Consider the following 57,671-nt stretch of genomic DNA (forward strand, 5'->3'; position numbering starts at 1 on the left):
TTAGTTAGTAATAAAATCCGGTCAAGATTTTTTAGTTTAGCTACGTCTTGCAAGGAGGCTTTTTTTGATGAACAAAGATGGCGAGTCTCTGTTATCAAACTATAATTTATTATAACAATAACTTTAAATCCTCAAGTTCATATATCCTTGGAAGAACATGCCCTTTAATAACGACCAATGGTGTCCCTTTCAGTTTGATTAGACGGCAATATTCCTGATGTTTCTCTAAAACAAAGTGAGCCTCGTCACTAACAATAACGTCCTCATTTGTCCGCTTATAATGAAACCAATGTTCCATCATTACGAAAGCTTTCTCCCATCCATCTTTTTGATATGTAGAGATTATTTTTAAAGCGGCATCCTTCCCTTTTTTATCTTTGTTGTCCAATGCTATAATCAGATTAATATTAAGATTATTGTCCATTGTTTTTACTTCTTCATGTAACTTAGCGCATATACCGCATGAAGGATTGGTTATTATCAATAAATTATTGGAAGATTCTATATTGTTGGACAATGGAGCAAAAGAAAAATAAGGTTGTACTTTTGAACTTTTATTTAATAATAGATTAAATAATTCTAAATCAGATAGTAATTCTATATTCTTATCATCTAATCTCTGTTTTCTTTTCTTTATAAACAGTAAATCCCTAAAGATTATCCAACAGAACAGACTAAATATAAAGCAAATAGCCAAACCTGTAAAATCTAAAACAGATATATTTATTGTTTTGTAGTTTATGCTGCTAACAACGAGTTCCAAAACAATTATAAGATTAACAATCATACATAAGAGACACCATTTTTTAGCAATGAAACCTTGCCAGATAATGGAAAATATAGTAAATAAAAATGCTATTCCCGAGCATATAATATATATTGAAAGAGGAGAATCAGTCAGAAATATCCCCCACAACAATGTAGAGAGAAAATAGATAAAAGATAATTCTCCGAATCCTATCCAATCGAAAAATTTTGAAACTTTGGAGTTTAATACACTGTTACAATCAACAGTTGTTCCTATCTGACAAAAGCGTTTTAATATATTTCGATTAAAATATGTTTTATAAATTATAATAGCAGACATTCCTACTCCTGAAACTTTTATTACATAGATGAGAGTTTCATAAATATTGAATGTTTGATTATTAAATATGCCAATGGATAAAATAAGAATAAAGCATATAGTGCATAAAAGGAATATATTTTCCTCTACCCAATTGATACATTGTTTAACAAAATACGTTATCCAATTTTCATTATATGTGTTCTCTCCTTTTTCACCTGCAATTACAATGCCTGTCCATATCCGGTTAAAAACATCACGGCTTATATCCAGATTACCGGATATTGGCGAATACACATTTATTTTTTCACCTATGTAATTAACAATTCCAATAGGATCTTTTTCAGTAGTAGTAAAAACAATAAATGGTGTTTCTATTTCTTCTAACTGTTCTGTTGTTAATTGGCAAACCAGATGTTCTACTCTAAGTCCGTCCAATGTATCACTAATGCCCCGTACACCATCCTTAAAGGGATGTTTGTTCAAACTGTCTTTTAATGTTTTAGCACTTACTCGAATTCCGATTTTATTCAAGTAATAGCATAGAGCCTTGTATGATTTATTACTACTGATTTCCATCACTACCTTTTGGATAACATTCAATTTCTATGTCATCAAACATGTGTCCATATGCTTGCATTATTTTCTCTTTGGCTTCTTCTGCACTTCGAGCATATGCATCACCTTCAGAAACAACACCATCAATAATTATTTTACATTGAAAAGGTGCAGGAGATAATGCTTGTACAGTAATATTCAGATCTACCTTGTTAAGTATATTTTCTTCTTTCATTTTATTCATTGGTTCTTCTTCTCTAAAAAATTATTACTATAATTTTTATACCTTTATTTAGTAGTTAGTTAGCCAGGATAGTTATATAATTCATTCGTCTTTACCTAATTGGGAAATTCTTTTAAGCAAGAAATACAGAGGTCTATCAAAATATTTCAAAACAACAGTAAAAGTACATAATGTTCGATCTGGGATATATAACTGTTCTCAAAATGATACACCTATTTTAATACCCTAACCTTTAAAAATCTCTTAATATTCTAGCAAATTCAATTATATCTTAACATTTTCTAGCTAGGATATTTACTATTCTATAATTAGTTCACAATATTTCCGATAGAACCAGATAGACAAAACAAATATATCGTTAAAATTAGTATTTATTTACTTAAATTTAATATGACAAAATATGTTATAAAACATGTACATATTCATCAACCAAACAGCATATTTATAATATAAAGTGTTAATCGTTAGTTGTTCTGTAGTTATTAGATTAACACTTTCCTTTTAGCAATTTAGAATTGGTCTAGATTATTAATACCCTTTCATTATAAAGATTTATTCTTACAATCTTTGTCCTTTATTCTTTTTCAGATTTCGATTATTATTCTGTTTTTTGTTAATCTTTTTTTCTAATTCCTGCGCCTTTGGGATTCTCGGATCACTCCAGTTTTCCTGATATTCTGTGTCAGATTTATTACTTTTCCAGAGGTACGGATACGCAAAAGTTCCGATACCATACCATTTGACTTTAGCTTTGGTTATATATCCTTTTTCTATTAGGATTTTATCCCTGATACGCATTTCATACTTACCGAATTTGACAAATTCATCGGGATTCTTGTTGCTAAAAAAGACTTTATTCTTCTCATCATTCAAAAAAACGTATAACGAGAATGGCCCGCTTCCATCTTTTGTCTTCATATTTTCCAGATAGATATAACCGCCTTCTTTTAAAGTCTGCCATTGCTCTGTTGTCAATTCGACTCCACCAATAGATCGATTTTTCGCTTTGTTTTCCGTTTGCTGTTGTATTTTTGAATGTTCTTTTTCTACCTGTTCCTGCTGTGCTTTAATATTCTTTTCAAACTCTTTTTTGAGATTTTCGAAGCTGAATTTCTTGTCAATTTGTGAACCTTTGAACGCAATACCATCGTGCCGGAACGACACACCTCCTATTTCCTTGGCTGTCCGTTTCCATTTATATTCAATCTCTATTCCGAACTTTTTCAGAGCAAAGCGCAGATCTGCCGGATTCTTACAAGTGGGTAAAACCGACTTTATCGCATCGTGGATATAGTATTTTACCTTGTCGGGGTTATCTAATTTTTCTCGTTTGACTTTGTCTTTTCCCTTACCGTAAGTCAGGTTGTATTTGTCCTTTAATTTCTTACAAACTTTGACATTTCGCTTGTAATCGTTATTGACGGAGATCAGTTTCAGGTCGTTATCGATACGGTTGTAGACAATATGCAGGTGGGGATTGTCGGTATTATCGTGCCTGACAATGATATATTGGGTGTTTTTAATCCCCATTTCCTGCATATATTCTTTGGCCAATTGGATCATGAAATTATTAGTCAGCCTGTGGCTGTCTTCGGGAGAAAAGGCAATCGGGATATGCCCGACAGGCTGCTTTATTTCTTTCCTGCCGGAACGTTGCATGGCAAAACTGCGGATGATATCCTGCTTCGTTTCCGCCCAAACACCATCTGCTTCGAGTAGGGTCGCTCCCTCATACATGACATAGGATACACAACCTTTGAACGATTTTCCCTTGATATTCTTAGCGATCATACAACAGTTTTTTGATTTGGTTCATCATAATAATAAGCTCCACGGCCGTATTGGGTAGTCCGGATTTATTCGCTTGCTTAGCTATCTGGTTGAGGTTATTCGCCATGCCCGACAGCTTGCGTATCAGGTCGAGTTCTTCCAAGGTGAAGCGGGATTTAACCTTTCCTTTCAATGTCATTTCCCGTGCGTATTGAGTAGGTTTCATTCCTAACTTGGCTGCTTTTTCTTTCACCGAATTAAAATCATCTTCGGTCAATTTCAGATTGATTGGAATAGTTAGTTTCTTCTCTCCTTTACTTGGACGACCTGTTTTTCTGCCATTCTTCTCTTTATTTTCCATAACCATTTTGTTTTAGGTTTGGAAAATCCGAGTGTATTCCGAGACTCGGGCGAGCCGTAACGGAGTCAACCAACGGGAGATGAAGTGCAGGATCGCTACACAGCTCCATCAGTCATGCGACCATCGGGAGCAGGCTGTATGGTGCTGAGCCCCCTGCAAGGGCAAGGTATTTTCGGGAGTAATTCAAAAGGATGCGCAGCGACTTTTGGGTTACCCGAAAGATTACCTTGCTCCTTTGACGACGAGAAAAAAAGAAAGAGGCGGCAGCTTCTTTGTTTTTTGATAGGGCGGCAACGTTTACACACCGGGGTGTGCATAATACCGGAAAATGGGAATCAAGCAATACCATCCGTGTATTGCCGTTTGCTCTTCAAGGGTAGGTAGAGCAGTTAGGTTGAATGGGTTTAATAAATATTCTCATTTTACTATATATTTAAGGGCATACAACATGGATACAGGCACAAATATATATTATAATTATTGTAGTTATATCATTGATAATTTGATAGGTATAACTTTGCTTTACCTTACATTTATTTGCCACACATATTGCCAATCCAACTAACTTTAGCTACTTCTGTTAGTAATATGGGTAATATCACTCATGATTTTTTAGTATCTTTGAAATATGTACCAGTCTAATGATGAACATATTCAGGAAGATGTAGCCAAGTTACAGTTTAGGGATGTTGGACAGTGTATTGACCGTTTTTCTCAGGTAAACTATCAAACGGCTTTATCAGTAAACACCAATGCAAAACCCACATCAGAAGATATTGCTCTTTTAAGAAGCAAGATACTGGATATTATCCGTAATAATCCTCCTTTGAAAAGTGTACAACGATATATGTACGATGGTAGAGAAGACTATCTCTGGTATAGTGATTTCTACGATGATATTACCAAGGAGGTTTATCATAAGTACAGGACATTTACAAAACCTCAAAATGAAATAACTCCTGCTAACTATGCTGAAGAGTTAGCTAAAATAGATTTACCTTATTTCAGGGAACTGGTAGACCTTATCAGCCTCGAACGCCTGTTGGCAAATTATCCCAATAAAGAAGCCAAGCCAAAAGAAAAAATTGAAGTAAGTAGACCTATCGATACACCCAAAGTAGACAAACAAGAAATCTCCATTGAAGAACAAGTTGTAACTGAAAATGCCAAATCGAAATCTACTACTAAAAACAAACAACAGTTCAAGAAACGTTCCTATGAGCCCAAACTGAATAACGAACAATACAAGCTACTGGCAGAATATATTGAAAAGATACGCCTGTTTCGCCGTCCCGTCAAAGCGGCACAACTCAGAAAACTCTTGTCGGGCAAACTTCCCGAAGCCTTACAGGTAACCAACCAAAAATCATTGGTCTACCTTTTTGACGAACTTTCCGCCAAAGGCTATATCAAAGGTACATGGATGTCAGTTGCCGCAGGCAACAAAGACTTTATCTCTTTCCGCAGCGAAGGCAATATACGTCGCTACGGTAGCGAAATACACTATATCCCCATCGGGCAAATGATGAATGACCGCAAACGCAGCAAGCGGGAGTTTGTTCAGGGACTCGATGATATAGACGAACTAATCGAGCTGATAGAGGAAAACCGGGAAGAATAGTTAAAAAAGCATAAGTAGCCAGTTTTGCATGTATCATCAATAAATATTGCCTCCTTTCCCAAATGCCCTATTGCGCACTGTCTATCAATACATTAATAATTAGGCATCTCCAAGCCCTTACTAGCTGACTTCCCAACTCTTTACACCTTCCTCAAAATATACATACTGATAATCAACACTATATAACTCGAACCTGTTAGCTAATGCTGTTATGTTAACAGGGCAGGTATCGGAGAGCAGGTAACTTTGCTCCTGATTCCGGAACGGGAGTATATAACCTTGTAGGCTTCTTATCCTCCGGAAGATGTATGAGTATGGGCAGAGCCAACCGCATCAGGGATGTTTGAACAGAGGTATTAGTAATTATCAGTAAAAATTATCGTATAAACATTTAAAACAAATTCTTATGAGTGAAAATTTAGAAAAGAGCAAACCGGAAAACGAAAAACCGGATGTATCCGAATTTTTAGAAGACAGCACATGAACTCCTGCATCCGCAAAGGTAAAATCTTCACGTAAGAAAGATGAGGAAGAATATACCAAGCGGTTCTTGGGCATTAATAAGGTAAAAGACTATACGCCGGTATATATCGATGTACGGATGAAAGAGAAGCTGCAAACCCTTGTTGCCTCGCTCCAACATATCGTACCGGAGATAACACCGACCATCCTGCTGTCCAATATCCTTGCCGACCACCTGTCGGTAAACCGTGAACTGATAACCCGTGCTGCCAATGAAGGCTTGAAACGTTCTTTAGCCAGCACATTTAACGAAAAAGATTTAAAAGACTAAGATTATGGAAATTGTTTGTATTGATGCATCAGCGTGGGAATTGCTGAAAAGGCAAATCGGCCGATTAACATTTGAAGTAAAGGCTTTGAGAGAGTTGTATTGCTCCAATCCCCGTGACGGCTGACTGGATTCGGCAGATGTCTGCCGGGCGTTGGGCATATCCAAACGAACGCTGCAAACTTGGCGCAACAACGGGAAGATACCTTATGCTATGCTGGGTGGTAAAGTCTATTTCAAAGAATCGGATATCAACGGGCTGCTTCAGGCAGGCATGAAACAAAAGCAGAATGGATAAGTTTATCAATTATGAGTCCGATGAGTTCAAAGAGCTCAGCCGGCAGATAGAACAAGCCCTCTGCGATGTACAGGATGTTCGTGAGAAACATCGTCCAACATTGGCAGACGATTGTTACCTGAGTGGAGAGCAGGTGATGGAGTATCTCCATATCTCGCCCCGTACGCTTCAAAGCCTGCGTGATAAGCGGATAATCTGTTATACGACTGTCGGAGGCAAGATACTCTATCCCGAAAAAGAGTTGGAGGATGTATTGCATCGGAACTATCGTTCTCCCGAACTGCCTTTTTAATTATCTAACGGTGGACAAATAAGATGAAAACCGATAGGAATAGGAAAAGTAAAATGTATATGCAGAATCTAAGGGGAGGGAGTTGAAGTTGCCCACATTCTAAATCAAAAAACAAGCATTCCTGATGTTAATCAGGGGATGCTTGTTTTGTTTTTGATGCTATGCGTCATCGTCGGGGTGAGTCGTTTCGTTGCAGGGGATTTTCTCCCTTTGTTTCGCAGGTCGGGTGAACGGACAAGTCTCAGAGCGAGAATACAACCCGGTAGGGTGGAGATTCGAAGATCAGACCCGTAGGGCTCCGGACTTGACTGCTTCATCCCCTGCGGAACGACCTTTCGCCTGCTACGGAAACGACTCGCTCCGACCTGTTTAATTTTACTCCATTTATTAAATCCTATTTTCGCATGATGTAATTTGCCGGATTAACCGGATTATTCTCCCTCTTTTTCCGGATAAACATCGCTTTTTGTTTTTTACCGATATGTTTGATATTTCTGTAATCTGACTCATCCCTGTCGGTATCGAGCTGGTATGTGTCTCCAATCTTATCTGTTAGTGCCGCCATGTCCTTACTGATCTTTTCGTTGGTTATTTTGGCATAGATTTGTGTGGTGGTAATGCAAGAATGCCCGAGCATCTGTGAAACGGTTTCTATGGGTACACCCTTTGACAAACAGACGGTTGTGGCAAACGAGTGTCTGGCCATGTGTGAGGTAATCCGTTTGCTGATACCACATAATTTAGCGATACGTTGCAGGCATCGGTTCATACTATCGCTAAAAGTGGGAACAGGAAATATATAATTATTTTTGGCAACTAAGCGATATTGTTCAATCAGCCGTTTAGCTACAGGAAGTAGCTTTACATAGAAAGTGGCATTGGTTTTCTTGCGCTTGGCTATCAACCACAATTCGCCATCGAAAGAAGTCTGTATATCATCGAAGGTCAGTTTCTTTACATCAGAATAAGCAAGCCCGGTAAATGCGCAAAAGACAAAAATATCCCGAATCTGCCGCTGCTTGTATCGGCGAAGTTCCACAGACATAAATCTTTTGAGTTCATCTTCGGTCAGATAACCTCTGTCTCGGGTTTTGGCTTTGAATCGGAATCCGGCAAAAGGATTGACCTGCACATAGCCTTTGCGTTGAGCTATCAGCATAATTTGCTTGAGTTTGGTAACGGCGGTAAGCAAGGTACTTCCTGCCAGCTTGCGTTCTTCTAATAAGTAAGCATAATAATCTTCGATAAACTGAGGTTCTATTTCCTTGATGGGGATATCAGACAAATTGTATCTATCCCTAAGAAACATCTCTACACGCTTGCGGTTAATCAATAGTTGTTCGTAAGAGCCTTCGGTACGGTCTTTACCGACACGCTTGGCATAACTTTCGTAAAACTCATCGGCTATAGAGAAAAAAGTGCGGTAATCATCTCCAAAACCCAGATAAGCGTTCTTGACCTTTTCGGCTGATACAAAATTATCCTTGTCGCAGATATGTTGGTACTGCTTGCCGATTTGGGTTTTGATGTTGTCCAACTTCTGATTGATCTTTTGGGCTTCGAGGCTTTTGCCTGAGGCTTTATTTGCCTTGGTGTCCCAAAGTGAGGGTTTGATGTTTAGCTTACAGCTAAACTGGGCGATACTACCATTGACGGTGATTCTCCCCATAACGGGTGCTTTGCCGTCGGGTTTCAGATTGTTCTTTTTCAGGTAGAACAGAACCTTGAATGTACTTCTTGCCATAACTCTGATTTTTAAGTTACAAATTTAGTTTGTTTAGAGTTATCCGGCACTATGCAAAATTACGCAAACTGCTGTATAAAAGCACATTAAATAACAAAGTCGAAATTTTGCTCAGGTAACGACTTGGTAACTGAACTCGCCGCCAACTTTGCTTTTTTATGCGTTTATTCCCAAAATATCAAAAAGAACCATTGTTATAATCCGCTGATTACGTTCTTGTTACCTTCTTTTGCTTTAGCTCTCTTAAATGTCTGCTGTTTCTTTGAGATAACTATTCATCTTTTGATTGCTCAATACAGGGAGTAAAACACCTCTCTTCTGGCAAAGTGGATGGTCTTTATACTTCTCAATAATCTCCAATGGAACATCAAGCAATGGCACGTTACACATGATTCCGGTTTTATGCCTTTCCTTTCGTATCCATAGGTTTCCGTCATTATCAGCAATGATATGTTCTTCTTTTAATTCGGATACATCTATGAAGGCGAGTCCAGTCCAACACTGCACTAAAAATACATCCCGCACCAGTTCTAATCGTGGAATATCAAATTCTTTTGTGCGTAGTGTTTCCAGTTCTTCTTTGGTTAGAAACTCTTTGTTTACTTCTTTTTCGTGGAAACGGATATTGCCAAATGGATTCTTTTGTATCCAATCGTAGTTCACCGCAATGTTCAGTACTTTCTTTACTACCTTCATGTAACGGATAACTGTATTTTCTTGCAATCCCTTTTCGGCTTTCAGAAAGTGGATGTAATCATGAATCATACCGTTAGTGACTTCTTTTAGCGGAATATCTTTTCGTTGATATTGGCTTTGGCTCATTTCCCGAAAATACTTCAAACAGGTATCAAAACGAGAGATGGTTACTTTGGCGTAATCTTTACCGATTAACTCCCTGCACTTGTCGTTATGCTCCTGAAATACCTGAAAGAACATTTTGTGTTCTTCATCCAGTCCGAGGAACTTCCGCTTTATTTCCATAGGGTTGATTAGCTTGCCTTCTTCCTCCATCTTGCGGTGGATTTCAAACAAACGGAGTTTTACAGATTCCAGATAACGGTTAATTTCCAACGAAGCGGCATCTTTGCCCATACATCGTTCTTTGTTCTGATTCCAAAGATTAGGCTTTACAGCTCTCTTTAGCTGTATTTCTGATAATTGCCCTGCGATTGAGATTCGCAACATGATAGGATTCTCTCCTGATTTCAACGCTCGTGTTTTCCGAATAAAGAAAAGCACATTAAAAGTCTGTCTCATACTCTAAAAATTAATGGTTTAAAGATACTTGAACCATGCTTAATAGAGAATCTTAAACGATAAGACAATCAGCGACTTAAGGCGCAATTCGTGGACACTTTTTTACGTGGATAAAATTGTCCACGATTTAGCCCGAGGGAACTGCCTAATTTTGCTAAAAATGAAGGATTTCTTGGAAAAAGTAAATCCCTGAAACGTTTTATTTTCAGGGATTTACCAAATTTGAAGTCTTTTAAAAGTGGTGCCACCAGGAATCGAACCGGGGACACAAGGATTTTCAGTCCTTTGCTCTACCAACTGAGCTATGGCACCAATACCGTAGTTTTGTATACTTGTTTATGTTTGCGTGTGCAAAGATAGGACAATTTTTATACTATCCAAAAATATAAGAAAAATATTTCATCTTACAGATCAGATAAAAGTGCTGAATAGCTATAAAGAATTACTTCATGATAAACGATCTTATCACATCTTCCATTACCTGTTCCATATTCTCTTCAGCCCTATCCATAGCTTCTTCTAAAGACATACCTCCGGAGGTAATACTAAAAATATCGTCAAAACCGAGATCATTAAAATCCCCTATATCCCCAAGTACACAACCGGCAACAGCTATCACTTTCTTTTTTTTCATCTTTGCGATCCGTGCCACACCATAGGGTGTTTTCCCATATCGGGTCTGAGAATCTATAGCTCCCTCGCCTGTAAATACAATGTCTGCTTGCTTTATAGCTTCATGTAAACCGGTATAACGGGCAACCAGATCGACACCCCCTTCGAGGCGAGCATTCGTAAAAGCCAGTAATCCGGCACCCAAACCACCCGCAGCTCCGGCTCCGGGAATATCCTTTACTTCTTTACCTAAGTGCCCTCTTATTACGTGTGAATAATGGTAAAGTGCCTCATCCAATATTTTCATCTCAGCGTCGGTAGCTCCCTTCTGAGGGCCAAAAACAAATGATGCACCTTCTTCTCCACACAACGGATTAGTAACATCACAGGCAACTTCTATAGCTGTATCAGCCAACCTTTCATCGACTGATGAAATATCTATCTTATATAAATCTGACAAAGCAGCTCCGCCAAATGGCAGCTCTACGCCTTCTTTATTCAAAAATTTGACCCCTAACGCCTGAGCAAAACCCGCTCCACCATCATTAGTGGCACTCCCTCCTATTCCGAGTATAATTTTCCGGATGCCCTTATCCAAACAGGCTTTAACAAGCTGTCCTGTACCATAAGTAGTAGCAATAAGCGGATTGCGTGTATTCTTATCCGTTAAGTGTATTCCACTGGCCGAAGCCATTTCTATAACGGCAGTATTACCATTCCCTAAAATCCCATATTGAGCCAATACAGATACGCCAAGAGGCCCAATAACCTCCAATTCATATAACCGTCCACCCGTAGCATCCACCAACGATTGCATAGTACCCTCTCCCCCATCAGCCATAGGTATTTTTATACATTCGGCTGTAGGTAATACTCTTCGTATGCCACGCTCCATAGCCTCACAAGCCTGTTTAGCTGTCATCGAACCCTTAAAAGAATCGGGAGCTAATACAAATACAGGATTTCTCATAAGATACTGTATATTAAAACAGGATATTCAATTTTAACTAAAATGTAACGAAAGTAATGGATTCTCACTGTTTTTGATTCTTCATTACTTTTCTTTAATTACCGCGACTTTTAATTCTTGAGTAGAGAGTCGTTCCGAAATGACAATAATCAAAACTATTTTGACTAAAGTCTTTCATCTTTTTACCCTGTTATCCTCCAGCTAAAGCAGGAGGCAATCCCGGATTTTAACTAAAATGTAACGAACAACGTTCGACAGAGCAAAGCGGAATCAATGTAACGGATTTTACCTATTTACACATTTGTTACTTCCCCATCTTATAACACGCTTGTTATCTTCTCTGTATAGATAAAGTATTACGAATTTGTTAAATCTCTTCCCCAAGCGAATTCCAGCCCTGCGCCTTCAATTCTATCTCGCCACCATCACGCGTTTCGAGCACAAGCCCGTATGCCTCTTTAGTGATATGTCCTATCACATGCACCCCTTTCATCTTCGATACTTTGTCGTGCAGATAAAGCGGTACGGTGAATAACAGTTCATAATCTTCGCCGCCATTCAGGGCGACAGTAGTCACATTCATATTGAACTGCTCGGCCATCATAGCCGTCTGATAGTCGATAGGGATGCGCTCTTCAAATATGCGGCATCCTACCCCGCTCTGCTTACAGATATGTTTCAGTTCGGAAGATAAACCATCCGAAACGTCGATCATTGATGTAGGAACAATTCCTTCCTCAGCAAGAAAGCGGACAATATCCTTACGGGCTTCCGGTTTCAATTGACGTTCGAGCAAATATTCCTTTCCTGTAAAGTCGGGCTGAAAATCAGTCTTACCGTCATATACAGCCTTTTCGCGTTCCAATAGTTGAAGCCCCATAAAAGCGGCTCCCAGATCACCCGAAACGCAAATCAGATCGGTATCTTTCGCCCCGCTGCGGTACACTATCTTACCTTCCTCGCCCTCACCTATGCAAGTAACGCTGATAGTAAGTCCTGTAAGCGAAGCGGAAGTATCGCCACCTACGACATCCACACCGTATTCTTCACAGGCCAGATATACGCCCTCATAAAACAGATCGAGATCCTCAACCGAAAATCGTTTAGATATACCAAGCGAAACAGTTATTTGTTTCGGCTGCCCGTTCATGGCACAGATGTCCGAAATATTAACCACTGCCGATTTATATCCCAGATGTTTCAGCGGAACATACATCAGGTCGAAGTGTATGCCTTCAAGTAACAGATCGGTAGTGATAAGTGTTTTCTTATCACCGTAAGACAATACCGCAGCATCGTCCCCTACTCCTTTTTCGCTACTCTTGTTTTTGAGTTCTATATTTTTAGTCAGGTGATCTATCAATCCGAATTCACCCAGTTGAGCTATTTCTGTCCGTTTCATTTATTTATTTTGTTATGATAAAGCAAATTTACTCTTTTTTTACCATATCTTCAGAAAAAATATTTCTCCCTTTCCGAAACACATATTGTAACATTTCTGTTTTTTGTACGTCAATCTATTTATAGATTGATAAAAAACATAACCATACCTTATTTATGAAAACAACAAGCACCATTATTTCAGCCCTGCTCCTGATCTGCATCACCTCGTGTACACCAAAAGCATCAAAAGACGAAATAAGAATTGTAAAAGCGACTTCCGATACTGTGGATATCAGGGACGGAAAATTTTTCAGGGAAAAAGCGTGGACTATAATGCCCGACATAAAACCTGACGTATATACATCGGTAGGTGGTGGCAAGAAAGTTACTTTTTATACCGATATAGACTCCATATCGTTCGATGTGGAAGAGAATCAGACATATGACTTTGTTATCCTGCGCAATGGTACCGATTCGGCATGGACGCAGATAAAAGTGGAAATGTCGTATCTCACTAAATTGAAGAATGCAAAGGAATACAACTATTCCGACCAGCGCCCGATACCCGAATGGACTTACATGTCTTCCGATAATCCTGACCTGAAAAAACTAAGGGCTGAATACAAATTGGATTCGGTAGCCGGAAACGGTGATGAAATCTCAAAAATAATGAACCTGATGTACTGGCTTCACGACCTCGTACCTCACGATGGAAGCAGTTCGAACCCTTCACCACGAAATGCTATGAACATCATAAAGGTGTGTAAAGAACAAAATCGGGGTGTCAACTGCCGTATGCTTGCCACAGCGCTCAACGAATGTTATCTGGCTATGGGCATCAAGTCACGCTTTGTTACCTGTATGCCAAAAGAGCTGGAATTTGACGACTGCCATGTTATCAATGCTGTATATTCAAACGATCTGGGTAAATGGATATGGATAGACCCGAGCTTTGCAGCATACGTGAAAGACGAAAACGGCGTGTTACTCGGCATACAGGAAGTACGCGAACGCCTGATAGACGGCAGGCCATTGGTACTGAACGAAGATGCTAACTGGAACCATAAAGAGAAACAGACAAAAGAATATTATCTGGAGACGTATATGGCTAAAAACCTTTACAGGCTCGAATGCTCTCCTGAGAGTAAATACAATATGGAAACAAGGACAGGCAATGAAGACGCTGTATATGTACAGCTTCTACCGCTGGATGCTCTGAACCAATCGCCTCAGAAAGACGTTAAGGAGCAAAAGAAAAGGATGTGGATCGATTATAAGACAAATAATCCTGATCTGTTCTGGGTAAAACCGAAATAGAAAAAATAATGAAGATGTGCCAAAAGTATTCATCTGCTTCATTGCCAGCTTTATCAGTCGCAGGTCACATATTAAAGTATGCTCCCGTCCTCTTGAGAATCAATGGCTTCTAATCTAACGTGAGTTCAATATAAAAATAGTATGTAATCAATTTTTTTCCAAAATATATGATGTAAACTTCGTGCCCTTTGTGGTTTTTCTTTGTATCCTTTGTGGTAAAAGAAATAAGATTTAACCACAAAGAGCACAAGGTTTTACACAAGGCTCACAAAGAAAATATATAACTAGCTGATATTTAGATACTATTATTTCGAACTCACGTTAATCTAAACACTTTTTGAATACTTCTCATTAAAATGCAAAAGAGACTGCCCCTTATACTTGTGGGACAGTCTCATATTTTATCAGATATAAAAACTTTATTAGTTCAGCCTTTTTATCACCTCCTGCATGATGAATGCCATTTTCGGCTGAGCTATTTTAGCAGCTTCCTGTACATCTTCGTGTGTCACTTCCACTATCTTGCCAATAACGCCTATATCGGTAATAATAGAGAATGCCATTACTTTCATGCCTGCATGATTGGCTACTATCACTTCGGGCACTGTAGACATACCCACTGCATCGCCGCCAATAATACGGAACCAGTTGTATTCGGCAGGTGTTTCGAATGTAGGCCCTTGCGTACCTACATATACACCATGCTGAAGTTTAATATTGTTTTCAGAGGCTATTTCTTTCGCCATTTTCTGAAGATCTCTGTCGTACGCATTACTCATATCCGGGAAACGCGTGCCCAGTTCTTTGTAATTCTTGCCGCGAAGCGGATGCTCAGGGAATGTATTGATATGATCGTCGATAAGCATGATGTCGCCTATATCGAAGCTGCCGTTCATACCTCCTGCTGCATTCGACACAAACAGGTATTTGATACCCAGAGCCTGAAACACACGCACAGGGAATGTTACTTCCTGCATAGTATAGCCTTCGTAATAATGGAAACGTCCCTGCATGGCAAGCACATCTTTACCTCCCAGTTTTCCGAAGATAAGTTTTCCACTGTGTCCTTCTACTGTCGAAAGCGGAAAATTAGGGATGCTTTCGTACGGAATTTCTTTTTTGTCACTTATTTCATGTACAAGTTCTCCCAGTCCTGTACCCAATATAATAGCAATGTTGGGAACTACTGCTACTTTACCTTTTATAAAGGTTGCGGTTTCTTGAATTCTCTCTAACATGTTTAAATATTTTTTCTTTAAATTCTGTTTCTTTATCCATAAAGGCGACCTCGATAGGCAGATAGTACAAATGCTCTTTTATATCGTCGTCTATGTCGTCTCTCAGCACCAGCCGCGCGGCATCTTTTTCGGTTACCAGAATAATTTTATCATCTGTATTTATACTTCTGAATCGTTCTGAAATATGCTTTATATCTTTTTCCCTGAAATTATGATGATCGGGATAGGTCAGTATATCTATTTCGGTAGTATATTCCGAAAGCTTGTTTATCATCATTTTAGGCGAAGCTATTCCGGTAGCCAGCAAGATATGTTTGCTTCTGAGGCTATCTAATGTTAGATTTTTATTCTCGCTTTCAAATACAGATATAAGATTTTTATATGTAAACGATGTAAAATAAAGCCCTTGGTAAGGAAACGCATTTATATCGTGTGAAATAATGCGGAAGTCGATCGGTTGCAGGTCTTCGGGGCACTTGGTTACCAATATTATATTGGCATTCTCAAGGCTCGACGCCGGTTCTCTGAGCCTGCCTGCCGGAAGCAATGTGTCGTCGTACACAGGACGATTGAAGTCTGACAATATAATAGTATATGACGGCTTCACATAACGATGTTGGAAAGCATCGTCGAGTAATATTATTTCGGGAGGATTGTCCAGCGACAGCAGTTCTTTGATCCCTCTTCGCCTGTTACCGTCTACAGCTACAATAGCATCGGGGTATTTTTGTTTTATCTGAAACGATTCGTCTCCTATTTCGAGACTAGTGGAATGGGGTGTGGCAAGTACAAAGCCTTTCGACTTACGCTTATATCCCCTGCTGAGCACTCCTACCCTGTATTTTTCCTGCAACAGGTTTACCAGATACTCAGTGTGCGGAGTCTTGCCTGTGCCGCCTACAGTGATGTTACCGATGCAGATAACAGGAACATCGAACTCCTCGTGTTTGAGTATTCCCCAGTCGAAGAATTTGTTGCGTATATATACAATCAACCTGTACAGCCATGAAAAAGGCAGCAACCATTTATTGATATGCACAGACGGAATTTTAATCATCCGATAAATATAGTTATTTTATTTCAGAAATATCATTTTGATAGGATAAGTTCGGTACAAAATAATCGAACATACCTGTGGTGCATCTAGATAATTTATATCTTTGAAACAAGGAAGAGAAAAGAAATTTAAGAACCCAGAGAAAAATACCCCATGAAATTTACACTTCACGACAAAGCAAGATTATACGCATTTATGCTCCTCTTATCATTACTTGCCACATCCTGTGGACAACAGTCCCGGCAAAGTGAGATTACCACAGAGGCAAATGCCGAAATTGATAAAATCATCAACGACTCCAAGCCTCTGACATTCAACAACCCCGATTCGGCTATACAGGCATTGCAGCAAGTCTTAGCCCACGATAAAGACAAACTGTCTGCAAAGCAAACCATAGAAGCGAATATGCAAATAGGATTGGCATACTCTATAAAAAAAAGAATTAGATGCTAGCGATTCCATATATCAACAGTGCCTCAGTATAAAAGGGATCGAAGAAGATACCATCAACAAAGCTTCCATATATATCAATATAGGTATCAATCAGAATAAAAAGGGAAATACAAGAGATGCTATAAAATATTACAGGATGGCTGAATCTACTGTAGCAGGGCATGTTAAAGCCAGTGATTACGTGGACAGGATAAACAACAATCTGGGGCTGTCTTTTCAACGAATGGAAAAGCTCGATTCGGCTCGCTACTGTTTCGAACAGGTGCTTAATGCAGCTGTCAGAAAAGGGAATAAAGAGTACGAGGCAAATGCTTTACTGAATATAGCAAACATCCTCATTCGCTTTAAAGAATATGAGCAGGCCGAACAAAATCTCAGAAGAGCTCTTTCGATATATGCAGAAACTGGAAACAAAAATGGGATGCGCATGGCCAATACCAATCTGGGTACGGTATTAGTACAAACTGAGCGCTTTGACGAAGCATTACAAGCTTTTAGGGATGCCGAGGAAATAGCCGTAGCAAGTGGTATGCCGGCTAGTCTGGCCGTCATATATCACAACGAAGGAGACATATATTTCAAGAAAGGGCAATATGCCGAAAGCCTGCGCTTACTCGATAAATCGTTGGCTATAAAAGAACAGTACAAAGACTCAATGGGTCTGGCACGTTCATACAATGCAAAAGCTGGTGTGTATAATAGACTAAGGCAATACGATCACTCATTGACCTATGCTAGTGATGCTATGGGTATAGCTCGGCGAGCCGACAATGTAGATCTAATGATCGATATATACGGCAATACCTTATCAGCATTAGTCGGGCAAGGCAAATGGAACGAAGCTGTGGAAACATTAGATGCACGCGATATACTTCGTGACTCAGTATTTGTGAAAGAAAAATTTGCAGCCATCCAGGAACTGAAAGTAAAATACGAAACCGAACAGAAAGAACAAAAATTAGAAACGGCACATAAGACCATCAGGCAACAAAAAATCATGTCCATCTTATTTCTAATAGCCTGTGTTTCACTGATTGCCCTGTTCTTTATCTATTATTACTTCCAGCGCAAAAAAAGGCAAGACCACATCCGCATCGTCAAGCAAAATGAAGAATTATCAGAGTATATAGGGCGAACACACAAAACCAGAGAAGTTCTGCCGGAAGATTCCGATACAGGAAAAGCCGAAAACGGGAATGGGGTAAGGCACCTCGCAGAAATACTGTCCGGACTAGAGCAACTCTTCGACCACGAAAAGATATACCGTACGCAGGGGCTCAACATAAATGTGGTAGCCGACAAGCTTGCCACCAACCGCGACTATCTGTCGAAAGTTATAAACAGCAGCCTGGGTAAAGGATTCAACGAGTATGTCAATTTTTACCGCATCGAAGAGGCCAAAGAAATACTCAAAGCACAGTGCAACGGTCAACACACAGCCTACACCATGCAGCAAATAGCCGAAAAAGTGGGATTTGCGGGCACATCGCCCTTTTATACAGCCTTCAAGCAGATAGTAGGAGTTACACCCGGCGAATATAAAAAGACACTCAAACATATAAAACAGTAAGCAGTTAACAGTAACTCATCGGCAATAATTCTCAATTTGTTATTAATATCCCTTTTTATCCAACAAAAATGTCCTGATTGGTAAATCAGGACATTTTTGTTTATTAACAATTTTTTATCCTAATTATTTTTTACTTGTTTCGCATTCGAGAATGATTTTGAACCCGCTGGCGCGGACATCTTGTCCGTGCCTCTCTCGCAGCAGGCAGGGTCGATTTAAAAAAAGGTAGAAAAAATTTCTATATAAACGAGTAACAAACAATTAAAGCAAACAACAACATGAAAACAAAACAACTATTATTCTTACTTACATTTATCTTTGCGGGCTTGTTCCTTTCGTCGTGCAGTAGCGACGATGACGACAACAATAACAACAATGGCTACAACTTTGGCGCAAAAAAAGTATTTACGGGCGACTTGCCCAAAAAGGTGGGCGAGTCTACTCTCAAGTATAATTCGGACGGATTACTTGAAGAAATATCCAATACTTACGAAAAAGTGACTTTCGAATATCCGGCAAAAACAAAATCGACAGGAGGAGATAATATTGTAATAATGAACTTTCAAGATCTGATGCATCCCGAAGAAGGTTTCGTAATCAGGCTGAAAATAGGAGCTAACGGATTTGCCAGCGAAGCACAACAAACATTCGCGGAAGATAGTACCATCGACACATGGGAGTTTGGGTACAACGGCGACGGCCAGCTCAACCATGTGAAGAGAAAAGAATCAGGGAACAACGACAGCGAAACAACAACTATGACATACAAAGACGGCAATCTCACATACGTGAAGATGACAGAAGACAATAGCTATTATTACAACACCTCGGCCATTATCTACACATCCGAAGCACATCCGCAAGGTATCGAAAACAAGGGCTGCATTATGCTCTTCGATACGCTTATGGGCATGGATATAGACGAAATGGAATACGCCTATTATGCAGGATTGTTGGGGAAAGCGACGAAGAACCTGCCGCTAAAACTGGCGGAAGAATGGGAAGGAGATCCTGAATATGACGTGTATATATACGACTGGACTCTGAATGCAAAAGGCTATCCTACCAGTATGAAATTTGATGAGTGGGGAACTATCGTAAGGCTCAATTTTTCATGGTAAATCTGTATGCCGGTTTCAAAGCATAAGAATGAAAAAGTAAAATAAAAACAGCCAAAAGGTATTACCTCTTGGCTGTTTCATTTATATAATCAATACATTTACTTCACAACAATATCATACGGCATACGTGCCTGTACGAAATCCTGTTCTTTAATTTCTTTCAATGTTTTGAAATATTCGTAATCAGCACCCATATATTCTTTCATAACCTTAGTAGCCAGTTCTTCTTTCTGGTTCATAAGCAGGCTTTCGAATACATCTACCTTTTTAGGGAAACTGCGTAACGAATAATCATCGAGGCTGGCCAGTTTAGCTGCTTCCTCTATAGCTGTATCTATATTACCCAGAGCATCTACAAGACCTATTTTCAAAGCCTGATTACCAGTCCATACTCGTCCCTGTGCAATATGATCGAGTGAGTCTTTGGCTATACCGCGACCATCGGAACAACGGGTAAGAAACAGATCATATCCGCGCTCTATATAGTTCTGGAGAATAGCTTTTTCATCCTCTCTCATCGGACGGGTCATATTACCAAAATCGGAAAACTTATTTGTTTTCACTGCATCGAAGCTGACACCTATTTTCTTTGTCAGTCCCTCCACGTTCGGGAACATGCCGAAAATACCGATAGAGCCTGTCAATGTATTTGGTTGTGCTATAATTTTAGAAGCATTACAAGATATATAGTATCCTCCCGATGCTGCATAGTCGCCCATAGATACTACTACCGGCTTTTTAGCTTTCAGCAAGCCTATAGCTTCCCATATTTCTTCCGATGCATAGGCGCTACCTCCCGGAGAATTTACACGAAAGACCACAGCTTTTACTTTATCATTATCTCTTAGTTTTTCTATTTCTTTTACATAACGTTTACTCGTAATGCCTTCTCTGCCTGTTCCGTCAGAGATACTTCCTTCGGCATAAAGAACAGCTATTATATCATCTGCCGATTTTTTGTTAATAAAAGGTACTGTAGTAATATCCTTTACCGATGCCAGGCGTACATCTTTCACTTCTTCTACTTTCAGCAATGTTTTCAGATATTCTTTTACACCTGTATCATACATCAGCGTATCTACAAGTCCGTCACTCAAAATAGCTTTAGCCTCTTTGAATGTAACCAGAGAATCGGTCAGTTCGTTCAGTTTTGCTACCGATATTTTCCGCGAAGCAGAAATCTCGTCTGTAACAGTCGACCACATATCGTTCATGTAAGAAGATACCTGCTCTTTGTTAGCATCACTCATCTTGTCGAGCATGAACGGCTCTACGGCAGATTTGAATGTACCTACTTTGAAAATCTGCATTTCTACTCCTATCTTATCCAGCAAACCTTTATAAAAGGTAGGTACTGCTGCATAACCATGCAGGTCGAGATTACCCTGAGGATTGAGTATTACTTTGTCCGAAACAGACGACAGGTAATAACAGCCCTGTGTATAGACATCAGCATAAGAAACTACAAACTTACCGCTTTCTTTAAAGTCTATCAGCTGGTCTCTTATTTCTTTAAGCGATGCGCCCGATGCTGAAAAAGCGCCGGCATTGATATAAATACCTTTTATCTTATCGTTTTCCTTCGCTTTTTTTATAGAAGACAGTATATCGTCCAACCCGAGTTTAGGAGGTTCGTTACGTCCCATAATGGCATCGAATATAGAATTATCTTCTACTCTGTCGTACAAAACTCCTTCGAGCTTCAATGTAAGTATGGTGTTATCCTTCAATGTATATTTTTCTTCCGAACTGAAAGACATCATGGCTGCAAGAGAAATAAACATGATCAGACACAACAGTCCCAATACTATAAAGCATCCTAATATGGAAGCTAATAAACTTTTAAAAAAATCTTTCATCTGATAATTTTTATATTAATTGAATAACAAAATTATATATTTATCTGGTAATATGCTATTTAAATTACACAAAAGAAACCATTACCCTAAAACTGTAATAAGTTGTTTATAACCTGTTGAAAACTGTTGATATATTTTTTAAACAATCTTCGCTGTCTTTCGGATTTTAATTCCATATATAAATAAGTCGCAACAAACAATTAAAAATCACAAAGAAATTATAAATGATATATCAAAGTCTTATGAACATAAATTGTGCATAAAATAAAATGCTTAGTTTTAAACACCGATAGTTATCAACATCTTTTTAATAAAGTTCACAAACGTCTTTATATAAATAAATTGAGTAAATTTGTCTCTTTTAATAACTCGTATTACAGGCATGATGAATGTTTAATAATAGAATAACCAAATTTTACAACAAAAAAGAATAAACACTATTAACAGCCTATAATCATCAACATGAGTTTTTTTAAAGTTTAAATAAAAAGAATATATATAAATATAATGTTTAATAACTCTTGTTTGAAGAAATATTATCTTATTCTCATATTTATAAGTTTTATATCGGGAAAGGTACAAAGCCAGACTGATGATGTTTCCGATTCCGTTATAACAAAAATAGCAGAAAATTTTGAAAAACAGCTAAGGCTCTATCCTCAGGAAAAACTTTATACACAAATAGACAAGCCTTACTGTGTTGCAGGAGAAAATATATGGTTTCGTACATACCTTACCGATGCCAGTACAAATATTCCCAATTCTATCAGCCGCTATGTCTATGCCGAACTTATAGATCCTATGGATTCTGTTATCAGCAGAGTAAAAGTAAGACCTGTACACGGGGCGTATCATGGTCATATAAGCCTGCCCGAAGATATGGCTGAAGGTGAATATCAGTTACGTTTCTATACCCGGTTTATGGAAAGCTTTGGAGACGACTATTTTTTTAAACGATCGGTTCGTATAGGTGATCCGTTGACTGCCCTTTACAGAACCGAATCGGATTTTTCGTATGAAAACGAAAAGAAATTGAGTGTGAAATTGCGTATAACAGATATAAAAGAGAATACTTTCATACAGCCCGATAGAGTAGAGATAATGGATGAGAATGGTAACCTGAAGCCGGTGAAAGTAAAAGATGATTACACGATAGATTTTTCGCTGAAAGTACCTTCTAAAAAGAAAGTATTATTCGTAAAATACGATTATAAAGGGAAATTCCATAAAGAATACATTGCAATACCGTCACGTCCCGACTTCGAAGTATCTTTTTTACCCGAAGGCGGATACAATATTGCCGGAACAGTAAATAGAATTGCTTTTAAGGCACTAAATTCTGATGGATTGGGTGAAGATATAGAAGGTATTTTAATAAATCAGAGAGGCGATACTTTAGATAGTTTCAGATCTACACATCTTGGTATGGGACTATTGATACTGAATTCTCAAATAGATAGCGTATTTTATACAATTTGTAAAAATAATGCAGGCTTGGAGAAAAAATACCGTATTCCTTCAGCTACAGCCGAACAGGTGGCTTTGAGTGTAAACAGCCTGAGTAACAAATTTCATTTATCGTTGCGTGTATCAAAAGAGAAGCTTTTGAATAATGACTATTATGTTGTGATACAATGCAGGGGACATATATTAAATACATTTAAGTGGAATGAAGAAAAGACTTTTGTAACTATACTAAAAAACAGTTTGCCCTCCGGTGTAATTCAGATTTTACTGGTGGATAGGAATATGAACCCTGTGAGTGAGAGACTTGTCTTTAATGTAAATAAGTCGGAGCAGACAGGTATTGAATTTATCACTGACAAAAGCAATTATGCTGGCAGGGAACAGGTGAAAGGTTCTATAAAATTGAAGGAATTTGAGAATAACGGACAAGTGGCCGGTCTATCGGTTTCTGTAACCGATGATAAGGATGTGAAAACAGATACCTGTGTCAATATATTATCATCCTTATTGCTTACATCTGAGCTGAAAGGTCATGTAGAATCGCCTGCACATTACTTTTCTGGTGATATAAGAGACAAGCTTTTAAACATAGATTTATTGATGATGACCCAGGGATGGAGCAGATATAATGTAGGCAAAGTACTTAAAGGTGATCTGGAAAAGCCAAATGGTTATCTGGAACTGGGACAATATTTATCGGGTACTGTTAAAGGCGGGTTCTTTATGAATAAAAAATCGGATGGCTATCCTGTGACTTTAATTTCATTGCAGAATAATATATTCAGAGAAGCACTGACAGATAAAGATGGCAGGTTTCATCTTCAGGGTTTTGAAGCACCCGACAGTACTACTTTCATTATACAGGGGCTTACTAAAAAAGGAGGTGGGAGAGTGGAACTGTTGATAGATAAAGAAGTTTTTCCCGATAATAAATTCTCTTTACCACTTAGTACTGTCGAAAATCGCTCATTATTTGAAAAATACATGAAAAAAGCAGATGAAAATTTTCTACTGGCTAACGGTATGCGTATGATTTATCTGAAAGATATAGAGATATTGGGTAGGAAAAACATGGATGATAATAAGGAAAGATCTGTATATTCATCCAATATGAATATACGTAAGTCATATAAAGAAATTGAAAAATATAGCTTTACAAATGTAGTTCAGTTACTAAATCTTTTTGCAGGAGTACAAGTATTACCAAACAAGATATCTATACGTGGAGGCGAAAAAACTTTAATACTGGTTGATGGTATTCAATACGAAATGGATATGTTATATTCGATACCCGTAAGTGATATAGACGAAGTGGAAATAATGAAAGACGGAACAGCTGCTATTTTAGGTGGGAGAGGAAGTGATGGTGTAATAATGATCACTACTAAAAGGGGAGAAATAAATTTAAAAAATGAGGATAAGTTTAATATAAAATCAATAACTCCGCTCGGTTATCAGGTGACAAAAGAATTTTATTCACCACAGTATGAAACCAATGAACAAAGATCGGCTGTTGAACCCGATTTAAGAACAACTGTCTATTGGAATCCGGATATTAAGACAAATAAATCAGGAACAGCGGATATTAATTTTTATACTGCGGATGCTTCCACTACATATTCAGTTGTTATAGAAGGTATTACTTCCGGTGGTTCTTTAATTCATTCTGTACATAAAATATCGAGGAAAGACTAAATTGTATAAGCGTATGAGGAATATTTTATTGTTCATTGTTATAAGTATTGTTGCTTTATCTTCTTGTAACAGGAAGCAACAACAACCCGAAAACGATCAGTACGAAAAAGTAGAACGATTCGTCAACGAAGAGGTTGTAGATACCTTGTCTGCTAAAGAACAGGAAGAATTTGCTGCCTTTTACGAAGCGTATTTCAAGAACTTTTCGTACGAAGGTATAAAAGTATTTCAGCCGATGACGTATAACGAAACGGACTTCAATAAACAGCTTTTCCATATAATGGATACGATCGTTGGTTTGTTTAAGGAAGGAGACAGTTATATACTTAAGCCCTGCCGCATAGAAAAAGTGAATACATACGAAAATGAATGTTACGGAGGCGATATGCTCGAACCCACCCTCGATACGAAAGGCGATTGCCGTTATCTTTTCAGGGGATTGAATAAGTATAGTGAAAAAGAGGCTTTAGATACTGTTGCTGCAAGATTTTCCCTGTTTCCGGGTGAAGAAAAGAGTTTTACGTTCAATAATGTATCGTATAAGTTAAGAGGTGAGGGCAGAGCCAAGCGTAATATTGCGAGTACATCATGGGACAGCCTGGTAGAATACAAACTTATGCTTACCGATGGTGATAAAACGCAGTGTATAACCGAAATGAAAGAATATTCGGATACCTGTACCGAAGTGGTTTTTATAGGTGATCTGGATGGAGACGGTAAGCCCGATTTCATTATCAGTTCACCCGACTGGTATGAAGATTACAGGGTTCTATTATTATTATCTTCCTTTGCTGAGTACAACGAGCTGGTCAAATTGGTTTCTATAACGATGGATTCCTTTGCCTGCTAAGAGTTATAAAACCTCTTTATTACTTTTAATGTTTATAAAAGAATCGAATCAAAAAATGGATATAGTATGAAAAAGTTTATTTTAGCACTTTCTATTCTGTTGAGCGCAAGCATAGCCTGCCATTCACAGATATATGTAGATAATCAGGGAAATGTGTACGATCAGAGACAAACAACTACTACAACAAGCACTACAAGCAAAACTGCTGTCAAGAGTTCCGGTTACTCTTCCGGTTCCAAGTTTGATGCGTCTAAACTGACTTTCGGAGGTAACCTCAGCCTGCAATTCGGCGATTATACTGTTGTAGGTATTTCTCCGCAGGTAGGTTACGATTTCAATAAATACTTTACTGCCGGTGCAGGATTGGGTTATACCTATTATAAAGATAAATATTACGACTACAAATGGAATGCAAGTTATCTGAGCTTCGACCTGTTCGGGCGTGTTTACCCTATCGAGTATATAGTGCTCGGCATTCAACCTGAGATAAGCCGTATGTGGCAGACTATAGATTATTATGGTGCCGGTAAAGTAAGCGAAAGTAAATTTGTACCTTCATTCCTTGTTGGTGCAGGTCTGCGTTTTCAGGGTATGATAGCCATGATACAGTACGATGTGGTACAGGATAAGCATTCGCCTTATGGAAACAATATATTTTACAGTGTAGGTTACACATTCAGATTTTGATAGGTATGAAAAGAATAATAGTAATTATGTCTATACTTTCCTTTCTGGGGCTTTCGTCACAGGCACAGAGTTTTAATGAACAAGCCGGTTTGCAAAGATATGAGAAAGCCAATGCAGAACTGCCTGCACCTGCTGAAGGTGAAAAAAGAGTGGTATTTATAGGTAATTCTATCACACAGGGCTGGGCAGATAAGCATCCCGATTTCTTTAACTCCAATAACTATATAGGACGTGGTATCGGTGGACAGACAAGCCCACAACTGTTGTTACGTTTCCGACAAGATGTGATAGACCTAAAGCCTGTAGCTGTAGTCATAAATATAGGTACGAACGATATAGCGGAGAATACCGGTACTTACAATACTGATTTCACGCTCGGAAATATAAAGTCGATGGCCGAACTGGCCGATGCAAACGGCATAAAAGTGATTTTGTCTTCAATTACCCCTGCAGGAGAATATCCCTGGAGAAAGGATATAAAGAATGTTCCCGACAAAATAGAATCATTAAATACTAAGATAAAGAAATATGCCAATGAAAAAGGTTTTGCATATATAGATTATTTTGCTGTGATGCATGATGAAAACAGAGCATTGATAACCAGCTACGGATACGATGGCGTGCATCCTACCGAAGCAGGATATGACGTGATGGAAAAAGTAGCAAAAGCAGTAATAGATGAAGTAATAAAATAATTTAACCTGTTAACCTTAAATCTAAATTTTAAATAATGAAAAAAGCAAGTATCTTTTTTCTGTTTGTAGTATCTCTTTTCTCGGTAGGATTATATGCACAGACAGAAAAAGTAAGTACTGTTCCATTCGATGAAAATGAGTATTGGTGGGGAGGTGTAGTAGCCTACGGATCGCAGATGCCGTATATAAAACCTGTGGAAGAATTTAATCTTGCCCTCCAGAACAATAACAATCAGGTAGTACCCCTGTTCCTTTCCAATAAAGGGAGGTATATATGGAGCGATCAGGCTTTCAGGTTTGAGATAAAGGATAGGTCTATAGTCATAAAATACGACTACGAAACGATAAGTGCAGTCAAAGCCGGCAACACACTCAAAGATGCTTATCTGGCTGCTTGTACAAAATACTTTCCTCCAAGTGGTGTATTGCCCGATCCGCTGTTTTTCACTATGCCGCAGTACAATACATGGATAGAGCTGATGTACAATCAGAATGAGGAAGATATAATGAAGTATGCCCAAGCTATTATAGACAACGGTTTCCCGAAAGGAGTACTGATGATAGACGATAACTGGCAAAAATACTATGGTAACTTTGAGTTTCGCCCCGAAAAGTTTTCCGATCCTAAAGCGATGGTAGAAAAACTGCATGCTATGGGCTTCAAAGTAATGCTGTGGATATGTCCGTTTGTGAGTCCCGATAGTCAGGAATACCGTTATCTGATGTCGAAAGGATATCTGATAAAGAAAAAAGGTTCGTGGGCTCCTGCCATTATCCACTGGTGGAACGGACAAAGTGCATGTTATGACTTTACCAATCCCGAAGCTGCTGCTTATTTTGTATCGGTGCTGAAAAAGATGCAGACGGATTACGGCATAGATGGTTTTAAATTCGATGCAGGAGACAATTCCTTTTACAATACGAAGTATATAGACAGCTATAAGAAAGATGCCACCTCTACCGATCATACACTGGCATGGGCTAAGATAGGGCTTGAATTTCCGTTCAACGAATACCGCGCAGGCTGGCAAATGGGTGGACAGGCACTTGTTCAGCGCTTAGGTGACAAACATTATTCATATGGTGCGTTGCAATCGCTGATACCTGAAATGATTGCTGCCGGATTGTTCGGTTATGCCTATGCTTGTCCCGATATGATAGGTGGCGGACAAATATCTTCATTTACCAATCTGAATGTTAAGGATTTCAATCAGGATCTGATAGTAAGGTCGGCACAGGTACACACCCTTATGCCGATGATGCAGTTTTCGGTTGCCCCTTGGCGTGTACTCGATAAGGAACGTTTGTCAATGGTGCGCGATATGGCACATCTGCACGAAAAATTCGGAACTTATATCATAGAATGTGCACAGGAATCTTCCCGTACGGGTGAGCCTATTATAAGACATATGGAATATACCTTCCCGAACGAAGGTTTTGCCGAATGCAAAGATCAGTTTATGCTGGGCGATAAGTATATGGTAACACCTGTAGTTGCAGTCGATAATAAAAGGAGTGTGAAACTACCGAAAGGCAAATGGAAAGACGATCTGGGAAAAACATACAAGGGCGGGCAAACAATAACGATGGATGTACCGTTAAACAGATTGGTATATTTTGAAAAACTATGAATGTAAAAGACTTTATACTGAAAGGAAACCTTGTACTCCAGATATCTATAGGTTTGGTACTTGGAGTACTGTTTGGTTTCTTCTTTCCCGATCTGGCTGTTCAGGTAGGTCTGTTAGGCGAGATATTTCTGATGGCGCTCAAGGCTGCTGCTCCGGTACTGGTCTTTTTGCTCATTATATCGGCTATAGCCAACCATAAAACCGGACAAAAAACCAGTATAAAGTCTGTTCTTATGCTTTACTTACTCGGCACTTTCTTATCGGCAATAGTAGCTGTAATCGTAAGTTTTCTGTTTCCTTCGACCATTACCTTCAAAGAGGCTGTAGAAACCGATCTTTTACCACCATCGGGAATTCTGGCAGTATTGAAAGATATTCTTTTCAAGATTGTGGATAATCCTGTAAATGCCATATTAAACATGAATTTTATAGGAATACTGGCATGGTCGATAGGGATAGGTATTTTTATGCGGAAAGCATCCGATAATACAAAGCAGATATTTACTGACCTTTCCGATGCTGTTGTAGCTGTAGTCAGGGTTATTATCCGTTTTGCACCCATCGGTATTTTCGGGCTTGTAGCTTCCACTATTGCAGTTACAGGTTTGAAGACTCTGGCTGAATATCTTCATATAGTGTTGGTATTGGCAGGCACTATGTTGTTCATAGCACTGGTAGTTAATCCGATTATTGTCTATTGGAAAATAAGGAAGAACCCCTACCCTCTTGTTTTCCTTTGCCTGAAAGAAAGTGGAATAACGGCATTTTTTACCCGTAGTTCGGCAGCCAACATTCCTGTGAATATGGCGCTTGCCAAAAAACTGAAATTACATGAAGACACCTATTCAGTGTCTATACCATTAGGAGCTACCATCAATATGGAGGGTGCGGCTATTACCATTACTGTGCTTACGCTTGCAGCCGCACATACTTTAGGTATTCAGGTCGATCTGCTTACAGCTGTATTGCTTAGTATTGTTGCAGCTTTGGGAGCATGCGGTTCGTCGGGCATTCCGGGAGGATCGTTACTTCTTATTCCTGTAGCTTGCAGTCTTTTCAATATACCTATGGATACGGCTATGCTTGTAGTAGGTGTGGGAATGACTATCAGCGTGATACAGGATTCGATGGAAACAGCCCTTAATTCGTCTACCGATATATTGTTTACTGCTGCTGCTGATATGGGAGAGCGGAGAAAGTAAATTAACGTGAGTTCGAAATAATAGTATCTAAATATCAGCTAGTTATATGTTTTCTTTGTGAGCCTTGTGTAAAACCTTGTGCTCTTTGTGGTTAAATCTTATTTCTTTTACCACAAAGGACACAAAGAAAAACCACAAAGGGCACGAAATTTGCACCATATATTTTGGAAAACAATTGATTACATACTATTTTTATATCGAACTCACGTTAATATATACGAAAAAGCACTGCTGGATAATTTAGCAGTGCTTTTTCTTTTCGGGCGTAAAATATTACGCCCCTACCCGTAATATCTAAACCTTTCATCCTTTTCAAACAACTTTATCAATACCGAAAAAGTATTAACTAAAGCATTTTGAAATCATGAAATATAGCGAAAGACTAGTAGACAAAATTGTCCGCCTTATCGAACAGGACAGCTACACCATCACCGAAATTTGCAGAACCCTGAAACTAACTACCAAAACCTTTTACGAATGGAAGAAAACCCGCAGCGACTTCCGCCGAGCCATAGAAGAAGCCGAAGACCGCCGCGACGAATCTCTCGCCACCCTTGTGCGCCACTCCCTGCGCGACCAGCTCGAAGGCTACATAGAAGTCACCGAACGCATCACCTACGAAGACGATGGCTGGGGCGGCGAGAAAATAAAGAACCGCGTAGTGACCAAACGCAAGCGTGCGCCGGGAGCACATGTGATGAAACTCGTGCTCGACCGTCAGGACAAGAAGCGTGAAAAGCAAAAAGAAACGGAACAGACCAGCAGGCCTTTTGTCCTAAAATTCCCGAAAGATGCCGATGTGGAAGCCTCCACGCAGATGGTGAATAAATTTCTGGATAAAGTAACCACACCACAACCCCACGAAATCCGGCAACAGGACAATGGGGAGACAGACGATGACGACAGGTACACAACGGTAATCCTGTAAAACCGGAAAGTAATAAAAAACAAAAACAATGCAAAACCGTTACATTCGTTACTTTTTAGTTAAAATATATTGAATAGTCACTCATTGTAAGCAAATTGCTATACTAACTAAAAAAGTTTTATCTTTGTAAGCTAAAAATAAGTAACTGTTTAAATTTGATTGGCAATCTTGTTTTGTATTATTTCAATATATTTTTTTCTTTTTATTCGCAGGTTTAGCGGGCTAAACCAAGAGTGAAAAGTAGAAAATAGAGAAGAAAGAATAAAAATAAGAGCCAAAGAATAATCGGAAACAGTTATATGAAATATTTTCGCTCAAATTTAAACTGTTACTAAAACTAAAAGAAAATAATGGCATTACAATGCGGCATAGTGGGGCTTCCCAATGTAGGTAAATCTACTCTTTTCAACTGTTTGTCGAATGCAAAAGCACAATCGGCTAACTTTCCTTTTTGTACGATAGAGCCCAATGTGGGGGTAATAACAGTTCCTGACGAAAGGCTGAACAAGCTTGCTGAACTGGTGAAACCAAACCGTATATTACCTACTACTGTAGAGATAGTAGATATAGCCGGACTGGTAAAGGGTGCCAGCAAGGGCGAAGGACTGGGAAACAAGTTCCTTGCCAACATACGCGAAACAGATGCCATACTGCATGTACTTCGTTGCTTCGATGATGATAATATTACCCATGTAGACGGTAGTGTAAATCCTGTACGTGACAAAGAGATCATTGATATAGAGCTTCAGCTCAAAGACCTTGAAACCGTTCAGGCTCGTATACAGAAAGTAGAAAAGCAAGCGAAGACAGGCGGAGATAAAGATGCCAAACGTGCTTTCGATATACTTGTACAATTCAGAGAAGCTCTCGAGCAGGGAAAATCTGCCCGCACAGTGAAGTTCGATAACAAAGAAGACGAGAAGATGGCCAGAGAGCTTTATCTTCTTACCTACAAACCTGTGATGTATGTATGCAATGTAGACGAAGGCAGTGCTGTTTCGGGCAATGCTTATGTAGAGCAGGTACGCGAATCGGTAAAAGACGAAGATGCTGAAATACTTATAGTAGCAGCAAAGATAGAATCGGAAATAGCCGAATTCGAATCGTACGAAGAACGTGAGATGTTCCTTTCGGAAATAGGACTTGAAGAATCGGGAGTTGCCCGTCTGATAAAGTCAGCTTACAAACTTCTGGGTCTTCAGACATATTTTACAGCCGGAGTACAGGAAGTGCGCGCATGGACTTTCACAGCCGGATGGAAAGCGCCACAATGCGCCGGAGTGATACATACCGACTTCGAAAAAGGATTTATCCGTGCCGAAGTGATCAAGTATGCCGATTTTATTGCTTTAGGTTCAGAGGCTGCTGTAAAAGAGGCCGGAAAAATGAATGTCGAAGGAAAAGAATACATAGTGCAGGATGGAGATATAATGCACTTTAGATTTAATGTATAAAATAAATACACCTCTCCCCAACCCTCTCCAATAGAGAGGGAGAACAAAGAGAGTAAAAGAAATTGGTCGCTTTGCGGCTCCTCCCCTTTTGGGGAGGCAGGAGGGGTGGTAATTGAGTATATAAATGATTATAAATTATGATTCTCCCGGACAGTTGTGCAACAGGATATGGTCGTTAGTACCTTCCATTGCATACGGATTGGAACATGAGGAAAAAATGCAGGCAGTCAATTTTTCTGAATATTCCGACGGGTTCGAGAATCTTAATGTAAACAAGCTTATCTCTTTTCCTCCTAAAAAGCTTTCACGTAAGTTTTTCCATTTTCTGAAAGCAAAGGGCTACATACAAAATGGTCGGCCTAATATTTTTTCCAGATTATTCAATCTTAATCTGATCGAAGGCTGGTCGAACCGGTTGGGAAATGCTGACATGGTGCAAAGGCAATCGGACGGCATACGTGAGATTTTTACTTTCAGCAAAGGCGTTACCGGAGCTGTCGATCAGGTATTTTCTTCGGTGCAGGAAGATACAGTAGTGGGAGTACACATTCGCAGGGGAGATTACCGCGAGTGGCTCGATGGCATTTACTACTATGTAGACGAAGATTATTACTATATGATGAATACCCTCAACGAACTGTTGACGGCAGAAGGGCATAAGGTAAAATTCCTGTTGTGTTCGAACGAAAGTATAGATTTGGATAATTTCAAAGGGCTCAACTATTTTGTTATACCCGACTCTTCGGGAATAAAAGACTTGTACGCCCTGTCGAAATGCTCATATATAATAGGCCCTCCCAGTACATATTCGGAGTGGGCTTCATTCATGGGGAAAGTACCTGTAAAGTATATTACATCTATAAATGAAAAAATAATGCTCTCAGATTTCTCCAGAATCGTATCATTTAATAAATTTGAAAACGGAAATGAATTGGTCATAGACTGATCCTTTTATATATATAAAATTATCTGTTACAATGATTTATCCAGCTAGTAAACAAGATTATCCGGTATTGATAGACGTATGGGAGAGTGCAGTAAAAGCCACCCATGACTTTCTGTCGAAAGAAGATTTTGAATTTTATAAATCTCATATACCTATTTATTTTCAGCACGTTTCGCTCTATATCTATAAGAATGAGGAAGGAGTAATCAAGGGTTTTCTGGGTATAGAAGATGACAGCATTGAAATGCTTTTTGTAGACAATGCAAGCAGAGGATCAGGCATAGGAAAGATTTTGCTCGATTATGCCGTAAACAAGCTTAATGCGCGCCGCGTAGATGTGAACGAACAAAACACACAGGCTTTGAATTTTTATTATCATTTAGGATTTAAGGAAGTAGGCAGGGACGAGTACGATGGAGAAGGTAAGGGCTATCCGATCCTGCATCTGGAAAAACACTGATCGCATGTTTTATTATTAATTAGTGTAGCTTCACAGTAAAAAATAATAAGACAGTGTATATTTTAAAGTATTATTATTCAGATATTTATAAAATATAAACCTACAAATTTCGAGACAAAGAAAGTTCATCCACTCAAGGCATTATAAACTATATGCCAAGAGTTCTTACTTTTGTCTATGCTTAAATGACTATTTTAACCAAACACTTATTTTTTATGAAAAAACTATCATTAGCCTTAGCTCTGATTTTATCATGTAGCTTCACTGCAAACGCACAATTCGGACTTAGCAAGAAACACCTCGATGCCGCTAAAAAAACAGCACAGGCACTCACTGTTTCAGATGCGGAAATAGCTCAGTACTGTCAGGAATACGTCGATTGGTCTGACAAGAACAATCCACTATGCGAAACTACGGACAAAGGAAAGAAAAAAGAAATTGCAGACAGACTTGCAAAGATCGTTGCCCAGATTCCGCAAAGCGAAAGAAAAGGTATGGATATCAAAGCATACTATGTAGTAGACCAAAATGCTTTTGCCTGTGCAAACGGTAGTATTCGTGTTTTTGCAGGATTGATGGAACTGTTGACTGACGATGAAATACTTGGAATCATCGGACACGAAATAGGTCATATAGTGAATAAAGACTCTAAAGGAGCATTTAAAAAAGCCCTTCTTACTTCTGCCCTTAAAGATGCAGTAGGCTCTACAAGTGGTGCTGCCGCTGCTCTTACAGAATCTCAGCTGGGAGAACTGGGAGAAGCATTGGCCGGTGCGCAGTTTTCGCAAAAAGCAGAATATGCAGCTGACGATTATGGATACGAACTGCTGAAAAGATGTGGTAAAGACGCCAAAGCAATGGCTTCGTCTCTGCGTGTTATCCAAAAGTTGCAGGATGATGCAAATATCGATAAAAGCAAAACAAGACAGCTTTTCTCTTCTCACCCTGAGAGTGGAAAGAGAGCCGAAAAGCTTGATAAGAAATACGAGAAGGAAAACAAATAAGATATCGATTATGGAGAGGTGCTATTTTTAGCATCTCTCTTTATTTTACACTGCAATTTTAATACGGTTCTAATTTGCAGACCAAGAAAAATTCTCTTACTTTGTTGAGCCCATATTGGCTGTTAATTTAAAGGTAAAAAGAAATGGCAAATAATAAGATCACCACAGTACTGTTCGGTTTAGACGGAGTTGTTGTAGACACGGAACATGAGTACGACAAATTCTGGAGTAAAATAGCAGAAGATAACGAGTTGAAAATAGATAATTTTTCGTCTATTATCAGAGGTATGACTCTCAGTTCTGTTATAGAACTTTATTTTGCAATTTCGCCACTTGAAGAAAAACAGGCCATCAGGCAAGCCTGTGCCGATATGGAACAATCCATAGATTACAAAAAACTGTTGATTCCGGGTGTACTCGATTTTATCGCATATGTTAAAGAATCGGGTTACAGAGTAGGTCTTGTTACCAGCTCACCGACCCATAAAGTACAGGTAGTGCTCGATCAATTGGCGTTGCAGAATACTTTCGATACCATTATCACTTCCGATAGCATTAAGAAAGGCAAACCCGACCCTATGGGTTACGTTCTGGCAAAGACAAATCTGGGCGTACAATCGGGTGAATGTGTTGTTTTTGAGGATTCTTTCACCGGTATCAAGGCAGCTACCTACGCTTTTATGCGGGTAATAGGTGTAGCTACTACATTGTCAGAAGAGTTTCTTAAAGATTATACTTACGGGACAATTAAGGATTTCACAGAAATGGGAAAAGTAAAAGCTTTTCTTGATAAGATTTAACATTTCATATTAAAAATGTTATTAAAAAGTGGCACTAGCCACTTTTTTTATTTACTTTTACATCAGACAAAAAAGACCCAGATTAGCCCGGATTTTAGCTTGAACTAACACAAAAAAGACTTATGCGCACTTTGCTTTTAAGGATTTATCATCTTTTCTTATTTTTATCTTTATATGTAGTTATTGGTTATGCAAATAGCAGAGACAGTATATTCGTTGAAAAATACGAAAAAACTATTTATTTTAATTCTGATTCTATTTTTATAAATTATGCAAATAAAGGTTTTATTCCCGTTGTAGACGACTTGTATGAATATTATGAAGACGTTTTTTGGAATCTGCCGGATGACTGTAGGTCTTCGGAGCTCGATAAAATGGAACGTATAGCTAAAGCTGCAAATAATAGCGAACTCGAAGCCGAAGCTGTTTTTATGAGGGCTGTGTGCTTGCCCGATGGTGATGAAATGCAGTTCTCACACAAAGTAAAAAAACTAGAGGAAATAGCGGATAAATCGGCAAAAAACGGTAATATTTCCTTGCGCTTAAGAGCGATGGAGTCGATTTTCGATCTTTATTGGAATTCTGAAAAATATGCCAGAGCCTTCAGCCAGATACATTCGATAGATAAAGTCCTTCAGAATGTGGGAGATGATAAATATCCGGGAAAAGGCGTTCTTAATTTTCGTATAGGTGAAGCATATTATTTTTTTCAGGATTATGATAAGGCTATACCTTATCTACGAAAAGCAATGAAACCTTCCCGGTATTATTTCGACAGGTCAAATCTGGAAGCCAGAAATATGCTTGGTACTTACTATAATCAGAGAGGCCAGGTCGATTCTGCCGAATATTATTTCAGGTCGGCATTCAGTAATCATGACAGGGTTAAGTTCAAATCGAAATACGATGCTGTTTCGTTGAGTAATCTGGGGCATAGTTTTATACAGAAAAAAGATTACGATGAAGGTATTTCATATTTCAGAGCAGGGCTCAACCATATGTTGCTCGAACGCGATTACAAATCGGCATCTGATGTTACCGTCGGACTTGCACAATGCTATCTGGAAAAAGATAACCTGAAGAAAGCAAAACACATGATAGATTCGTCACTTATTTATATCGAACAATCGGGAAATGTCAATGCCTATCAGGAGCTATACCCGCTGATGTGTGAATACTATGTGAGGTCGGGTGACAGGCAACTAGCAAAGGCATACCTCGACTCCACGATGGCTGTAAATAATAAATATCTTGAGAAGTATAATAGTAAGTATATCATCAAAGCCGAGCAGGAGCTATTTGAAGCTGAAACTATAGCAAAAGACGAAGAGTTGAGGTATCAGGAAGAGAAATATACTTATCGTTTGTTATACGGCCTTATAATCCTTGTATTTATTTCTCTCGGGCTGGTAGTATTCATTATATTGTACAATAAGAATAAAAAAGCGTACAGGGCACTTGTACAAAAAAATCAGGACTGGGCAGGTACAACAAATCCGGGATTTAGTAGTACAAGCAAGTCTGCTTCATGTGAAGAAAATACCAATGAGCCGGATACAGAGGATCTCGACCTGATGAAGCAGGTATATGATCTAGTGAATAATGAAAAAGTATATAAAGACCTTGATCTTACACTGGATTCTTTATCGAGGCAAATAAATGTAAACCGCAATTATTTATCTAAAGCCATCAATAAAACTACGGGTAAAAACTTTAATACATATATAAACGAACACCGGATAAAGGAGGCGATAAAAATAATGTCTAATCCTAAGTCCGATCTTATTTCTATCGATGCTATTGCCCTCGAAGTAGGGTTCGGTAATCGTATATCATTCTATCAGTCGTTTAAGAAAATAACGGGTCTTACCCCTTCCGACTTTAGAAATAACAAATCGAACGTTCTATCTAACTAATTGATTATTAATGTAAATATTGTAAATATTTATAAATATTTACAAGGTAATATTATGTTTTTTATACACTGTTTCTTTGGAGACCCCCTACCCTATTTCAAAACAATTACAGATACAACTTCATGTTAGCTTTTGTTCAGAAAAAGTAAAAACTTGTGGTTAGAAATGATAATATTTAACATTTATACCATTTTTATGCCATACTTTTGTATCGAATGGATTAGATACCCAATCTTATCACACACTTTCTTCTACACAATTCTTAAGAGTACCTCCCCGGTGCTCTTTTTCTTTTTTTATGTCTCAGGCAATACAAAAAAGCAGTTTTGGAAAAGTGGCAAAAAAGCAATACTGGACGTAATCTCGACAGGGAGATTAGCCTTAGTAAACTATCTGAACAATCAGGACGAACCACCGGATAAAAGCTGAGAACGGGAATTTATATTCCTAGAGTGAGAAAAAAGAGGCTGCACTTTTAATAAAGTACAGCCTTATTATCGTGAAAACGGATATTACATAATTCCTTTCTCTCTTAGTTTCAATTGCCATTTCCATGCAGAATCCATCGTATCTTCGATATTCTCTTTGGCAGTCCAGCCCAGAACGTTATTTGCGTGTTTAGGGTCTGCCCATATCTTTTCGATGTCTCCTTCGCGGCGACCAACGATCTTATAATTCAGTTTTACACCCGATACTTTTTCAAATACATTGATCAGTTCCAGTACCGAAACTCCCCTACCCGTTCCCAGATTGAATATTTCTACTTTCTCAGGCGATTTGTTCTCTAACATACGGTCGACTGCTATAACGTGAGCTTTTGCAAGGTCTACCACGTTGATAAAGTCGCGTACGCAAGAGCCGTCAGGTGTGTTGTAGTCGTCACCGAACACACTTAGCTGTTGGCGAATGCCCATAGCCGTCTGTGTGATGTAAGGAACGAGGTTTTGAGGTACACCATTAGGCAATTCTCCTATCTCGGCTGTGGGATGTGCTCCTACCGGATTGAAATAACGGAGGATGATGCTTTTCACATCGGCTCCCGACCGGACTGTATCTTTTATGATCTCTTCATTGATTTGCTTGGTGTTTCCGTATGGAGACTCTGCCGGTTTGATAGGTGCAGTTTCGTCTATCGGGTTATGATCCGGTTCGCCATACACAGTACACGATGATGAGAAAACGATATTTTTAACGCCGAATTCAGGCATCAGATCAAGCAGATTGATAAGTGAATTCAGGTTGTTTCTGTAGTATAATAATGGTTTTTGTACCGACTCTCCTACTGCCTTACTTGCAGCGAAATGAATAATCCCTTTGATATCGGGATGAGTGGTGAAAAGCTTTTTTAAGCCTTCGTAGTCGTTACAATCGAGTTTTTCGAAAACAGGACGTACGCCGGTAATACGTTCGATACCGTCGATAGAGTCGGCTGTCGAATTCGACAGGTTATCTATCACAACTACGGAATACCCTGCATTTTGCAGCTCGACAACAGTATGAGAACCGATGTATCCTGCTCCACCTGTTACAAGTATTTTTCCTTTCATTATTTGGGTTTTTAGATTAGGTGGTAAAGATACAAAATCATAAATAAAAGTAATGAGAAGTAGGCGTTTATCTGTAAGAAAAATACCTCACTTACATTACCCGAATCAAAAACTTATAGTTTCATGTCTGTTACTTATAACGAAAGAGTTATCTTTGTAGCCTGATTTTTTTAATATGAAGAAACTTGTATCTTTATTAACAATTATTGCTGTTTTCTTTTGCTTTTCTGCATGCTCATCGGTAGATGGCGATGCGCGTAGGGCAGCAGAACTTAGCAAAGAGTCGTTAGATCAGGTAAAGGCACAGGATTTGCAGAGGGCAGAAGAGCTATACAAAGAATCGCAAGATATAATAGCCCGCTACAAGGGTACAGATCAGTACGAAGAATTCTTTGCCGCATACAATAAATATCTGTCGGGTGAAGGCTCGAACGATTAAATAAAATACCGAAAAATAATATATTCCATACCATAATGTCTGAAACTATTTTAAATCCCGAAGAACCTAAAAAGAGCCTCAACTTTATAGAGGTAGCAGTAGAAAACGATCTGGCAGCAGGCAAAAATGATGGTCGTGTGCAGACCCGTTTCCCGCCCGAGCCGAACGGTTATTTGCATATAGGTCATGCAAAGGCTATTTGTATAGACTTTGGTATAGCGCAAAAATACGGCGGTATCTGTAATCTTCGCTTCGATGACACCAATCCGGTGAAGGAAGATGTGGAATATGTAGATTCCATCATGGAAGATATCAAATGGCTGGGTTTCGACTGGGTGAATGTTTACTATGCGTCCGATTACTTCGGGCAGTTGTGGGATTTTGCTGTAGCGCTGATAAAAGAAGGAAAAGCCTACATAGACGAGCAGTCGGCCGAAGAAATAGCCAAACAAAAAGGCACGCCCACGCAGCCGGGTGTCAACAGTCCGTATCGCGACCGTCCTGTAGAAGAAAGTCTTGATCTCTTTAATAAAATGAATGCCGGAGATTTTCCGGAAGGCAGTATGGTATTGCGTGCCAAGATAGACATGGCCGCATCCAATATGCACTTTCGCGATCCTATCATATACCGGATTATAGACCATCCGCATCACCGTACAGGCAAGCAATGGAATGCATACCCTATGTACGACTTTGCTCATGGGCAGTGCGACTACTTCGAAGGAGTGACACACTCGCTATGTACACTCGAATTTGAGGTACACCGCCCGCTTTACGATTGGTTTATAGATCAACTGGCAACAGGAGGCTACCGCCCGCATCAGTACGAGTTCAACAAATTGCAGTTTACTTATACCCTGCTCAGTAAGCGTAATCTGAGACGTATGGTAGAAGAAAAGATACTTTCGGGCTGGGATGATCCGCGTATGCCTACGCTTGTCGGATTTCGCCGCAGAGGTTATACCCCGGAGGCAATCCGCAGCCTGATAGATAAGATCGGTTATACTAAATACGATGGTGTAAACGATATAGGACTACTTGAATACGCTGTGCGCGAAGACCTGAACAAAAGGGTGACACGCGTGTCGGCCGTACTCGATCCGGTGAAGCTGGTTATCACCAATTACCCTGAGGATAAAACGGAGGTAATGACAGCACAGAACAACCCTGAGGACGAAAATTCGGGCAGTCACGACATACTGTTCTCTCGTGAGTTGTATATCGAACGTGATGACTTTATGGAGGATGCTCCGAAGAAATATTTCCGCCTGACTCCGGGCAATGAAGTACGTTTGAAAAATGCCTATATAGTGAAGTGTACCGGATGTAAGAAGGACGAAGCGGGTAATGTGACCGAAGTGTATGCCGAGTACGATTCGCAGACCAAGAGCGGTATGCCCGACAGCGGACGCAAGGTGAAGGGAACTATTCACTGGGTGTCTACCGAAGACAGTTTCGATGCTGAAGTACGTCTTTACGACCGCCTGTTTATGGTGGAAAATCCGGCAGATGATGAGAGAGACCTTACAGAGCTGCTTAATCCTGATTCGCTGAGAATACTCAAAGGCTGTAAGATGGAAAGCTATCTGAAAACGGCTGAGGCAGGAGATAAATTTCAGTTCCAGCGTACAGGTTACTTCTGTGTAGACCCTGATTCTACAGCTGATAATATGGTATTTAACCGTACTGTATCACTCAAGGATTCGTGGGCGAAGGCTAAGGATAGATAAATCTGATTTCAGATTATTTCTTATACAAATAAATTGCGTTCTTTATGTTTGGATTGCCGACATAGGGAGCGCAATTTATTTTTAAATATACTCGCTTGCTCGCGTAGGCTTCGAGCCTGTGTATTGTGAAGCAAAAGGGTTGCTCGTTGAGTAAGACATGGACAAGATGTCCGCGCCAGCGAGGTTAATCTTGTAGCTTCAAATTTGACTTTCTTTTTTATCTGCTGATTGAGAAAAATCTTTTTTAGTAAATTGTTTAAAAATCGAAAAAGCAAGAGGAATAATTATAGTTAATAAAATTTCTTTAATCTGAAAATCCAATTTAAATATCACTATAGAAATTGCACAAAAAAACCAAACAATTCCGGTTGCTAAGAAATAATTGTAAAAAAAGCTTCTTGAATTTTTCATTATATTATTGTTTTGAATTTGTTCTTTTAATTTATCAAGTGTTCTTTTATAATAGTTGAACATTTGAGGTCTTTGATTTAATGATTCATTATTGATATCATAATCAAGCGCATTAAAAATGATTTTAACCGTAAAACTTCTAGGGTTGACTTCTCCTGATTCAATTCGTTGCAATGTTCTAACATTTATGTTACATTTTTCAACTAATTCCTCTTGAGTCAAACCTTTTTTCTTTCTAAGTGCTACTATTTTCTGTCCTAATTCTGGTTGTTTCATTTTCTTTAAAATCTCTGACAAAGATATATTTTGCCTCAAAATTAAAATATTTTTCAGAGAGTATTTTTCCCGACATTTCCCCGACATTCAATTTTTCTAAGGTATATACTGCATTATTTAACTTTAAATGGTGCTGTTTTTTGCTCCTGCTCGCACAGACTTCCGGCCTATGTGTTGAACAGTTTTGGATTGAACAAAGGTGTTGATTATCTTTATAAGGTTTCAAGATAATGTAAAATCTTTATCTATAATATAATCAGGATTTAAAAGGAGGAATGAAGCATATGTAAAGGAAATAAAAGTAACGAAGAATCAAAACAATGCAAATTCATTACATTCGTTACATTTTAGTTAAAATATGAGGGACAGGATTAAAGATATAATCAGAAAAATGAAACTTAAGATCAAGATAATCATAGTGTTAGTCTCTGTTTTTGCTGTTTGGGTAATCCTCATCCAGTTTCAGACATATAGCTATCCTTCTGCGAGTGATATAGACAAGCGACTTAATTACCTTGAGCGTGTAATTAATGAGCCTTTGACATCCGATTCGGAAATAGCGAAGATAGGTAATGAAAGCAGCTATGAATTTATGCTCTTTTCTTATTCATATTCTGTGTATGCACTGACCAATCTGGCTGTAAAAGATCCGGCATATAAAGAGCGTGTGATTCCATTGATAAAGGAGTGCATAGATAAGGCACAGCAATGGCGCGTTTATGAGCCTTACGGCATTGATGAAGAATTGGCGGGTCTGGATTCCATACCTGATTATTCCGTCTTGTATCTGGGACATCTCAATCTGATGATGGGCTGTTACAGGCTGTTGTCCGATGATAGTATATTCAATGATTTGAATGATAAAATCTCCGAATCGTTGTTTCACCGTTACAATAAAACAAGCTTTCTCAATCTCGAATCTTATCCTTCTGCGATCTGGATACCCGACAATACGGTGGCAATGGTCTCCCTCAAGCTGCATAGCTTCAATTCTGGCAGCGTTTTCGGCGCGATATGCAGTAAGTGGTCAGAATACGCAAAAACTCATTATACGGACGCAAAAACGGGTGTTTTGTATTCGACAGTTGATGCCGCTACGGGAAGGGCAGGAGAGGAGCCGCGCGGATCTATGCTTGGCTGGAGTGTTATGTTTATTTATCAGTTCGATAGCGAATATGCGATAGAGCTTTACAATAACTATAAGAAGCATTTCAGTTGGGATTTTCTTATATTCAGGCTTTTTAAAGAACGGCATGGTAACTTTGAAACAGGTTTGGGGGATATAGATTCGGGGCCTTTGTTTTTGGGATACAGTATTCCTGCGAATGAATTTGCGTTAGGTGGTTCTGTCGTAGCAGGTGATTTCAAGACAGCACGAAAGATTGAGCGGCTGATAAACTTCGGGACTTCTAAAACAGAAAAGAATAATGAGTTGAAATACGATGTGAGGTTTATAGACATGAATATCAGCCCTATGGCTGAGGCATTGGTGTTGAATTCACTGACTATTACCAATTGGATAGATGATAAATGACAGGGGAGTGGTGGCTAAAGTCTGTCATCTTTATAAGGTTTTAGTTATAATCGTTTCACGCAAAGACGCAAAGACGCAAAGAAAGAATACTTGTTGCAATTCGAATGGCGAAGTCACTTTTAACTATAAAATGATTGTTTACTGATGACTGTTAACTGCTAACTGAAAAATGTGTTACCTTTGCTTCGCTTTCGCTTCGGCGATCGTTGATTGTAACTTTTTAGTTAAAATAATATCAGATGCCTGAAAGAGATATATCGTTATTGGTAAGCAGATATAAACAAGCGCATGAGGCGGGGAGGAATCCCTATTTCGATGCAGATGAATTCAGTGATTTGGCTGAGTATTATGATTCGATAGAGGATCTGGATACTGCACGCGAGATTATCGATGCCGGACTGGCTATTCATCCCGGCAATACTTCTTTGCTTGTGAAAAAGGGCAAACTGGCGGTTTACGATGGCGATTACGAGCAGGCATTGACACTGTTGCAATCGTCTTTGGAATACGATTTCGATCTTTATCTGCTTCGTATCGAGTGCTATCTTCAGCTCGAGGATTATGTGAAGGCATACGAATTGTCGGAGCAACTCCTCGAAAAGGAGGATAATGAGTCACTCGATAATGTGCTTGCCGAACTGGGCTTTCTGCATGTCGAAGCAGACCGCTTCAGAGAAGCGATCCTGTATTTTGAAGAAAGCCTGAAATATAATGCTGAAAATATAGAGGTATTGTCCGATCTGGCTTATGCTTATGAAATGACCGGTGATTTTGAGGCTGCTATCAGTACAACGAATAAGATACTGGATATAGAGCCTTACACGTACGAGGCATGGGTGAATCTGGGAAAGCTATATTCGTTGCAGGAAGAGTTCGAAAAGGCTATAGATGCGTTCGATTTTGCGCTTACTATAAACGATTCGGATACTAATGTGCTGAAGTTGAAAGCACATTGCCTGTCTTTGTCGGATAGGGTAGAGGAGGCTATCGAAATATTCAACGAATTATTACTTGGCGATATGGACGATGCAACTCTTTATCTTCTGCTGGCGGAATGCTATCAGGCACTGGAGATGTATGACGAGGCATTGGCTAACCTGGATATATATAAAGAGATAGAAGGAGAGACGGACGAATTGCTTTCGAAGCAGGCATATATTTTTATACAAAAAGAGGATTATCCGGCTGCATTATCTGTGGTCGAAGGTGCTTTGCCGGGTAATCCTGATTCGGTAGATCTGAACCTGATAGCAGGAGAGATTGCTCTCAGAAGAGAGCGCTACGAAGAGGCTAAGAGTTACCTTATGGCTATTTATCCTGAGAATGAGGATAATTTTCAGCTACTCGACAGATTGGCTATAGTCAATATTAAGGAAGAGGATTATAAGGAAGCGGCATTTTATACGGAAAGATTATTAGATCTGGATCCGAATAATCTGGCTGTGAAGCAACGTTTGGCACTTCTTTATTTCGAGACAGGGGATGAGGAGCATTTCAATATTGTGCTCGATCAGTTTACCGATAAGGAGCTCTTGTCACTGTTCGAGCTTATTTATACGCCGCGATCGCAGGGGTATTTTGACAGGGATATGCTGGTTTCTTACCTGAACAGGGCTCGTGAAGCCAGAACTTTGTTTAAAAATCTGAAATACTGATACGTTTATATAATGTATTTATAATCAGAAATATATATCTTTATTAAGCTCTGTAATGAGTATAAAATCTGAGTGCTGATACTAATTTTTACTATTATTTGTTTGGATAATAAATAAATTAAACTACCTTTGCACTCGCTTTATTAAAGCAATAGGGAGATTCCGTAGCTCAGCAGGTAGAGCACATCACTTTTAATGATGGGGTCCTGGGTTCGAGCCCCAGCGGGATCACAAGACAAAAGGACAGAAAAGACAGTCCGATGTCAATAAAAAGACAAAAACTCTCGTAATCAGTAGATTGCGAGAGTTTTTTTATTATCCTTCTTCTGTAAAAAAGACTTCCATAGACTTAATGATGTCAAATTCGGACAAAGATTCGTTACCTATTCGTTACCCAAAATTACCAAGACAAAAATGGTAACGATTTAACAAATAAGTCCCTGATTTGTCGCGCATTGTCTACAATTTGTCTGTAACAAACAGTACACTACAAAGTATTTTTACAAACAAAAATTTATTGATTATGAAAACAACTTTTAGAGTACTTTTCTATTTAAGAAAAAACAGACTGAATGGTAATCGTATGGCTCCAATAATGGTAAGAATTACGATTAATGGAGAGATGAGCCAGTTTAATTCTAAATTATCTGTATTACCTGAACAATGGGACACCAAACTTGGTCGATGTTCAAGCCGTGCAGCGGATGCATTGAATCTCAACAGGACTTTGGATAGCATAAAAGTTAGGATGGAGGAAATTTATCAGGAACAACTAAAAGAAAAGGGGTACGTTTGCCCAGAATCAATTAAAAATATATTATTAGGATTAGGTACAGCAAGAGCAAAATCTTTTATTGAATATTTTACAGAGCACAATGACCATTACAAACTAAAGGTTGGAAAAACAACTTCTCAAAAAACTTATAGCCGTTATGAATTAACAAAAAATAAATTGCAGGAGTTTATGAGAGTAAAATATAATATTACTGATGTTATGCCGACAGATATAAATTCTATATTTATAGAAAGTTTTTATTTATACTTAATGGAGCATAGTTGTAATAATAACACAGCTATGAAATTCGTTCAACGTCTCAGGACTGTTTTTGATTTTGCTATTAATTCGGGCGCTGAGATTAAAATTAATCCATTTGCTCAATTTAAATTCAAGTATGATAAAGTGAGCCGCGAGGTTTTGACACAAGAAGAAATTGATACTATATACAAAAAGGAATTTACCTCTAAGCGACTAACTCAGGTAAGGGATTTATTTATCTTCTGCTGCTACACCGGATTGGCTTATACCGACGCATGTAAATTAACAGCAGCTAATATTCGCAAATCGTTTGATGGCAATCTATGGGTTATAACTAAAAGGACAAAGACCAAAGTAGATTCTAATATAATGTTACTTGATATCCCAATCCAAATAATTGATAAATATACAGGAAAAGATAAAGACGGAAAACTGATACCAAGCTGCTCCAATCAAAAAATGAATGAATACCTGAAAGAAATTGCTGAAATTTGCGGTATTGAAAAAGCAATATCGACTCACATAGCGCGGCACACATTCGCCACGACAGTTACCTTGGCCAATGGTGTCCCTATTGAAAGCGTCTCAAAAATGTTAGGTCATAACAGCATAAGGACTACTCAAATTTATGCCAAAGTATTAGATATGAAAGTCAGTCAGGATATGAGTAATCTAGCTTTGAAGCTCAATCGAAAAAAACAATATAAAGAAAAAGTGTCATAAACTAAAAATCCCTCTAATCTGGTCAAATGCATTATTGATAGCAGATTAGAGGGTTCTCTTTTTTATTTTTTAGAATCTTCGATAGATATTCTTCTAAATTCTTTCAAAGCCTTCTCTATTTCAAGCGACACTTTACGCGCACGTTGGCCTGCTGCTTTGTTCCCGGTTTCGATTTGTGATTCAACATCTTTCGCAAATGCTTCAAAGTTTGTTTTTAATGTTTCTACTAAATTTTTCATTCTTTTCTTGTCATTTTTATGAGGGAACAAAGATAATAATTATCACAAATCTTCGTCATCATCTTTCTCTAAATCCAGTACAACTTCTTTTAGAATAGAGTCAAACAAAACACTTAGCTCTTTATTCAAGACTAAAATATCCCCCTCTCCAAAAGCCATGTTCTTGCAGATATATTTCAGAATTTCATCTTTGTCTTTTTCTGTCGGCAATTCGTTTACTGAAAAAATGAAATCGCGAATATCTTCTTCTATTGCCGATTCAATATCTCCTTTTGCAAACTCATCAAATTCAGAAAAACTCAATTTTTCTTGCCAATCTTCGAAATCATTATCATCGTTCTCCTCTGGATCAGATTGACTTCGGCTCATATTCAAAACCATTTGGGCAAAATCCATCGCTTCCGGATATTTCTTATTTTTCGACATCTTTTCAAGAAATTCCCAATCTTGTCTGGAACGGGGATATTCTCCGGCAATCCGGTCTATTTGGCTTATATATTGTAACTCGTTCTTTCGTTCCTGTGGTAAAGCTGCACATTCCTTACAGATATGTTTTGCATGTCCTTTGCCACTAAACCGTTCGTTAGCCTTGTATTCACCACAAATCCGACAATAGTGTCCTTGACGCTTTTTCTTTTTGGCCATTTTCATTATTCTTAAGTAAGATATAAAGATAATACAATACAATGTATCCTGCGACCCTTTCCTTCATTCGTTATATCATTTGTAATTCGAATACGCACTATTATAGCCTATTCTAAAATTACATGATAACCTACTATTACGAAAACAGTCTCGGATAACAAACTAAGAGTAGCTTCTTTCAGGCTACACTTGAGTAGGAGTTATTCATTGTCTTGGTATTGATATGCTGCGATAGCATAATTATTAATATTATCCACTATCTAACGATGCCCTTTTCCGTTTCTTCCATAACTATTTTCCAGTTGAAATCCAAACAAAAAGGATAATTATATTTTAGTTAATTTTTTATTTATATCTTTATGTCAGGATGTTAAGAGGAAACGGGCTCTGCTGGAGAGCAACCTGTCAGCAATAAGCATCCTGACGGTACGCGGTAACGCTATCTTGGGAGGCAGATTTACTGCCTCTTTTTTGTTACCGATACTGTCTATATAGCTTGAAAAACTCAATAAAAATCCTTCGGTAAACAGACTTTCCATAGCGGTCAGCTACTGCCGCAAGTTCCACATTAGTTTACAAAGGCGAGAGGAGCAAACTCCACGAAGCGGACTTCAAAGCCGCAATAGTTATGTAGTATTCTCTCCCGAAAATCCGTCTACCGGAAGGACTGTTGCTCTATGATACGATGCCATTGACATATTCCGTCCTGCGTTTCAATACAAAAAATAAGCGATTCACTAACTTACGAGCCACCTTCACGATCGCCTTGCTCGGAATCATCCTCTTACAGTTCTCCATATAAAACAAGCTCATCGCTGGATCTTGCCGGATGGCCACCCAAGCCGTCTCTATCAGGTTGCTACGCATGATGGCATGTTTACGCACCGTTATATCGCCTGTTCCGTCTTTCTCTCCGCTCGAATTACACATTGGTATCATGCCGATATAAGCAGCTAGTTGCTCAGCATTCTCAAATCGTGAAATATCGCATATTTCTGACAGAAACGTCATCCCTGTAGCCTGGCCTACACCTGGAATGGTCATGATTAACCGTAACGACTCGCGAAATTGTTCCGTATTGCCCAACTCCCGCAAGGCTCGCGTCATCTCTAATTTCTGTTTACGCAATTCCTCCAGATGTCTGATCTGGATGTCAAGTGCACGACGACCGCTCGGCGTTAGCATAGACACGTCTTTTAACCAGGCTATGAATCGTTTCGACCAGCGAGAGTGCGGTTCGATATACTCTAATGGAATCTCAACACCTAAGTAGCGTAACTGCGATTTGATTCGGTTCTTCTGCCGTGTCATATCTTTCGTTATTGAATTTTTCAATCTTATCAAAGAACGCATTTCCAGAGCTACGCTATTCGGAGTGTATATACCTTTCAGCTCTCCCGCTCGAAGGCTCCGGGCCAACTTGCCGCTATCTACTAAATCGGTCTTACGCAGTTTTTCACTGTTCTTGGTTGGTACATCGGCGGGATTCACCACGATATTGTTGATTCCCAATGCTGTCAGTCTTTCATGTATCCAAAACCCGCAAAATCCAGCCTCGTAAACCGAGTGATAGCTTGCCCCGGGATAATTTGTCACTAGAAATTTGTACAATGCTTCCGGCTGTGGAATCTGACTAAATTTTTTTAAGACCAAGATATCGGACAAAACTGTCACCGACCAACTCTTCAAATGGACATCTATGCCTACATAGATATTCTGTCCGTTGAAATCTAATACTTTCCTTTGTGCTGTTTTCATATAAGTTATATATTTTGAGGTTATTATGTTTTTATATAATCAAAATTAACCAAAAACGTATAACTTATTTTTTTTACGTCACTTCCTTTCCCGATTCAAACATAGGTACTCCACAGTTGGCAAGGAGCCCTCCTTGTTCGGTCTATTGTTCATTAGAGCAAAGGTATGATAGTGTTTCAGTCATTCATATTCAGAGCCTACCGGTTTTCACAGAAATCTTCCTCTTTCCCTTTGGGCGAGCGTATTTCTGCAAAAAAACATGCCTGTCTGAAAGCACAATACCTTTTGTTGCTCTATGAAACAAAAACGACCGACCTGACGGATGACGCATGAAAAAAAATGTCATAGTTATGAGAAACGGAAAAAACATATTGAAACAAAACTCCCTCCCCTCCGGAATCATCATAAAATTGGGTTCGAGGGTTGCAGTTGTGGCTCTGTGCCTGTGGGGTATTTCACAAGTGAGTATAAATTCATCTGTGGTTATCGGTCTTATACTTTGTTATGGGGGTATCTGTCTTGTGTTTAAGATAGTCAACTTTATCATTCGGATTATACTCTCCCTTCTTTCTATTGCCATTATCACATCACTTATCCTATTAATCATCTTTTAAACCCTACTGCCATGACAAAATTATATTTTGAGATAGTCGATTATTCCGAAAAGGCTATTGCCCTGTTTAGAGATACCAAGCCTATCAAAGACCTATTATCCGCTATGGGTGGAAAGTTTAATCCCCGATTGACTTATAATGACATCAAGAAAGCAGGATGGATATTTCAAAAGAGTAAGCGTAAGGAACTACAAAACATTATCAACCTAAGTCAATAGAGAATAATAAATAAAAATATAACAAGGGGCAGAAACTCCTACTCCACAAATTCAAAGTAAAAATGAAAAAGCAGAAATTTGAAGATTTTTTAAATGGGTTGTTCGCACATGAGGATTCGTTTGCAGAAGCAGGATTGTATGTTGCTCAATATTTCAATCTAAAGGAATATGAAGAAATCTTTTTTACATATCAACAACGAGAAAATGCTGGCGAAGACATAAGTGAGAATGAAGTAGAAGAAATATACAATCAAATGCTAAAATATATACAATGGCGATATCCATTCCGCTACCGCAAGATGGATAAGTATATAGAGGAAAATTATTAATATTAATTATCACAATTATGAAATCAACAACCATATTCACAAGAACCATCCTGACCTATTTGGAGAAACGAGCAGAAACAGATGCCCTGTTTGCCGAATCATTCGCAAAAACAGATAAAAATATAGACGACTGCATTACATATATTCTGAATACTGTACAGAAAAGCGGATGTGCAGGTTTTGCAGACATTGAAATCCAGTCAATGGCAGTTCATTACTATACAGAGGATACTATAGAAATCGGTAAACCAATGGATAACTGCCATATAACGGTTAACCATGTGGTGGAACTTACCGAAGAAGAAAAAGAACAGGCTCGCAAAGATGCTATCCAAAAGGCACAGAACGATGCCTATAACAAAATGATGCAGCCCAAGAAAAAGACTGCAACCAAACAAACAACAGAGATTAAACAACTAACCCTATTTTGACCTATGAAACCGAAAACTAAATTTCAAAAACAGATAGTAGCAGCAAGTAAGAAACTGCCTAAAATAACGGATGCACAAATTAAATGGGCATATAAGAACTGCATAGAGCATATCGGACAAAAGACAGCCAAAGGAGTTATCACTTGCTTAGAATGTAACCACTCATGGACAGATAAAGAAAACAAGGCAGAGCATTGTAATTGCCCGAACTGTAAGACCAAGCTAAAGATTGAAGAAACACGCAAGCGTTCATTTTTAGACTATGAGTATTTGTGTATTATTACCACTTGCGAAGGCTTCCAAGTCCTGCGCTTCGTCTATGTGGAATGTAAGATGAAGAAAGGAGAAGAACCCCGATATTTCAATATGGAAGTCGTACAACGCTGGATTGCCCCAAATGGCAAATATGCTACTATGGCTAAACTTCGTCCTATGGGATTCTTCCGCCAGGATTGGCTTTGGTGGAGTGATTTAGAAATACGTCCCGAAAGGTCATTATACAACATTACCCCGACAGAAATATACCCACGCCAGAAGTTAATACCCGAAGTCAAGAGAAGCGGATATAACAAGCAGTTCTATGACCTTACTCCCTTTGATGTGTTCAGTTTCCTTTTAGGCAACAACAAAGCAGAAACCCTGCTTAAAACAGGACAGGCAGAACTATTCAGATACTTTGCCTATAATACCCGAAAGGATATAAGCGACTATTGGGCATCTATCCGCATCTGTATGCGCAATGGATATAAGATTCAAAATATAAGTGAATGGTGCGACTATATCGATCTGCTCCGCTTTTTTGGAAAAGACCTGCATAATGCCAAGTATGTTTGCCCGAAGAACCTGAAGAAAGAGCATGACAGGTATGTAAAGAAGAAAAGGGAACATTCCGAACAGCAACGCAGGGAAGAAAAGAGAAAGAAAGCATTAGAGAGTGAAAACTTATTCCATGAAATGAAATCGAAATTCTTCGGTATCGAATTTACAGACGGATTCATCCATATCCGTGTATTGGAGAGTGTAGATGAGATTGTGCAGGAAGGGGACTTCATGAAGCACTGCTTATTCACGAATGATTACCACTTAAAACCCGATTCTCTTATTCTTTCAGCCTATACGGATGATAAGAAACTGGAAACTATTGAACTGTCCCTGTCAAAACTCAAGGTACTTCAATGTCAGGGTGTATGTAATCAGAATACGGAATATCATAATCAGATATTGAAACTTGTAAATAAGAATATGCCACTCATTCAGAAACGATTGGCAGCATAATATCAACCATAAACAATTATAGACATGAAACTCAATAAAATAGCAATTATGTACAAGGGTGTACTACATTTCCTTAATCGAGTAACAGACGAAAGCAAGCATTATCAAATAGCTTTTGATGCCGACAGGTGGAGCATCCGTTTCTATCTGTTACAGAACGGTCAAATACGAATAATCATAAATAAGTCTATCAAAAAGAGTGAAACCGAGTATCATACCCATTTCTGCTATGATTGTTATTGTACACTCGACAAGAATGGTTTATTCCTCGATGACGTTCACGACCCTGCTACTTGCAGAAAGATAAAGAATCCGACCAAATGGTTTACCATTGAGCCGATGTTAAGAGATATTCACAGCCAACTGAAAGAAGAATTGGAAGCCCTGCATCCATTCGACCTGATACACGATATAAGGGATTTGGAACACTTCATCTACCGAAAGATGAAAGAATACGGAACAATAGAATATATAGTAAACAACTCCCTGCGCTTCGGTATCGGTGAAAATGCTTATACCACAAGCGAAGAAGCATTGAAAGCGAAAGCAAAAGAACCGCTTGTATTACTGAACCTGTTCAACGGCTATCATGTAATCTCACAAGACACTATCATTTTTTTTCTGTATTGGCTCATAGACAGAGACAGGCATTTAACTATTTCCGATACTGGGCGAAGTAAAACAGTCTTCACAACCTCTAAGTGACAGATTATTAATCAGATTTATAACAACTAATTATCAATGTCATGTCACAGGAAAGTATGGAAGATTGGATGCAGGATGCTAAAGACCTTGCAAAGGTGGAACGGGAACTAAAGATAGAACATTGGGTATATATCACTTTCGAGGTAAGAGACGAAAACCGAAGTCGGGAAGTATTGCATATAATCGACCTTCCCCGTGCCATGTTGGACCGTTGGCGGTGGGTGATCGAATGGCGCAGGGCAAAACTTGTATGTAAATACCCACGAAAAAAGATAATGGTATATCATTGTGCATATGATAAGCGAACAGGATTACAGACGGGATTTGACTTCCTCTTGTCAAAAGTGGCTTCGGCAAAGGCGCAGATAACAAAAGTGGAACGGAGAATAGCGGAATATACCGATTATATGACACATAACGATTTGTTCTTCAATCCCGAAACGGATGAACGATTACTTAAAGCTAACGCTAAGTTGGAGCAGAAAAAGAAAAACTATAATGAAGCATATGCCATTTTGCAGGCTGAAGTCGAAAAACATAAAAACAACAAGGATATGTATAAATTATTTGTAGGATTCAAGAAGTTAGGCGAGTTCAAAACCATATCGGAAGCTAAGCAGTTTGCAGATAATTGTGGAGAAACAGGTGTATTTAATCTGATTGGAGATAAGTACAGGGACAGCTGGTATGTATTTCCGGATTTCAAAGAAAAGAACAAACCTAAAGATGCGGACTGATTTTCAGTCCGTTTCTTTTTTCGGTGAGCCTGAGCGGACAAAAAAGGTACTGTTTTAAAAAGCAAATAAAAATGCAATTATTTTTTATCTTTGTTTTTGACGAAGGAAAACTCCAACCGATAATTGGACGGAAGTTTATCTTGTGCAGGCAGTTGATTTGTTCAATTGCCTGTTTTTTTCGGGCTATTGCCCGAAGACGAAGGAAAAACTTAACCTCCATTCCCGGATGTTTATATTATCGCCAAACATACTTCATTCTTCTTCCATAATGTATACATCAATAATAATAGTTTACGCTGTATAGCGACAATTCCAATTTTCTTATATGGTTTTTCCTTTATAATGCGCTGATAATCTTCTTTTAGAGCTAAGTTATGCATTGAAGCGACTATTGCAGGGAAATAAAGAGCACTCCTGATCCGTCTGTTGCCTTTCTTGGAGATACGCGATTTTCCCCTTACACTCGTACCCGATTGTTTTTCGACGACATCCAATCCCGCATAACTAGCGAGCTGTTTTCTGCCTGTGAATAGAGCAAAGCCCTGTGTTTCAGCAAGGATTATTGCTATTGTAATAGTGCTGACTCCTTTTATCGTTTCAAGTTTTCTGACTTTATCTGCGACTTCGGAATCCTCATTTATCGTTTCTCGTATCTGACGTTCACATTCAATTATTTGTAACTCTATTGTCTGAAATATTTTTTGATGGGACTTTATTACAAAGTCTTCGCAAAATTCACTGTGCGATGAAGCTTCCAGATAATTAGAAACAGCCACTTTTTGTTCTTTTAATTCTTGTAAATAGCGCGTCAAGGAACGAAGTTTTTGATAGATAGGCCTGGGTGGTATCCACGCATCCAGACTTTGCTCAACTCCCATTCGAGCTATAACTTTAGCGTCAACCGCATCAGTCTTTGTTTTTACATTCAAGCTCTTAGCATAATATTTTACTTTATTAGGCAAGATTATCGATAGGTTGAATTTGAGCTTGTAGAGATGAACCGCCAAAGATTCATGGTATACACCCGTGGCTTCCATGGTAAAGGAAACAGGTATATGCGAGAATGTAAATTTTCGAGTCCACTTAATGAGCTGGTTCAAACCGGTTTTGTTGTTGTCAAATTTTACTGGATTCCCATAATTGAGGCTTCCACAGGTATCTTCTGTACAAAGGCAAGCCACAAATGTCTTCTTTGATACATCTATACCAATGTTTTGTCTTATAATCTCAGCTCTCGTTTCCATACTCTAAATTATTTAGTGGCTGGTGGTTCTTCATCATCTTTTCTCTTATTTTACACAAGCTTACAAATGTAGCCTTAAGTACTGTCCAGATTCTAAAGAAACACAAAATGGAAAGCGGACATTTTCTTTTTCACGATATGGAAATCCTATCTATAACAAAACTATCTCGCAGTCCTTAGCCTATTTGTCTAGCCAAGCTACAACAAATACCTCAAAACTTAGCTCTGGATATAGATTTATACAGGACAGTCCTACCTGTAACAAAAGCGTCTCACTTCCATTCTGCTAAACTCTTAATATACTTTTACAAATGTAAGAGAAACAAAAAACCGAGAGCAAATATTCCATATTTATAACTATTTTTACAAAACAGTAATTCAGTATTTATGTGGTCTGATTGGGAAGAACAAATAAAGCATCACCCCAAAGTAAAAGCCAGCGTGTTGTGGGAATATGACCTTTCCCGTTTTGATTGGCAATATATGCGGGCTTTAGTAGTCGAACGTGTCATTCTAAGAGGTTGGGACGAAGACTATTATGCCATTTTCGCTCTTTATGGAGGATTGGATGGCGTAAGATTGATAGTTCGGGATGAAGTTTTGAATCTTTCCAATAAAGAAATTTCTTTTGTCTGTGCTGTTTTTAATCTAAGAAAAGAAGAACTGAAATGTTATAAGCACAAATTGGACAGGCAAAATTTATAACAGTAAATTTATCAGGAAACAGGATGAATAGTAAGGTGAAATTAGAAAAATGGAAGATTGCCCAAAAGCGTCACCGCCTATCCGACAAGCAGGTGCAAATGGCTCGTGAATTAGGATTTAATCCTGATAAATTAGGGAAACTGGATAATCATAAGCAGGAAACTTGGAAGACACCCTTACCGCAGCATATAGAAAATTTATACTACAAACGTTTCGGTAAAGAAATGCCGGATATTATTAAATCCATAGCCCAATTACTGAAAGAGGATAAAGTCAAAAAGGAAAAGCAGAAGAAAGAAAAAGACCGGAAACGAAAAGCCAGACTTCTGGAAGACAGCTCTACAACTGATGATAACGGAATTATTGATAATCCCGTAGCAGAGATTACTTTCGGCAAAAAAATTAAGTATAATGATATACAACCGAAAGCGAGAGTTATATTGGGGAGTGGCGACACGCATGAAACTATCCTGCAAAAGGAAGCACATATTTTTGACGAAGCTTTTGATTTTTATAAAAAAGAAGGCGTTACCTTATCAGAACTCGGATTTATTCTAAAAAAAATATACCCCAGATACAACCCCCGCCGCTATGGATGCAAAACTTTAGGGTCTATTTACGAAAGACTGGAGAAGTATGAGGTGGTTCTCACTCCAGAAAAAACTTATAACGTTATCCGGAAAAAGGGAAATAATGAAAATTAGCTACAACCGAATAATCTAAATCTGATTATTTATAGCATTCCTGAATTTCATTGGGTTTGCTACAAATCTAAAAGTGTTGGTAACACCACCGGTTGTCACCAGAATTGATCCAAAACCGAGAATACGCCCCATAATTCCTTGATTTATACGTAGTCCTTCACATTTTGTTAAAACTAATTCTAATGCGTCTCTGCTAAAAACACCTGATTTGAGAATAACTCTTTTATTGGTTACGACATACTCTGTCCCCATTTTCAATAAAATCCTTTTGATAAGGCTGATTCCTCCCAGAATCAATAACCCTAACCCTATATAATGCAAAACAGAACTTACTGCGTTAGGATAAAAAATAAACCCCAACAATAACAAAATGATAGGAAATACAAATATATACCAATGTATATTTGCTTTGTACACTATCGTTTCCCCTGTCTGTAAATTATTATTTATGTAGCTCATTATTGATTTTTTGTAAAAAACAAAAATAACGATAATCAAAAAGCCAGGCAAATATTTACCCAGCTTTTTTAACATTTCAATTATTCAATCTCCTCACCGAAAAGTTCAATATCCGTTTTTGCACAGCGAATGCTTATAGCAATACAAACCCATGATATTATCTGATAGGCTGCCATACAGTAATAAACAATATTCATACCTCTTCCTCCTCTCCATTATCATTATTGAACGTAAAGCTCAGAATGTGGCTATTCCCTCTATTATCGAAGAAGTAAATGTCAATCACTTGCTGTTCATCGCACTGGGAAGTATAATAGAACCTAAATGATTCCTTTACCAAATCATAGTAATCATTCGGCAGGAAAGGTTCACTATCATCCATTCTCAGTTCTCCTTTCCCATCAGTCTGAAAATACCGGAAACGATAAGCTGCTTCGTCAAAATATCCGCTTCGTTCCAACTGACAGCGAATCTCGATAGTTTCTCCAATCTTTAGTTTTTTCGGTACAGGCAGGTGAGTAACTTCGAATTCATAGCCTTGCTTAATATCAATATCGTCGCTACAGGCACACGCTATTGCCGCAAGCAATAGCGTAAAGATTATATAAGATGCACATTTTTTCATTTTTATTCTGATTTTAAATTATTTTGTTTTTAGTTATTTACAGAAACAGGAATTTTCCCTTTATCTTATTATTCATAAGTATTTCGGCATTATTCCTGCCATAAGCCACCAGCATCGAACCATTCCGGGGTTGCATACCCTGTGTACCATCCGGTTTATAGAAACGGATACGGTTATACAAAAACTTAATAGCTGTGGCATGAGTCAGTACAATATCGTGAAACCACTTGGCTTCAATCTTAGCAAATACCAAAGCAATACCGTTGTTATGCTCTGCCATTTTAGTCAGGAACTGCTGGATTAAAGGATTGGAATAT

Annotated in this window: 54 protein-coding genes, 2 tRNA genes and 3 pseudogenes (1 of these 59 running past the window's edge); 37 read left to right on the plus strand and 22 right to left on the minus strand. The window is 38.6% G+C overall.

The window, feature by feature from the left end; translation table 11 throughout:
* Positions 1 to 109: 109 nt before the first annotated feature.
* The 4 genes from M2448_RS13960 to M2448_RS13975 all read right to left on the minus strand — a co-directional run bounded on the left by M2448_RS13960 (position 110) and on the right by M2448_RS13975 (position 3,999).
* Entirely contained in the window at positions 110 to 1,645 is a 1,536-nt protein-coding gene (locus M2448_RS13960) for a vitamin K epoxide reductase family protein (RefSeq protein WP_280646949.1), read from the minus strand.
* Entirely contained in the window at positions 1,632 to 1,868 is a 237-nt protein-coding gene (locus tag M2448_RS13965; protein ID WP_280646950.1) for a hypothetical protein, read from the minus strand. Before M2448_RS13965 ends, M2448_RS13960 begins: the two co-directional genes overlap by 14 nt.
* 558 nt (positions 1,869 to 2,426) lie before the next feature.
* Entirely contained in the window at positions 2,427 to 3,659 is a 1,233-nt protein-coding gene (locus M2448_RS13970; RefSeq protein WP_280646951.1) for a relaxase/mobilization nuclease domain-containing protein, read from the minus strand.
* Positions 3,649 to 3,999 (minus strand): MobC family plasmid mobilization relaxosome protein, encoded by a 351-nt coding sequence (locus M2448_RS13975; protein ID WP_280646952.1) that lies wholly within the window; start codon positions 3,997 to 3,999, stop codon positions 3,649 to 3,651. The genes M2448_RS13970 and M2448_RS13975 overlap by 11 nt, the downstream gene beginning before the upstream one ends.
* 628 nt (positions 4,000 to 4,627) lie before the next feature.
* Here M2448_RS13975 and M2448_RS13980 point away from each other — a divergent pair.
* From M2448_RS13980 to M2448_RS13995, 4 genes and pseudogenes are all read left to right on the plus strand, one after another.
* Complete coding sequence (locus tag M2448_RS13980) at positions 4,628 to 5,620, plus strand: hypothetical protein (protein WP_280646953.1); 993 nt, start codon at positions 4,628 to 4,630, stop codon at positions 5,618 to 5,620.
* 517 nt (positions 5,621 to 6,137) lie between these two features.
* Positions 6,138 to 6,413 (plus strand): annotated as a pseudogene (locus M2448_RS13985) (DUF3408 domain-containing protein); the annotation flags it as partial.
* 124 nt (positions 6,414 to 6,537) lie between these two features.
* Positions 6,538 to 6,708, plus strand: coding sequence for a helix-turn-helix domain-containing protein (locus M2448_RS13990; protein ID WP_280646998.1), 171 nt, complete (start codon positions 6,538 to 6,540; stop codon positions 6,706 to 6,708).
* Positions 6,701 to 7,000 (plus strand): helix-turn-helix domain-containing protein, encoded by a 300-nt coding sequence (locus M2448_RS13995; protein ID WP_280646954.1) that lies wholly within the window; start codon positions 6,701 to 6,703, stop codon positions 6,998 to 7,000. The genes M2448_RS13990 and M2448_RS13995 overlap by 8 nt, the downstream gene beginning before the upstream one ends.
* A gap of 394 nt (positions 7,001 to 7,394) precedes the next feature.
* On the opposite strand, the gene M2448_RS14000 is transcribed toward M2448_RS13995, so the two are convergent.
* From M2448_RS14000 to thiL, 5 genes are all read right to left on the minus strand, one after another.
* On the minus strand, positions 7,395 to 8,744 hold the full coding sequence (locus tag M2448_RS14000) for a site-specific integrase (protein ID WP_280646955.1): 1,350 nt from the start codon (positions 8,742 to 8,744) through the stop codon (positions 7,395 to 7,397).
* Positions 8,745 to 8,987: 243 nt separating this feature from the next.
* Entirely contained in the window at positions 8,988 to 10,001 is a 1,014-nt protein-coding gene (locus tag M2448_RS14005; protein ID WP_280646956.1) for a site-specific integrase, read from the minus strand.
* A 239-nt stretch (positions 10,002 to 10,240) separates the two neighbouring features.
* Positions 10,241 to 10,313: transfer RNA gene (locus M2448_RS14010), tRNA-Phe, on the minus strand.
* A 130-nt stretch (positions 10,314 to 10,443) separates the two neighbouring features.
* Positions 10,444 to 11,583: a glycerate kinase gene (locus M2448_RS14015; RefSeq protein ID WP_280646957.1), complete on the minus strand. Its 1,140-nt coding sequence runs from the start codon at positions 11,581 to 11,583 to the stop codon at positions 10,444 to 10,446.
* A 367-nt stretch (positions 11,584 to 11,950) separates the two neighbouring features.
* On the minus strand, positions 11,951 to 12,985 hold the full coding sequence (thiL, locus tag M2448_RS14020) for a thiamine-phosphate kinase (RefSeq protein ID WP_280646958.1): 1,035 nt from the start codon (positions 12,983 to 12,985) through the stop codon (positions 11,951 to 11,953).
* Positions 12,986 to 13,140: 155 nt separating this feature from the next.
* Here thiL and M2448_RS14025 point away from each other — a divergent pair, with 155 nt between their 5' ends.
* Entirely contained in the window at positions 13,141 to 14,283 is a 1,143-nt protein-coding gene (locus tag M2448_RS14025; RefSeq protein WP_280646959.1) for a transglutaminase-like domain-containing protein, read from the plus strand.
* Positions 14,284 to 14,705: 422 nt separating this feature from the next.
* On the opposite strand, the gene M2448_RS14030 is transcribed toward M2448_RS14025, so the two are convergent.
* Together M2448_RS14030 and lpxK are read right to left on the minus strand one after the other, a co-directional pair.
* The gene (locus tag M2448_RS14030; protein ID WP_280646960.1) at positions 14,706 to 15,521 is read right to left on the minus strand and encodes a purine-nucleoside phosphorylase; all 816 of its coding nucleotides are present in this window, start codon (positions 15,519 to 15,521) and stop codon (positions 14,706 to 14,708) included.
* Positions 15,478 to 16,578 (minus strand): tetraacyldisaccharide 4'-kinase, encoded by a 1,101-nt coding sequence (lpxK, locus tag M2448_RS14035; protein WP_280646961.1) that lies wholly within the window; start codon positions 16,576 to 16,578, stop codon positions 15,478 to 15,480. The genes M2448_RS14030 and lpxK overlap by 44 nt, the downstream gene beginning before the upstream one ends.
* Positions 16,579 to 16,731: 153 nt before the next feature.
* Between lpxK and M2448_RS14040 the strand changes: the two genes are divergently transcribed.
* The 3 genes from M2448_RS14040 to M2448_RS14050 all read left to right on the plus strand — a co-directional run bounded on the left by M2448_RS14040 (position 16,732) and on the right by M2448_RS14050 (position 19,722).
* A complete protein-coding gene (locus tag M2448_RS14040) occupies positions 16,732 to 17,031 on the plus strand; it encodes a hypothetical protein (RefSeq protein WP_280646962.1) in 300 nt (99 codons plus the stop codon).
* Positions 17,032 to 17,167: 136 nt separating this feature from the next.
* Positions 17,168 to 18,601 carry a tetratricopeptide repeat protein gene (locus M2448_RS14045; protein ID WP_280646963.1) on the plus strand — a complete coding sequence of 478 codons (1,434 nt, stop codon included), beginning with the start codon at positions 17,168 to 17,170 and terminating at the stop codon, positions 18,599 to 18,601.
* A gap of 278 nt (positions 18,602 to 18,879) precedes the next feature.
* Positions 18,880 to 19,722: a DUF4595 domain-containing protein gene (locus tag M2448_RS14050; protein WP_280646964.1), complete on the plus strand. Its 843-nt coding sequence runs from the start codon at positions 18,880 to 18,882 to the stop codon at positions 19,720 to 19,722.
* Between the two features lie 98 nt (positions 19,723 to 19,820).
* On the opposite strand, the gene sppA is transcribed toward M2448_RS14050, so the two are convergent.
* Positions 19,821 to 21,581 (minus strand): signal peptide peptidase SppA, encoded by a 1,761-nt coding sequence (gene sppA / locus M2448_RS14055; protein WP_280646965.1) that lies wholly within the window; start codon positions 21,579 to 21,581, stop codon positions 19,821 to 19,823.
* Between the two features lie 525 nt (positions 21,582 to 22,106).
* On the opposite strand from sppA, the gene M2448_RS14060 reads away from it, so the two are divergent.
* The 13 genes from M2448_RS14060 (at position 22,107) to M2448_RS14120 (ending at position 37,316) form a co-directional block, all read left to right on the plus strand.
* Positions 22,107 to 24,743 carry a TonB-dependent receptor plug domain-containing protein gene (locus M2448_RS14060; protein ID WP_280646966.1) on the plus strand — a complete coding sequence of 879 codons (2,637 nt, stop codon included), beginning with the start codon at positions 22,107 to 22,109 and terminating at the stop codon, positions 24,741 to 24,743.
* 13 nt (positions 24,744 to 24,756) lie between these two features.
* The gene (locus M2448_RS14065) at positions 24,757 to 25,593 is read left to right on the plus strand and encodes an FG-GAP repeat protein (RefSeq protein WP_280646967.1); all 837 of its coding nucleotides are present in this window, start codon (positions 24,757 to 24,759) and stop codon (positions 25,591 to 25,593) included.
* A gap of 66 nt (positions 25,594 to 25,659) precedes the next feature.
* Positions 25,660 to 26,280 (plus strand): hypothetical protein, encoded by a 621-nt coding sequence (locus M2448_RS14070; protein ID WP_280646968.1) that lies wholly within the window; start codon positions 25,660 to 25,662, stop codon positions 26,278 to 26,280.
* Between the two features lie 5 nt (positions 26,281 to 26,285).
* Positions 26,286 to 26,975, plus strand: a complete 690-nt coding sequence (locus M2448_RS14075) for an SGNH/GDSL hydrolase family protein (RefSeq protein WP_280646969.1) — start codon at positions 26,286 to 26,288, stop codon at positions 26,973 to 26,975.
* A 35-nt stretch (positions 26,976 to 27,010) separates the two neighbouring features.
* Positions 27,011 to 28,606, plus strand: a complete 1,596-nt coding sequence (locus M2448_RS14080) for a glycoside hydrolase family 31 protein (RefSeq protein WP_280646970.1) — start codon at positions 27,011 to 27,013, stop codon at positions 28,604 to 28,606.
* Positions 28,603 to 29,808 carry a serine/threonine transporter SstT gene (gene sstT / locus M2448_RS14085; protein WP_280646971.1) on the plus strand — a complete coding sequence of 402 codons (1,206 nt, stop codon included), beginning with the start codon at positions 28,603 to 28,605 and terminating at the stop codon, positions 29,806 to 29,808. The genes M2448_RS14080 and sstT overlap by 4 nt, the downstream gene beginning before the upstream one ends.
* Positions 29,809 to 30,172: 364 nt before the next feature.
* Complete coding sequence (locus M2448_RS14090) at positions 30,173 to 30,736, plus strand: transposase (RefSeq protein WP_280646972.1); 564 nt, start codon at positions 30,173 to 30,175, stop codon at positions 30,734 to 30,736.
* A 350-nt stretch (positions 30,737 to 31,086) separates the two neighbouring features.
* Positions 31,087 to 32,190: a redox-regulated ATPase YchF gene (gene ychF, locus M2448_RS14095; protein WP_280646973.1), complete on the plus strand. Its 1,104-nt coding sequence runs from the start codon at positions 31,087 to 31,089 to the stop codon at positions 32,188 to 32,190.
* Between the two features lie 124 nt (positions 32,191 to 32,314).
* Positions 32,315 to 33,136, plus strand: a complete 822-nt coding sequence (locus M2448_RS14100) for an alpha-1,2-fucosyltransferase (RefSeq protein WP_280646974.1) — start codon at positions 32,315 to 32,317, stop codon at positions 33,134 to 33,136.
* Between the two features lie 31 nt (positions 33,137 to 33,167).
* Positions 33,168 to 33,596: a GNAT family N-acetyltransferase gene (locus tag M2448_RS14105; protein WP_280646975.1), complete on the plus strand. Its 429-nt coding sequence runs from the start codon at positions 33,168 to 33,170 to the stop codon at positions 33,594 to 33,596.
* 215 nt (positions 33,597 to 33,811) lie between these two features.
* Positions 33,812 to 34,600, plus strand: coding sequence for a M48 family metalloprotease (locus M2448_RS14110; protein ID WP_280646976.1), 789 nt, complete (start codon positions 33,812 to 33,814; stop codon positions 34,598 to 34,600).
* A 143-nt stretch (positions 34,601 to 34,743) separates the two neighbouring features.
* The gene (locus M2448_RS14115) at positions 34,744 to 35,400 is read left to right on the plus strand and encodes an HAD family phosphatase (RefSeq protein ID WP_280646977.1); all 657 of its coding nucleotides are present in this window, start codon (positions 34,744 to 34,746) and stop codon (positions 35,398 to 35,400) included.
* A gap of 122 nt (positions 35,401 to 35,522) precedes the next feature.
* Positions 35,523 to 37,316 (plus strand): helix-turn-helix domain-containing protein, encoded by a 1,794-nt coding sequence (locus M2448_RS14120; RefSeq protein WP_280646978.1) that lies wholly within the window; start codon positions 35,523 to 35,525, stop codon positions 37,314 to 37,316.
* A 512-nt stretch (positions 37,317 to 37,828) separates the two neighbouring features.
* On the opposite strand, the gene galE is transcribed toward M2448_RS14120, so the two are convergent.
* Positions 37,829 to 38,863, minus strand: coding sequence for a UDP-glucose 4-epimerase GalE (gene galE, locus M2448_RS14125; protein ID WP_280646979.1), 1,035 nt, complete (start codon positions 38,861 to 38,863; stop codon positions 37,829 to 37,831).
* Between the two features lie 175 nt (positions 38,864 to 39,038).
* Between galE and M2448_RS14130 the strand changes: the two genes are divergently transcribed.
* Complete coding sequence (locus tag M2448_RS14130) at positions 39,039 to 39,302, plus strand: hypothetical protein (RefSeq protein ID WP_280646980.1); 264 nt, start codon at positions 39,039 to 39,041, stop codon at positions 39,300 to 39,302.
* 35 nt (positions 39,303 to 39,337) lie between these two features.
* Complete coding sequence (locus M2448_RS14135) at positions 39,338 to 41,032, plus strand: glutamine--tRNA ligase/YqeY domain fusion protein (protein ID WP_280646981.1); 1,695 nt, start codon at positions 39,338 to 39,340, stop codon at positions 41,030 to 41,032.
* 198 nt (positions 41,033 to 41,230) lie between these two features.
* On the opposite strand, the gene M2448_RS14140 is transcribed toward M2448_RS14135, so the two are convergent.
* Complete coding sequence (locus M2448_RS14140; protein WP_280646982.1) at positions 41,231 to 41,719, minus strand: helix-turn-helix transcriptional regulator; 489 nt, start codon at positions 41,717 to 41,719, stop codon at positions 41,231 to 41,233.
* 391 nt (positions 41,720 to 42,110) lie between these two features.
* On the opposite strand from M2448_RS14140, the gene M2448_RS14145 reads away from it, so the two are divergent.
* The 4 genes from M2448_RS14145 to M2448_RS14160 all read left to right on the plus strand — a co-directional run bounded on the left by M2448_RS14145 (position 42,111) and on the right by M2448_RS14160 (position 46,667).
* Positions 42,111 to 43,253: a hypothetical protein gene (locus M2448_RS14145; protein WP_280646983.1), complete on the plus strand. Its 1,143-nt coding sequence runs from the start codon at positions 42,111 to 42,113 to the stop codon at positions 43,251 to 43,253.
* Between the two features lie 239 nt (positions 43,254 to 43,492).
* Entirely contained in the window at positions 43,493 to 44,908 is a 1,416-nt protein-coding gene (locus M2448_RS14150) for a tetratricopeptide repeat protein (RefSeq protein ID WP_280646984.1), read from the plus strand.
* A 158-nt stretch (positions 44,909 to 45,066) separates the two neighbouring features.
* A tRNA-Lys gene (locus tag M2448_RS14155) sits at positions 45,067 to 45,139 on the plus strand.
* A 292-nt stretch (positions 45,140 to 45,431) separates the two neighbouring features.
* A complete protein-coding gene (locus M2448_RS14160) occupies positions 45,432 to 46,667 on the plus strand; it encodes a site-specific integrase (protein ID WP_163305335.1) in 1,236 nt (411 codons plus the stop codon).
* 62 nt (positions 46,668 to 46,729) lie between these two features.
* Here the strand turns inward: M2448_RS14160 and M2448_RS14165 are convergent, their stop codons facing one another.
* From M2448_RS14165 to M2448_RS14180, 4 genes are all read right to left on the minus strand, one after another.
* Positions 46,730 to 46,906 (minus strand): histone H1, encoded by a 177-nt coding sequence (locus tag M2448_RS14165; RefSeq protein ID WP_163305333.1) that lies wholly within the window; start codon positions 46,904 to 46,906, stop codon positions 46,730 to 46,732.
* Between the two features lie 42 nt (positions 46,907 to 46,948).
* Entirely contained in the window at positions 46,949 to 47,551 is a 603-nt protein-coding gene (locus tag M2448_RS14170) for a hypothetical protein (protein ID WP_163305331.1), read from the minus strand.
* 362 nt (positions 47,552 to 47,913) lie between these two features.
* Positions 47,914 to 48,090 carry a hypothetical protein gene (locus M2448_RS14175; RefSeq protein WP_280646985.1) on the minus strand — a complete coding sequence of 59 codons (177 nt, stop codon included), beginning with the start codon at positions 48,088 to 48,090 and terminating at the stop codon, positions 47,914 to 47,916.
* Between the two features lie 136 nt (positions 48,091 to 48,226).
* Positions 48,227 to 49,309: an IS110 family transposase gene (locus M2448_RS14180; protein ID WP_163305329.1), complete on the minus strand. Its 1,083-nt coding sequence runs from the start codon at positions 49,307 to 49,309 to the stop codon at positions 48,227 to 48,229.
* 165 nt (positions 49,310 to 49,474) lie between these two features.
* On the opposite strand from M2448_RS14180, the gene M2448_RS14185 reads away from it, so the two are divergent.
* The 8 genes and pseudogenes from M2448_RS14185 to M2448_RS14220 all read left to right on the plus strand — a co-directional run bounded on the left by M2448_RS14185 (position 49,475) and on the right by M2448_RS14220 (position 53,618).
* Positions 49,475 to 49,642, plus strand: a complete 168-nt coding sequence (locus M2448_RS14185) for a hypothetical protein (RefSeq protein ID WP_163305327.1) — start codon at positions 49,475 to 49,477, stop codon at positions 49,640 to 49,642.
* Between the two features lie 17 nt (positions 49,643 to 49,659).
* Entirely contained in the window at positions 49,660 to 49,923 is a 264-nt protein-coding gene (locus tag M2448_RS14190; RefSeq protein WP_163305325.1) for a hypothetical protein, read from the plus strand.
* Positions 49,924 to 49,949: 26 nt separating this feature from the next.
* Positions 49,950 to 50,141: pseudogene (locus tag M2448_RS14195) on the plus strand (fusion protein); the annotation flags it as partial.
* Positions 50,142 to 50,203: 62 nt separating this feature from the next.
* A complete protein-coding gene (locus M2448_RS14200; RefSeq protein ID WP_163305323.1) occupies positions 50,204 to 50,470 on the plus strand; it encodes a hypothetical protein in 267 nt (88 codons plus the stop codon).
* A gap of 17 nt (positions 50,471 to 50,487) precedes the next feature.
* The gene (locus tag M2448_RS14205; RefSeq protein WP_163305321.1) at positions 50,488 to 50,901 is read left to right on the plus strand and encodes a PcfK-like family protein; all 414 of its coding nucleotides are present in this window, start codon (positions 50,488 to 50,490) and stop codon (positions 50,899 to 50,901) included.
* Between the two features lie 3 nt (positions 50,902 to 50,904).
* On the plus strand, positions 50,905 to 52,176 hold the full coding sequence (locus M2448_RS14210) for a PcfJ domain-containing protein (protein WP_163305319.1): 1,272 nt from the start codon (positions 50,905 to 50,907) through the stop codon (positions 52,174 to 52,176).
* A 24-nt stretch (positions 52,177 to 52,200) separates the two neighbouring features.
* Positions 52,201 to 52,881, plus strand: coding sequence for a hypothetical protein (locus M2448_RS14215; protein WP_163305317.1), 681 nt, complete (start codon positions 52,201 to 52,203; stop codon positions 52,879 to 52,881).
* 41 nt (positions 52,882 to 52,922) lie between these two features.
* Entirely contained in the window at positions 52,923 to 53,618 is a 696-nt protein-coding gene (locus M2448_RS14220; protein ID WP_163305315.1) for a hypothetical protein, read from the plus strand.
* 230 nt (positions 53,619 to 53,848) lie between these two features.
* On the opposite strand, the gene M2448_RS14225 is transcribed toward M2448_RS14220, so the two are convergent.
* Positions 53,849 to 54,862 carry a transposase gene (locus tag M2448_RS14225; RefSeq protein ID WP_163305313.1) on the minus strand — a complete coding sequence of 338 codons (1,014 nt, stop codon included), beginning with the start codon at positions 54,860 to 54,862 and terminating at the stop codon, positions 53,849 to 53,851.
* 386 nt (positions 54,863 to 55,248) lie between these two features.
* Between M2448_RS14225 and M2448_RS14230 the strand changes: the two genes are divergently transcribed.
* Both M2448_RS14230 and M2448_RS14235 read left to right on the plus strand, forming a co-directional pair.
* Positions 55,249 to 55,566 carry a hypothetical protein gene (locus M2448_RS14230; protein ID WP_163305311.1) on the plus strand — a complete coding sequence of 106 codons (318 nt, stop codon included), beginning with the start codon at positions 55,249 to 55,251 and terminating at the stop codon, positions 55,564 to 55,566.
* Positions 55,567 to 55,589: 23 nt separating this feature from the next.
* Positions 55,590 to 55,892 (plus strand): annotated as a pseudogene (locus M2448_RS14235) (hypothetical protein); the annotation flags it as partial.
* A 393-nt stretch (positions 55,893 to 56,285) separates the two neighbouring features.
* On the opposite strand, the gene M2448_RS14245 reads toward M2448_RS14235, so the two are convergent.
* The 3 genes from M2448_RS14245 to M2448_RS14255 all read right to left on the minus strand — a co-directional run.
* Positions 56,286 to 56,729 (minus strand): PH domain-containing protein, encoded by a 444-nt coding sequence (locus M2448_RS14245; RefSeq protein WP_163305355.1) that lies wholly within the window; start codon positions 56,727 to 56,729, stop codon positions 56,286 to 56,288.
* Positions 56,730 to 56,922: 193 nt separating this feature from the next.
* Positions 56,923 to 57,354: a TraQ conjugal transfer family protein gene (locus tag M2448_RS14250; protein ID WP_163305307.1), complete on the minus strand. Its 432-nt coding sequence runs from the start codon at positions 57,352 to 57,354 to the stop codon at positions 56,923 to 56,925.
* Positions 57,355 to 57,391: 37 nt separating this feature from the next.
* On the minus strand, positions 57,392 to 57,671 hold the 3' portion of the coding sequence (locus M2448_RS14255) for a DNA N-6-adenine-methyltransferase (RefSeq protein ID WP_163305305.1). Its footprint extends 182 nt past the window's final position; only the last 280 of its 462 coding nucleotides appear in the window; its start codon lies beyond the right edge, outside the window; the stop codon is at positions 57,392 to 57,394.

Source organism: Dysgonomonas sp. PF1-14, assembly GCF_029892965.1.
Classification (GTDB): domain Bacteria; phylum Bacteroidota; class Bacteroidia; order Bacteroidales; family Dysgonomonadaceae; genus Dysgonomonas.

Coding starts and splice junctions, on each gene's coding strand:
- M2448_RS14150 (WP_280646984.1), top strand. CDS start 43,493: ATGCCTGAAAGAGATATATCGTTATTGGTAAGCAGATATAAACAAGCG.
- M2448_RS14030 (WP_280646960.1), bottom strand. CDS start 15,521: ATGTTAGAGAGAATTCAAGAAACCGCAACCTTTATAAAAGGTAAAGTA.
- M2448_RS14120 (WP_280646978.1), top strand. CDS start 35,523: ATGCGCACTTTGCTTTTAAGGATTTATCATCTTTTCTTATTTTTATCT.
- M2448_RS14080 (WP_280646970.1), top strand. CDS start 27,011: ATGAAAAAAGCAAGTATCTTTTTTCTGTTTGTAGTATCTCTTTTCTCG.
- M2448_RS14110 (WP_280646976.1), top strand. CDS start 33,812: ATGAAAAAACTATCATTAGCCTTAGCTCTGATTTTATCATGTAGCTTC.
- M2448_RS14165 (WP_163305333.1), bottom strand. CDS start 46,906: ATGAAAAATTTAGTAGAAACATTAAAAACAAACTTTGAAGCATTTGCG.
- M2448_RS13960 (WP_280646949.1), bottom strand. CDS start 1,645: ATGGAAATCAGTAGTAATAAATCATACAAGGCTCTATGCTATTACTTG.
- M2448_RS14070 (WP_280646968.1), top strand. CDS start 25,660: ATGAAAAAGTTTATTTTAGCACTTTCTATTCTGTTGAGCGCAAGCATA.
- M2448_RS14215 (WP_163305317.1), top strand. CDS start 52,201: ATGAAACTCAATAAAATAGCAATTATGTACAAGGGTGTACTACATTTC.
- lpxK (WP_280646961.1), bottom strand. CDS start 16,578: ATGATTAAAATTCCGTCTGTGCATATCAATAAATGGTTGCTGCCTTTT.
- M2448_RS14135 (WP_280646981.1), top strand. CDS start 39,338: ATGTCTGAAACTATTTTAAATCCCGAAGAACCTAAAAAGAGCCTCAAC.
- M2448_RS13980 (WP_280646953.1), top strand. CDS start 4,628: ATGTACCAGTCTAATGATGAACATATTCAGGAAGATGTAGCCAAGTTA.
- M2448_RS14000 (WP_280646955.1), bottom strand. CDS start 8,744: ATGGCAAGAAGTACATTCAAGGTTCTGTTCTACCTGAAAAAGAACAAT.
- M2448_RS14245 (WP_163305355.1), bottom strand. CDS start 56,729: ATGAGCTACATAAATAATAATTTACAGACAGGGGAAACGATAGTGTAC.
- M2448_RS14130 (WP_280646980.1), top strand. CDS start 39,039: ATGAAGAAACTTGTATCTTTATTAACAATTATTGCTGTTTTCTTTTGC.
- M2448_RS13965 (WP_280646950.1), bottom strand. CDS start 1,868: ATGAATAAAATGAAAGAAGAAAATATACTTAACAAGGTAGATCTGAAT.
- M2448_RS14225 (WP_163305313.1), bottom strand. CDS start 54,862: ATGGAAACGAGAGCTGAGATTATAAGACAAAACATTGGTATAGATGTA.
- M2448_RS14075 (WP_280646969.1), top strand. CDS start 26,286: ATGAAAAGAATAATAGTAATTATGTCTATACTTTCCTTTCTGGGGCTT.
- M2448_RS14025 (WP_280646959.1), top strand. CDS start 13,141: ATGAAAACAACAAGCACCATTATTTCAGCCCTGCTCCTGATCTGCATC.
- M2448_RS13995 (WP_280646954.1), top strand. CDS start 6,701: ATGGATAAGTTTATCAATTATGAGTCCGATGAGTTCAAAGAGCTCAGC.
- M2448_RS14170 (WP_163305331.1), bottom strand. CDS start 47,551: ATGGCCAAAAAGAAAAAGCGTCAAGGACACTATTGTCGGATTTGTGGT.
- M2448_RS14050 (WP_280646964.1), top strand. CDS start 18,880: ATGAAAACAAAACAACTATTATTCTTACTTACATTTATCTTTGCGGGC.
- M2448_RS14115 (WP_280646977.1), top strand. CDS start 34,744: ATGGCAAATAATAAGATCACCACAGTACTGTTCGGTTTAGACGGAGTT.
- M2448_RS14065 (WP_280646967.1), top strand. CDS start 24,757: ATGAGGAATATTTTATTGTTCATTGTTATAAGTATTGTTGCTTTATCT.
- M2448_RS14250 (WP_163305307.1), bottom strand. CDS start 57,354: ATGAAAAAATGTGCATCTTATATAATCTTTACGCTATTGCTTGCGGCA.
- M2448_RS14005 (WP_280646956.1), bottom strand. CDS start 10,001: ATGAGACAGACTTTTAATGTGCTTTTCTTTATTCGGAAAACACGAGCG.
- M2448_RS14230 (WP_163305311.1), top strand. CDS start 55,249: ATGTGGTCTGATTGGGAAGAACAAATAAAGCATCACCCCAAAGTAAAA.
- M2448_RS14200 (WP_163305323.1), top strand. CDS start 50,204: ATGAAAAAGCAGAAATTTGAAGATTTTTTAAATGGGTTGTTCGCACAT.
- galE (WP_280646979.1), bottom strand. CDS start 38,863: ATGAAAGGAAAAATACTTGTAACAGGTGGAGCAGGATACATCGGTTCT.
- M2448_RS14205 (WP_163305321.1), top strand. CDS start 50,488: ATGAAATCAACAACCATATTCACAAGAACCATCCTGACCTATTTGGAG.
- M2448_RS14210 (WP_163305319.1), top strand. CDS start 50,905: ATGAAACCGAAAACTAAATTTCAAAAACAGATAGTAGCAGCAAGTAAG.
- M2448_RS14040 (WP_280646962.1), top strand. CDS start 16,732: ATGAAATTTACACTTCACGACAAAGCAAGATTATACGCATTTATGCTC.
- M2448_RS14090 (WP_280646972.1), top strand. CDS start 30,173: ATGAAATATAGCGAAAGACTAGTAGACAAAATTGTCCGCCTTATCGAA.
- M2448_RS14180 (WP_163305329.1), bottom strand. CDS start 49,309: ATGAAAACAGCACAAAGGAAAGTATTAGATTTCAACGGACAGAATATC.
- M2448_RS14190 (WP_163305325.1), top strand. CDS start 49,660: ATGAGAAACGGAAAAAACATATTGAAACAAAACTCCCTCCCCTCCGGA.
- M2448_RS14140 (WP_280646982.1), bottom strand. CDS start 41,719: ATGAAACAACCAGAATTAGGACAGAAAATAGTAGCACTTAGAAAGAAA.
- M2448_RS14105 (WP_280646975.1), top strand. CDS start 33,168: ATGATTTATCCAGCTAGTAAACAAGATTATCCGGTATTGATAGACGTA.
- M2448_RS13970 (WP_280646951.1), bottom strand. CDS start 3,659: ATGATCGCTAAGAATATCAAGGGAAAATCGTTCAAAGGTTGTGTATCC.
- M2448_RS13975 (WP_280646952.1), bottom strand. CDS start 3,999: ATGGAAAATAAAGAGAAGAATGGCAGAAAAACAGGTCGTCCAAGTAAA.
- M2448_RS14100 (WP_280646974.1), top strand. CDS start 32,315: ATGATTATAAATTATGATTCTCCCGGACAGTTGTGCAACAGGATATGG.
- M2448_RS14015 (WP_280646957.1), bottom strand. CDS start 11,583: ATGAGAAATCCTGTATTTGTATTAGCTCCCGATTCTTTTAAGGGTTCG.
- M2448_RS14045 (WP_280646963.1), top strand. CDS start 17,168: ATGGCTGAATCTACTGTAGCAGGGCATGTTAAAGCCAGTGATTACGTG.
- ychF (WP_280646973.1), top strand. CDS start 31,087: ATGGCATTACAATGCGGCATAGTGGGGCTTCCCAATGTAGGTAAATCT.
- M2448_RS14185 (WP_163305327.1), top strand. CDS start 49,475: ATGATAGTGTTTCAGTCATTCATATTCAGAGCCTACCGGTTTTCACAG.
- M2448_RS14160 (WP_163305335.1), top strand. CDS start 45,432: ATGAAAACAACTTTTAGAGTACTTTTCTATTTAAGAAAAAACAGACTG.
- M2448_RS14220 (WP_163305315.1), top strand. CDS start 52,923: ATGTCACAGGAAAGTATGGAAGATTGGATGCAGGATGCTAAAGACCTT.
- M2448_RS14175 (WP_280646985.1), bottom strand. CDS start 48,090: ATGGAAAGTCTGTTTACCGAAGGATTTTTATTGAGTTTTTCAAGCTAT.
- thiL (WP_280646958.1), bottom strand. CDS start 12,985: ATGAAACGGACAGAAATAGCTCAACTGGGTGAATTCGGATTGATAGAT.
- sstT (WP_280646971.1), top strand. CDS start 28,603: ATGAATGTAAAAGACTTTATACTGAAAGGAAACCTTGTACTCCAGATA.
- sppA (WP_280646965.1), bottom strand. CDS start 21,581: ATGAAAGATTTTTTTAAAAGTTTATTAGCTTCCATATTAGGATGCTTT.
- M2448_RS14145 (WP_280646983.1), top strand. CDS start 42,111: ATGAAACTTAAGATCAAGATAATCATAGTGTTAGTCTCTGTTTTTGCT.